46 protein-coding genes (1 of these 46 running past the window's edge) are annotated in these 57671 nt (G+C 56.7%); 16 read left to right on the forward strand and 30 right to left on the reverse strand.

All coding sequences use genetic code 11. The features are described from left to right. Positions 1–371: 371 nt before the first annotated feature. Both U2949_RS15620 and U2949_RS15625 read right to left on the reverse strand, forming a co-directional pair. Complete coding sequence (locus U2949_RS15620; RefSeq protein WP_321288683.1) at positions 372–1625, reverse strand: CaiB/BaiF CoA transferase family protein; 1254 nt, start codon at positions 1623–1625, stop codon at positions 372–374. Positions 1626–1650: 25 nt separating this feature from the next. After that, a complete protein-coding gene (locus tag U2949_RS15625) occupies positions 1651–2637 on the reverse strand; it encodes a Bug family tripartite tricarboxylate transporter substrate binding protein (RefSeq protein WP_026485464.1) in 987 nt (328 codons plus the stop codon). Positions 2638–2786: 149 nt separating this feature from the next. Here U2949_RS15625 and U2949_RS15630 point away from each other — a divergent pair, with 149 nt between their 5' ends. Beyond that, positions 2787–3587 (forward strand): IclR family transcriptional regulator domain-containing protein, encoded by an 801-nt coding sequence (locus U2949_RS15630; protein WP_321288686.1) that lies wholly within the window; start codon positions 2787–2789, stop codon positions 3585–3587. A 4-nt stretch (positions 3588–3591) separates the two neighbouring features. On the opposite strand, the gene U2949_RS15635 is transcribed toward U2949_RS15630, so the two are convergent. From U2949_RS15635 to ribBA, 6 genes are read right to left on the reverse strand one after another with little or no spacing between them, the layout of a single operon-like run. After that, entirely contained in the window at positions 3592–4098 is a 507-nt protein-coding gene (locus tag U2949_RS15635) for a CinA family protein (protein ID WP_026485462.1), read from the reverse strand. Then, entirely contained in the window at positions 4095–4616 is a 522-nt protein-coding gene (locus tag U2949_RS15640) for a phosphatidylglycerophosphatase A family protein (RefSeq protein WP_009454786.1), read from the reverse strand. Before U2949_RS15640 ends, U2949_RS15635 begins: the two co-directional genes overlap by 4 nt. A 9-nt stretch (positions 4617–4625) precedes the next feature. Continuing rightward, complete coding sequence (gene thiL / locus U2949_RS15645) at positions 4626–5588, reverse strand: thiamine-phosphate kinase (RefSeq protein WP_321288690.1); 963 nt, start codon at positions 5586–5588, stop codon at positions 4626–4628. Positions 5589–5601: 13 nt separating this feature from the next. After that, positions 5602–6117 (reverse strand): transcription antitermination factor NusB, encoded by a 516-nt coding sequence (nusB, locus tag U2949_RS15650; protein ID WP_042488795.1) that lies wholly within the window; start codon positions 6115–6117, stop codon positions 5602–5604. Continuing rightward, positions 6071–6589 carry a 6,7-dimethyl-8-ribityllumazine synthase gene (gene ribH / locus U2949_RS15655; RefSeq protein WP_009454781.1) on the reverse strand — a complete coding sequence of 173 codons (519 nt, stop codon included), beginning with the start codon at positions 6587–6589 and terminating at the stop codon, positions 6071–6073. The genes nusB and ribH overlap by 47 nt, the downstream gene beginning before the upstream one ends. A gap of 14 nt (positions 6590–6603) precedes the next feature. After that, complete coding sequence (ribBA, locus tag U2949_RS15660) at positions 6604–7770, reverse strand: bifunctional 3,4-dihydroxy-2-butanone-4-phosphate synthase/GTP cyclohydrolase II (RefSeq protein WP_257724199.1); 1167 nt, start codon at positions 7768–7770, stop codon at positions 6604–6606. 115 nt (positions 7771–7885) lie between these two features. Between ribBA and U2949_RS15665 the strand changes: the two genes are divergently transcribed. Beyond that, a complete protein-coding gene (locus U2949_RS15665; protein ID WP_045931249.1) occupies positions 7886–8713 on the forward strand; it encodes an IclR family transcriptional regulator in 828 nt (275 codons plus the stop codon). Between the two features lie 119 nt (positions 8714–8832). Then, complete coding sequence (locus U2949_RS15670) at positions 8833–10362, forward strand: CYTH and CHAD domain-containing protein (RefSeq protein WP_022983223.1); 1530 nt, start codon at positions 8833–8835, stop codon at positions 10360–10362. 142 nt (positions 10363–10504) lie between these two features. On the opposite strand, the gene ftsY is transcribed toward U2949_RS15670, so the two are convergent. Next, complete coding sequence (gene ftsY, locus U2949_RS15675) at positions 10505–11629, reverse strand: signal recognition particle-docking protein FtsY (protein WP_407654199.1); 1125 nt, start codon at positions 11627–11629, stop codon at positions 10505–10507. A 427-nt stretch (positions 11630–12056) separates the two neighbouring features. Here ftsY and rsmD point away from each other — a divergent pair, with 427 nt between their 5' ends. The 3 genes from rsmD (at position 12057) to U2949_RS15690 (ending at position 13556) form a co-directional block, all read left to right on the forward strand. After that, a complete protein-coding gene (rsmD, locus tag U2949_RS15680) occupies positions 12057–12686 on the forward strand; it encodes a 16S rRNA (guanine(966)-N(2))-methyltransferase RsmD (RefSeq protein WP_026485455.1) in 630 nt (209 codons plus the stop codon). Positions 12687–12706: 20 nt separating this feature from the next. Further along, entirely contained in the window at positions 12707–13213 is a 507-nt protein-coding gene (gene coaD, locus U2949_RS15685; RefSeq protein ID WP_026485454.1) for a pantetheine-phosphate adenylyltransferase, read from the forward strand. Between the two features lie 85 nt (positions 13214–13298). Beyond that, the gene (locus U2949_RS15690; protein WP_009454772.1) at positions 13299–13556 is read left to right on the forward strand and encodes a YfhL family 4Fe-4S dicluster ferredoxin; all 258 of its coding nucleotides are present in this window, start codon (positions 13299–13301) and stop codon (positions 13554–13556) included. A 63-nt stretch (positions 13557–13619) separates the two neighbouring features. Here U2949_RS15690 and U2949_RS15695 read toward each other — a convergent pair whose 3' ends face one another. Further along, positions 13620–14012 (reverse strand): MOSC N-terminal beta barrel domain-containing protein, encoded by a 393-nt coding sequence (locus tag U2949_RS15695; RefSeq protein ID WP_026485452.1) that lies wholly within the window; start codon positions 14010–14012, stop codon positions 13620–13622. After that, entirely contained in the window at positions 14009–16717 is a 2709-nt protein-coding gene (locus U2949_RS15700; protein WP_321288696.1) for an AsmA family protein, read from the reverse strand. The genes U2949_RS15695 and U2949_RS15700 overlap by 4 nt, the downstream gene beginning before the upstream one ends. 273 nt (positions 16718–16990) lie before the next feature. Here U2949_RS15700 and U2949_RS15705 point away from each other — a divergent pair, with 273 nt between their 5' ends. Next, positions 16991–18271 (forward strand): bifunctional O-acetylhomoserine aminocarboxypropyltransferase/cysteine synthase, encoded by a 1281-nt coding sequence (locus U2949_RS15705; RefSeq protein WP_321288698.1) that lies wholly within the window; start codon positions 16991–16993, stop codon positions 18269–18271. Positions 18272–18420: 149 nt separating this feature from the next. Here the strand turns inward: U2949_RS15705 and U2949_RS15710 are convergent, their stop codons facing one another. Next, positions 18421–18837 (reverse strand): YidB family protein, encoded by a 417-nt coding sequence (locus U2949_RS15710; RefSeq protein ID WP_022983226.1) that lies wholly within the window; start codon positions 18835–18837, stop codon positions 18421–18423. A gap of 215 nt (positions 18838–19052) precedes the next feature. Here U2949_RS15710 and U2949_RS15715 point away from each other — a divergent pair, with 215 nt between their 5' ends. Beyond that, positions 19053–19973 carry a delta(1)-pyrroline-2-carboxylate reductase family protein gene (locus U2949_RS15715; RefSeq protein WP_321288700.1) on the forward strand — a complete coding sequence of 307 codons (921 nt, stop codon included), beginning with the start codon at positions 19053–19055 and terminating at the stop codon, positions 19971–19973. Between the two features lie 112 nt (positions 19974–20085). Next, the gene (locus U2949_RS15720) at positions 20086–20826 is read left to right on the forward strand and encodes a flagellar brake protein (protein ID WP_321288702.1); all 741 of its coding nucleotides are present in this window, start codon (positions 20086–20088) and stop codon (positions 20824–20826) included. Here U2949_RS15720 and U2949_RS15725 read toward each other — a convergent pair. Continuing rightward, positions 20823–21437, reverse strand: coding sequence for a nucleotidyltransferase family protein (locus tag U2949_RS15725; RefSeq protein WP_026485447.1), 615 nt, complete (start codon positions 21435–21437; stop codon positions 20823–20825). The two genes, U2949_RS15720 and U2949_RS15725, sit on opposite strands and share 4 nt — an antisense overlap. Positions 21438–22077: 640 nt before the next feature. On the opposite strand from U2949_RS15725, the gene U2949_RS15730 reads away from it, so the two are divergent. Further along, positions 22078–25380: an autotransporter outer membrane beta-barrel domain-containing protein gene (locus tag U2949_RS15730; protein ID WP_321288704.1), complete on the forward strand. Its 3303-nt coding sequence runs from the start codon at positions 22078–22080 to the stop codon at positions 25378–25380. 239 nt (positions 25381–25619) lie between these two features. On the opposite strand, the gene U2949_RS15735 is transcribed toward U2949_RS15730, so the two are convergent. From U2949_RS15735 to U2949_RS15750, 4 genes are all read right to left on the reverse strand, one after another. Continuing rightward, positions 25620–26222, reverse strand: coding sequence for an N-carbamoylsarcosine amidohydrolase (locus U2949_RS15735; protein WP_407654200.1), 603 nt, complete (start codon positions 26220–26222; stop codon positions 25620–25622). Between the two features lie 7 nt (positions 26223–26229). Further along, positions 26230–27282, reverse strand: a complete 1053-nt coding sequence (locus U2949_RS15740) for a M29 family metallopeptidase (protein ID WP_321288708.1) — start codon at positions 27280–27282, stop codon at positions 26230–26232. A gap of 81 nt (positions 27283–27363) precedes the next feature. Further along, a complete protein-coding gene (locus tag U2949_RS15745) occupies positions 27364–28188 on the reverse strand; it encodes an alpha/beta fold hydrolase (RefSeq protein WP_321288710.1) in 825 nt (274 codons plus the stop codon). A 60-nt stretch (positions 28189–28248) separates the two neighbouring features. After that, positions 28249–30507 (reverse strand): xanthine dehydrogenase family protein molybdopterin-binding subunit, encoded by a 2259-nt coding sequence (locus U2949_RS15750; RefSeq protein WP_321288712.1) that lies wholly within the window; start codon positions 30505–30507, stop codon positions 28249–28251. Positions 30508–30907: 400 nt separating this feature from the next. On the opposite strand from U2949_RS15750, the gene U2949_RS15755 reads away from it, so the two are divergent. Together U2949_RS15755 and U2949_RS15760 are read left to right on the forward strand one after the other, a co-directional pair. Further along, positions 30908–31384, forward strand: a complete 477-nt coding sequence (locus U2949_RS15755) for a (2Fe-2S)-binding protein (RefSeq protein ID WP_035273699.1) — start codon at positions 30908–30910, stop codon at positions 31382–31384. Beyond that, positions 31381–34221 carry a c-type cytochrome gene (locus U2949_RS15760; protein ID WP_321288714.1) on the forward strand — a complete coding sequence of 947 codons (2841 nt, stop codon included), beginning with the start codon at positions 31381–31383 and terminating at the stop codon, positions 34219–34221. The genes U2949_RS15755 and U2949_RS15760 overlap by 4 nt, the downstream gene beginning before the upstream one ends. A 150-nt stretch (positions 34222–34371) precedes the next feature. Here U2949_RS15760 and U2949_RS15765 read toward each other — a convergent pair whose 3' ends face one another. From U2949_RS15765 to U2949_RS15790, 6 genes are all read right to left on the reverse strand, one after another. After that, positions 34372–34920, reverse strand: coding sequence for a DUF924 family protein (locus U2949_RS15765; protein ID WP_321288716.1), 549 nt, complete (start codon positions 34918–34920; stop codon positions 34372–34374). A 48-nt stretch (positions 34921–34968) separates the two neighbouring features. Beyond that, positions 34969–35748 carry an ABC transporter ATP-binding protein gene (locus U2949_RS15770; RefSeq protein ID WP_257724284.1) on the reverse strand — a complete coding sequence of 260 codons (780 nt, stop codon included), beginning with the start codon at positions 35746–35748 and terminating at the stop codon, positions 34969–34971. Beyond that, positions 35745–36512 (reverse strand): ABC transporter ATP-binding protein, encoded by a 768-nt coding sequence (locus U2949_RS15775; protein WP_257724283.1) that lies wholly within the window; start codon positions 36510–36512, stop codon positions 35745–35747. Before U2949_RS15775 ends, U2949_RS15770 begins: the two co-directional genes overlap by 4 nt. Then, on the reverse strand, positions 36509–38404 hold the full coding sequence (locus tag U2949_RS15780; protein WP_257724282.1) for an ABC transporter permease: 1896 nt from the start codon (positions 38402–38404) through the stop codon (positions 36509–36511). The genes U2949_RS15775 and U2949_RS15780 overlap by 4 nt, the downstream gene beginning before the upstream one ends. Positions 38405–38471: 67 nt before the next feature. Beyond that, positions 38472–39689, reverse strand: a complete 1218-nt coding sequence (locus U2949_RS15785) for an ABC transporter substrate-binding protein (RefSeq protein WP_035273686.1) — start codon at positions 39687–39689, stop codon at positions 38472–38474. 417 nt (positions 39690–40106) lie between these two features. After that, on the reverse strand, positions 40107–40694 hold the full coding sequence (locus U2949_RS15790) for a hypothetical protein (protein WP_321288719.1): 588 nt from the start codon (positions 40692–40694) through the stop codon (positions 40107–40109). Between the two features lie 186 nt (positions 40695–40880). Here U2949_RS15790 and U2949_RS15795 point away from each other — a divergent pair, with 186 nt between their 5' ends. After that, positions 40881–43313, forward strand: coding sequence for a penicillin acylase family protein (locus tag U2949_RS15795; RefSeq protein WP_321288720.1), 2433 nt, complete (start codon positions 40881–40883; stop codon positions 43311–43313). A gap of 73 nt (positions 43314–43386) precedes the next feature. On the opposite strand, the gene U2949_RS15800 is transcribed toward U2949_RS15795, so the two are convergent. Then, positions 43387–44499, reverse strand: a complete 1113-nt coding sequence (locus U2949_RS15800) for a GGDEF domain-containing protein (protein ID WP_009464009.1) — start codon at positions 44497–44499, stop codon at positions 43387–43389. A gap of 115 nt (positions 44500–44614) precedes the next feature. Further along, complete coding sequence (locus U2949_RS15805) at positions 44615–45529, reverse strand: LysR family transcriptional regulator (RefSeq protein ID WP_009464011.1); 915 nt, start codon at positions 45527–45529, stop codon at positions 44615–44617. Positions 45530–45635: 106 nt separating this feature from the next. On the opposite strand from U2949_RS15805, the gene U2949_RS15810 reads away from it, so the two are divergent. Further along, on the forward strand, positions 45636–47225 hold the full coding sequence (locus U2949_RS15810; protein ID WP_257724279.1) for a sulfatase family protein: 1590 nt from the start codon (positions 45636–45638) through the stop codon (positions 47223–47225). A gap of 37 nt (positions 47226–47262) precedes the next feature. Then, positions 47263–48234 carry a Bug family tripartite tricarboxylate transporter substrate binding protein gene (locus U2949_RS15815; protein WP_257724278.1) on the forward strand — a complete coding sequence of 324 codons (972 nt, stop codon included), beginning with the start codon at positions 47263–47265 and terminating at the stop codon, positions 48232–48234. 441 nt (positions 48235–48675) lie between these two features. On the opposite strand, the gene U2949_RS15820 is transcribed toward U2949_RS15815, so the two are convergent. From U2949_RS15820 to U2949_RS15835, 4 genes are all read right to left on the reverse strand, one after another. Next, complete coding sequence (locus U2949_RS15820) at positions 48676–48933, reverse strand: hypothetical protein (RefSeq protein WP_321288725.1); 258 nt, start codon at positions 48931–48933, stop codon at positions 48676–48678. A gap of 453 nt (positions 48934–49386) precedes the next feature. Beyond that, positions 49387–50361: a Bug family tripartite tricarboxylate transporter substrate binding protein gene (locus tag U2949_RS15825; protein WP_321288727.1), complete on the reverse strand. Its 975-nt coding sequence runs from the start codon at positions 50359–50361 to the stop codon at positions 49387–49389. A gap of 21 nt (positions 50362–50382) precedes the next feature. After that, positions 50383–51276 carry an MBL fold metallo-hydrolase gene (locus U2949_RS15830; protein ID WP_321288729.1) on the reverse strand — a complete coding sequence of 298 codons (894 nt, stop codon included), beginning with the start codon at positions 51274–51276 and terminating at the stop codon, positions 50383–50385. A gap of 179 nt (positions 51277–51455) precedes the next feature. Further along, positions 51456–52202 carry a GntR family transcriptional regulator gene (locus tag U2949_RS15835; protein ID WP_257724274.1) on the reverse strand — a complete coding sequence of 249 codons (747 nt, stop codon included), beginning with the start codon at positions 52200–52202 and terminating at the stop codon, positions 51456–51458. Positions 52203–52397: 195 nt separating this feature from the next. Here U2949_RS15835 and U2949_RS15840 point away from each other — a divergent pair, with 195 nt between their 5' ends. Beyond that, a complete protein-coding gene (locus U2949_RS15840) occupies positions 52398–56006 on the forward strand; it encodes an AAA family ATPase (protein WP_321288733.1) in 3609 nt (1202 codons plus the stop codon). Positions 56007–56100: 94 nt separating this feature from the next. On the opposite strand, the gene U2949_RS15845 is transcribed toward U2949_RS15840, so the two are convergent. After that, positions 56101–57671, reverse strand: partial view of a phospholipase D family protein gene (locus U2949_RS15845; protein WP_311044620.1) — the 3' portion only. Its footprint extends 34 nt past the window's final position; 1571 of the gene's 1605 nt are visible here — the last part of the coding sequence; its start codon lies off the right edge, out of view; the stop codon is at positions 56101–56103.

Here is a 57671-nt window from a genome sequence, read left to right on the forward strand (position 1 = left end):
CGACAGCGACAGCGACAGCGACAGCGACAGCGACAGCGACAGCGACAGCGACAGCGACAGCAAGTAGTGTAGATACAAGAAAGCCCCACTCACTTGGATCCAATCCAAAGTGAGTGGGGCTTTTTATTTATTAAGCTATGACCGATAGGTCCCACTCAGGCTCAGTTGAGCCTTAAGCGTAAGAAGCAACTCCCCCCCCCCTACTGAGTCACGAGGCCTAGGCCAGGGTCTGACCTGTATTTCAGGTAGCAGGAGCGGTGTCAATCGGACACTACTCCTGCCACAAGTCCAAACGCTAAACCAGGCCTGCGCCTCGACTCTGGCACTGGTTCAAATTCTGGTTTGAGTTTGGCTTTGGCTTTTAACCCCGGTCAAGCCTGGTTCCGGTTGCGCCACTGCTTCAGCTCCGGGTTATCCGCTCCCAGCAAACTCTCCAGAGCCTGCTCAGTATGCTCGCCCAACTGCGGCGGAGCCATGCGGTAGGACACCGGACTATCTGAAAAGCGCATGGGGCTGGCCGTCATGCTGACCTTGCCAGCCTGACTATGGTCCAGCTCGATACGCATATTACGGGCCCGAACCTGCGGGTGCGAGAACACACCGTGCAGATCATTGATAGGCCCGGCTGGCACGCCAATCTTGTCCAGCGTTTCCAGCCAGTAAGCACTAGGATGCTTTTGCATTGCGGCACTCAGAATCTGCTCCAGCTCATCCCTGTGCTTGACCCGCTGACTGTTAATGTTGAAACGCGCATCCTCAACAATTTCCGGGTGCCCAATTGCTTCGCAATAAGCCGCGAACTGACGGTTATTGCCGATAGCCACAATGATGTGACCATCTGCCGTCGGGAACACCTGATAGGGCACCAGATTCTGATGTGCATTACCGGCTCGCTTCGGTGCCTGCCCACTAACCAGATAATTCATGTTCTGGTTCGCCAGCATGGCTACCTGACAATCCAGCAAAGCAATGTCGATATGCTGCCCCAAACCACTGCGTGAGCGCTCAAACAAGGCGGCCAGAATGCTGCTGGTGGCATACATGCCCGTCATCAAGTCCGCGACGGCAACCCCCGCTTTCTGAGGACCACCGCCGGGCTTGTCATCACGTTCGCCCGTCAGACTCATCATGCCGCCCATGGCCTGGATCATGAAGTCATAACCCGGACGCTCGGCATAAGGGCCTGTCTGACCAAAGCCGGTAATCGAGCAATAAATCAGGCGAGGGTTGATCTCTTTCAAGCTGGCGTAGTCCAGGCCGTATTTAGCCAGACCACCCACCTTGAAGTTCTCCACCAGAATGTCGCATTCCCGTGCCATGGCACGCACCACATCCGCCCCTTCCTGGCTGGCAATATCCAGGCTGATCGACTGCTTATTACGGTTGGCCGACAAGTAATAGGCCGCTTCAGCCGTATCTTCCTTTTCAGGTGTCTGCAAAAAGGGCGGGCCCCAGGCACGAGTATCGTCGCCGGTTTCGGGTCGCTCTATCTTGTAGACATTGGCCCCCAGGTCGGCCAGGTTCTGTGTGCACCATGGGCCAGCCAGAATGCGTGTCAGATCCAGAACCCGGATGCCATCCAAAGGGGCAGGACGCGTCGCCTGCGAGGCGTGCTGATCGCTCACGTTACAGTGCTCCATTCAAAAACAATTAATCCAGCGTGATATTGGCTTGCTTGATCAGGCTACCCAATTTCTCGTCTTCCTGACGCAGGAACTCGGCGTACTCGGCAGGGGTGGAGGAAATGATGTCTACACCCTGACGACGGAAGGTTTCAACAAACTCGCTGTTTTCGCTAACGGTTTTCATGGCCTGGCTCAGGCGATCAATAATTTCAGTAGGCGTACCGCTGCTGACGTGGAAACCAAACCAGGCTGTCACGTTATAGCCCTGGTTCAGGCCCAACTCTGCAAAGGTTGGAACCTCTGGCAACAAGGAGGAACGCTCCGGACCGGACACAGCCAGGGGACGCACAGTATTGGCGTTGATGTGCGTAATTGCGGTGCCCATGCTGTCGAACATGAAGGAGATGTGGCCACCCAGCAGATCAGTCATGGCAGGTGCGCTGCCACGGTAAGGAGCATGGATGACGTCGATATTGGCCATCGTGGTAAAGGCGGCGGCCGACAGGTGCGAGGACGAGCCATTACCAAAGGAAGCGTAAGTCAGATCGTCGGGCTTGGCGCGAGCATGATTAATCAGCTCTTCGCCCGTATTGAATGGGCTTTGCTTGGCGTTCACCACCAGCACGTTCTGCCCTTCCGCCACCAGAGAAACAGCGGCCAGATCCTGCGCCGGATCGTAAGGCAGTTTCTTGTAGAGATGGTTGTTCACCACGGCCTGACCAACCGCAGCCAGCAAGACGGTATAGCCATCGGGAGCAGATTTCGCGACGAAGTCCGTAGCGATAATGCCGCTGGCACCGGGCTTGTTTTCCACAATGATGATCTGGCCCAGATCCTTGGACAGTTGCTGCGCGACACCTCGGGCAATAACGTCAGTCACACCGCCCGGCGTAAAGGGCACAACAAGACGGATAGGCTTGTCCGGATACGCGGCTTGCGCGCCCAAGGAACAAAACAACAAACCCATTCCGGCCAGCAGAGGAGCCACTTTACGGGCTAGAATTTTTTTCATGAATCACTCCAAACTTATTTTGTCCGATAATCGAACTTGATTATTAAATTGCTAAGTCTTGTTTTTTTTACAATTTATCATCGATAATTCTTGTTAATCCCATCGAGTTCGTTAATCGAACAAAACTAGATCCTGCCACTTACTGAGCAATGACGACGAATAAAGAGACAAGCCCTACCGCCAGCAGCTACAAAGGCGATCCGGACTACATGCAATCGCTAGCCCGTGGTTTGCAGGTGATTACGGCTTTTTCAGACAGAAGGCGGCCATTGCGGGCCGCAGAAATTGCCCTGAAAACGGGTCTGGCACGGGCGGTGGTGCAGCGCTGCCTCTACACATTGCAAGCCCTGGGCTATGCAGAACAGGAAGGTGCGTTCTGGAAACTGCGCCCAGCAATTTTGCAGTTGGGCCATGCCTATTTTTCTTCGACCTCCATCGTCAGTCTGGCCCAGCCCATACTGGACGACCTGAGTGACCGCGTCGGTGAAACCTGTGCACTGGCCTTGCTGGATGGAGACGAAATTCTGTATCTGGCACGCGCCCAACGACAGCGTGTACTGACTGTGTCTTTAGGCTTGGGTAGCCGCCTGCCTGCTCACTGCACCTCTATCGGGCGAATGATGCTGTCGCAGTTGCCGCAAAGCAGGCTGGATGCCTACCTGGAACTGGCTCCCTTCAAGATCATGACGCAATACACCGCCCATACTCGCGAGGCCTTGCTACGCGAATTGAAGCAGGTGCAGGAAAAGGATTATTCCTTGATCAAGGAAGAACTGGAACTGGGGCTAACGGCCATTGGCGTACCCGTGCGCAGTGCCAGCGGGCGCGTTGTGGCCGGAATGAGCATCAGCATCAAGGACTGGCAGGATACGGAAGAAAAGCTGATCCAGCGCTGCCTGCCCGAACTACGTTCGAGCGCCAGGCAGCTGGGTTTGATGTTACCGGCCTGAGCAATCAGGCGGGATTGAGCATGGTCAGCGCACTGGCCAAGGCGTATTCCACGGCCTGCTGACGGATTTGGGCCCGGTCTCCGTCAAAGATACGGGCAGAGGCGCGGGTCACAATGCCATCACCCCGGCGCTGTGCAAAACCGAAGCACACCAGGCCAACCGGCTTGCCCGCCGTGGCTCCATCCGGACCGGCAATGCCGGTCGTGGAAATAGCCAGTTCCGCATCTGCAGTGGCTTCCAGCGCACCCGCCGCCATTTCCATGGCGGTTTCCTCGCTGACCGCGCCAAAACGATCCAGGGTGTCCTGGTTCACGCCCAGTTCCTGAACCTTGGCCTTATTGCTGTAAGTGACCAGACCGCGCTCGAACCAGGCGCTGGAGCCGGGCAGGTCCGTCAGGGCAGCAGCCAGCAGGCCACCGGTACATGACTCGGCGCAGGCGACCATCCAGCCGCGATCTTTAAGGGCTCGCCCCAGGGCCAGGGCGGCATTGCCGTGCTCGTAATCGCTCATGAGAAAACTCCAAAACGTACCAAGACAGCCATCAGCAACAAGGTATAGCCTGCCGCCAGGAGATCGTCCCACATAACGCCAAAACCATTATGCAGACGACGATCAAAATAGCGGATCGGCGGTGGTTTGAGAATATCAAAGAAACGAAATAAAACGAATGCGATGCCCTGTGCCAGCCAGGTCTGCGGAATCAGCCACAGCACCAGCCAGAAGGCGACCATCTCATCCCAATTCATGCCACTGTGATCAGACACACCCAGATCGTAGCCCGTGCGATGGCAAGCCCAGCAGCCAATGAAAAAGGTGAGCGGCAAGAAAATGGCCATTTGCGTGTCGGTCAGCACATGCAGACCCAAGACCCACAAGACCCAGGCCAGCACCGTGCCCCAGGTACCCGGCCCCGGACGCAATACGCCGGTACCGCCACCAAAGGCAATCAGGCGCCAGGGCTTTTTCACCACCCAATCCAGGGTAGGACGTTGAATGGGATTCAAGGAAGGATCAGGAAATGTGCTCATGACACAGACTCAGCCACCAAAATGATCGAAACCGCCCTGGGCAGGGGCAGGATCCAGACCCTGTTGATCACGCACGTACACCCCGCTACCGGCATGCATGGAGCCAATACGGCTAAGCTGCACGCCTTCGCGCTGGGCCAGCGCCATGATGGACTCCCGTTGTTGGGGAGCACCCGTAAAACACAATTGAAAAACGTCACCACCAACCAGAACCGCTTCGCGCTGCAATTCGGCAGGCAGACCCGTCAAGGAAGGATCCAGCGGCAAGGCATCCCAATCCAGATGGGCGGCACATTGGCTGGCTTTGGCGATATGGCCCAGGTCCTGGACCAGGCCATCAGACACATCGATCGCAGCATGAGCCAAACCTGCCAGGGCATGACCCAGGCGATAAGGCGGCCAGGGCTGTTCCAAGGCTGGGCGGCTGGCAGCCAAACGATCCGGGTCCGCGGCCAGTCGACCCTGCAGAAGGCGCAAGGCAATGTCTGCCGCCCCCAAGGTACCCGTCAACCAAATATCGTCACCGGCTTGAGCCGCACTGCGTTGCAAGGCCTGCCCTGCTGGGACTTCACCCAGCACCGTAATGCTGATGACCACCCCCTGCTTGCTACGCGTGGTATCACCGCCAATCAAGGGGCATTGCGCCTGATCGGCCAGTTCAAACAAACCTTTGGAGAATGCGGCCAGCCACTCGGGTCGGACTGCGGGCATGGACAAAGCCAGGAGGCAAGCTCTTGGTTTGGCTCCCATGGCGCCCAGGTCCGACAGGTTCACGGCCAGCGCCTTGTGCCCCAAGAGAAAGGGGTCCACATCGGGAAAGAAATGTTGCCCTTCGATCAGCAGATCCACGCTGCTGGCCAGTTGCCAGCCGGGTGTTGGAGTAAAAAGGGCGCAATCGTCGCCCACTCCCAAATAGCCTTCGGGAGCGGGACGATTGAAATACTGCTGGATAAGACCGAACTCGTTCAGCACGGCACGCCCCGTTTTAGCGGCGGGCCTGCTTGGCAACTTCAGGTGCGCGTACGTCGGCGGCCAGTTTGTCCAGCACGCCGTTCACGAATTTGAAACCGTCGGTACCGCCAAAGGACTTGGCCAGTTCAACAGCTTCGTTAATGGCAACGCGGTAAGGCACTTCAACGTGATGCACCAGTTCGTAGCTGCCAATCAGCAAGATGCCGTGTTCAATGGGAGAGAGCTCTTCCAAAGGACGATCCACATACGGCAAAAAGCGTTCGCGCAGCACAGGGGCTTCGCGCATGACGCCGAACAGCAAGGTTTTGAACCAGGCTGCGTCGGCTTCGCCAAACTCCTCGTCGCCCCGGATATGGGCGTCGATGGAGGTGGCTTCCTGCAGGCCATCAGCGCCTCGCAACAGCCAGGAGTAGATGCCCTGCAGGGCAAATTCGCGCGAGCGGCGGCGCGCGGATCGTCCGTTGGCCTTGCTGGCCGGGACTTTATTTGTCGTCGTCAAGATCTTCGTCCTCGTAATCTTCGTCCTCATCGTCGTCCAGCTCGGGTTCGAGGACGGCGATAAGATTGCCCAGCTCGACCGCTGTACGGGCGCAATCGCGACCTTTTTCAGCAGCACGAATCTCGGCTTGTTCATCTGTGTTGGTGGTCAGTACACCGTTGGCAACAGGAATACCGGTTGCCAGGGAGACTTGAGTAATGGCCGAAGCGCTTTCATTGCTGACCACTTCAAAGTGGTAGGTGTCACCGCGGATAACAGCACCCAGAGCGATCAGGGCATCAAATTCGCCGGTTTCAGCCATCTGGCCCAGGGTAATGCCCAGTTCCAGCGCACCGGGGACGGACAGAACGGTCACGTCGCGCTCGTCTACACCCAAAGCTTCCAGCTCTTTCAAGCAGGCTTCCAACTCGGTCAGACCGATGGATTCATTAAAACGCGCACGCACAATACCAATGTGCAGACCTTCCCCATTCAGGTCAGGGGTAACAATGTAAGGATTCATGTTGGAAGCTCCGCTTAGGATTGAGAGTCTGGTTCGCTATGGTAACCCGTCACGGTCAATGCAAACCCGGCCATGCTTGGCATTTTACGTGGTCGCGACATCAAACGGGCTTTACCAACATTGAGGTCACGCAAAATTTGTGCACCAATTCCGTAGGTGCGCAGATCGTTGCGGCTAGGGCGACCGCGTGGCGCCTGGGCCGGGCTGTCTGCAGCCCAAGCCTGAATCTGCTCGAAACTCTCTTCTTCGGAGCTCTGGCAGTTCATCAGCAAGACAACGCCGCTGTCGGATTTGGCCACGGTACGCAACGCAGTGGGCAGGGTCCAGCTGTGGCCCACATCCCCCTCGATCAGAACATCCAGCACGGTAGTCGGTTCATGTACGCGGACCAAGGTTTCCACTTCCGGGCTGATTTCACCGTGCACCAGTGCCAGATGCAAGCCACCGGAAGACAGATCGCGGTAAGCGTGGCATTCAAATTCACCATAAGGAGTCTTGACGGATTTCTTGTGCAAACGCTCGATCATGGACTCGTGTTCGCTGCGGTACTGGATCAGGTCCGCAATGGTGCCAACCTTGATGCCATGCTCGCGGGCGAACACCAGCAAATCGGGCAAACGCGCCATGGTGCCGTCAGGATTGAGCACTTCACAAATGACAGCAGCCGGGGTCAAACCTGCCATCGCCGTCAAGTCGCAGCCCGCTTCGGTGTGGCCGGCACGCACCAGTACGCCACCCTTAGCCGCCTTCAAGGGAAAGATGTGGCCAGGCTGCACCAGATCAATCGGACGTGCATCGCGAGCCACGGCCGCTTGCACGGTGCGAGCGCGGTCAGCAGCGGAAATGCCGGTCTCCACGCCTTCAGCCGCTTCAATCGACACCGTAAAGTTGGTGCCAAAGCGTGTACCGTTGCGGGTGGCCATCAAAGGCAGGTCCAGTTGGCGGCAGCGCTCTTCGGTCAGGGTCAGGCAAACCAGACCGCGACCATGCGTCACCATGAAGTTGATCGCCTCGGCATTTACGAATTCGGCGGCCATGACCAGATCGCCTTCGTTTTCGCGGTCCTCTTCGTCAACCAGAATAACCATGCGACCGGCGCGCAGCTCTTCAACAATCTCTGGAACGGGAGCGATTGGACTGGCGTCCAGTTGACCAGCGTCGGACTGAATTTCTTGATTCATCGTGCTCTTTGCTCAGACAGATAATAATTAAGGCCATTTTACGACACCCAAGGCCCGGCGGGCAGCTTCATTAGTCGGTACACTTGAAGACTGTGCCAAACAGCCCCAAACCCCTATGACCGAACCCATTTTGCCTGCTCTGGACGAAAAGCGTCGCCGTATCCAATCCATTGAAACGGGTTTTGGCCTGTTGAAAGTGCTGGTGGATAGCGGACAACCCATGATGTTGCGTGATCTGGCCACGCAAGCTGGGATGAGTTCGGCCAAAGCCCACCCTTATCTGGTCAGCTTTACCAATGTAGGACTGGTGCAGCAGGCTCCGGCGACTGGACTGTACGAGCTGGGGCCCTTTGCCTTGCAGATGGGGCTGGTCAGCCTGCAAAGCCAGAACCCGGTCAAGATCGCCCTGCCCCTGGTTCAAGCTTGGGCCTCGCGCATTGGGCACACCCTGGGCTTGGCGGTGCTGGGCTCACACGGACCCACCATGGTTCATATCAGCGAGGCCAGCTACCCGGTCCATGTGAACATGCGCTGCGGCACGGTCATGTCCATGCTGCACACGGCCACCGGCCACGTCTTTGCCGCCTGGCTGCCCCCGGAGGTCGCGCGTCATTATATTGAGCGCGAGGCAGGTGACAGCGCTGTTGTAACCAGTATCAGCCCACTGCGCCCCAGCCCCAAAGAACTGGCTGCCATGCTGGAAAAAATCCGTGAACAAGGTGTGGCACAGGCACTGGGCAACCCCTTGCCGGGTATCGATGCCCTGTCCGTCCCCGTGTTTGATCACTCCGGCCAGATTGTGCTGGCCCTGACCAGCCTGGGCCCCAGCACGCTGTTTGATGCCAGTATTGACAGCCCCATCCTGGCCCAATTGCGACAGTGCGCCAACAGCATTTCGCATCAGCTGGGCTGGCGCGAGCCGCTGGGCACTCCCCCTTTATAAAACTTGACATGACTACACACACTTATACGGGTGTCGACACTTCAAGTTTGGCTGGTTTACATGCAAAATAATCGTTTTATCCGCCCACCTGTTGTGGGTGATTTCTCGAGTGCGATGCTGTGCTAGAACAAGAACTGAAATTTTTTGTACCCGAGAGTGCCCGTCCCGGTTTATTGACCGCCTTTGACGCAGTACGCACGGGTAGCATTACCTTAAATGCCATTTACTTTGATACGCCCGAACGCGATTTGGCGCGCTCGAGTATCGCCTTGCGTCTGCGCAAGGAAGGCGAGCAATGGGTTCAGACCGTCAAACTGCCCGGTCCTGATACCCTGTCCCGCATTGAAATCAATCACCCCCGTCCCGGCCCGGAACTGGACCTGAGTCTGTATCAGGACACACCTGCCCACGCTGCGCTGGCTCGTTATGCGGATCAGATTCAAGCCCGTTATCAAACCCGCATCCAGCGCGAGCTGGCCCTGATCAAGCAAGGCCAGTCTGAACTGGAGCTGGCCTACGATGTGGGCCATATCGAATCCAATGGTTTGAAGCTGTTGGTCAACGAGCTGGAAATTGAGCTGATCAAGGGCGAGAGCCTGACCATGTTTGAGGTCGGCCAGCGCTGGCTGTACAAACATGGCCTGATTCTGGAGATGCGCAGCAAGTCCGAGCGTGGTGATGCCCTGGCCAGTCTGGCGGACCGCCGCCGGGCCAAATCGGAAAGTCTGGATCTGACGCCCGAACAGGTAGCTGCGGCCCTGACCCGCAAAGCCTACGACCTGCCCAAACCGCATTTTGTTGACACCGAAGATCTGGAACAGTTTTATAGCCTAAGTGCCACCATGAGCCTGGAGCAGGTCATTCGCAATGCTGCCTTGCTGGCGGGTGTGGATGGCATACGTCCGGACTCTTCCCGTCAGGCCGACTATCTGGCCTTGATGCGTGTAGGTCTGCGTCGTCTGCGCTCCTGCCGCAAGCTGTTCAAAATGTGGCTATCGGCTAGCGAAGGGTATGCCAATACGCGTCTGACACATTATTTTGGTCTGTTTGGTCAGGCACGCGACCATGACCTGGTACACCTGGAAATCACCCCCTTGCTGCTGCAGGCGGGAATGCCCGGCCCCGCACCTGAGCCTACTCCTGCCCATCTGGAGCACGACCCGGTCCAACTGGCCAGTGCAGCCGAGTTTCAGTCCCTGCTGTTAAGCAATCTGCAAAGCCTGATTTGCGGCCCTACGCTGGAACTGAATGGTGTGCCTCAGCCCGAACATTTGATCGAAGCCCGTATCAGCCGCTGGTTCCAGACAATTCAATTACGCAGCCAACGCTTTGCTCAGATCAGCCAGGACAAGCAGCACCGCCTGCGCAACCGGATCAAGAGCCTGCGCTACTGCCTGGAGTTTTTGCCCAGCGCAGCCGACAAACAAGGGCTGCACAAAGTGCTGCGCGAATGTCAGGCCTTGATTGGTGCAGTCACCGACGTGGACGTGGCGCTGGATTGGTATGCCCAACATGCAGCCAACCCCGAACAAGCGCAGTTTGCGCGGGACTGGCTGACGCATGCCCGCCAAGGTCGTGCCGCCCATGCACAGCATGCGCTCAATGCCTTGGATCAGCATCAGCCGCAAACAGAGCTTCTGCGACGCTGAACGCCAAAAGCACTGAAAAGCCCCCTGTACGCTGAGCCTTTGCTTGCTACTAGGTAGCGCTCTACTCCTGATCGGCCCAGGGATAAAAACGCGGCGATGCCTGTAAAGACATCGCCGCTTTCTTTTATAGCCAAACTTGGATTTAAGCGTTCATGCCCAACAAGGCCGACGCAAACTCACGGGCCACAAAGGCTTGCAGATCCTGCATGCCCTCGCCCACGCCAATCCAGTACACCGGAATAGGACGTACGCCTTGCGCACAGGCAGCAACGGCAGCCAGCGTCCCGCCTTTAGCCGTACCGTCCAGCTTGGTAACCACCAGGCCAGTCAGCCCCAAGGCCGCATCAAAGGCACGAATCTGAGAAATGGCGTTCTGGCCGGTATTGCCGTCCACAACCAAGAGAATTTCATGAGGAGCCTGTCCATCGGCCTTGCCGATGACGCGCTTGATCTTCTTGAGCTCTTCCATCAGGTGAAGCTGGGTTGGCAAACGGCCAGCGGTATCCACCATGACCACGCCCATATCGCGGGCACGGCCTGCATGCACAGCATCAAACGCCACCGCGGCGGGATCACCACCGTCTTGAGCAATAACACTGACGTTATTGCGGGTGCCCCATTCAATCAGCTGTTCACGAGCGGCAGCACGGAACGTATCACCGGCGGCCAACAAGACCTTTGCGCCCTGCTCCTGGAAGGTGTGAGCCAACTTACCGATAGACGTGGTTTTACCTGCTCCATTCACCCCGGCAATCATGACTACCAGTGGTTTGCTCGATTCCAGAGGAAAGGACTTCTCCAGGGGCTTCAAATGATCGGTCAGGATGTCACACAGGATCTGTTTGACCTGGGCCGCATCGCTGACTTTTTCTTTACGGACACGAGCACGCAAGGCGGTAATCAGTTTCTCGGTAGCCTCAACACCCGCGTCTGCCATCAGCAAGGCGTCTTCCAGTTCCTCGAACAAGGTTTCATCAACCTTGGCACCGACGAACAGACTGCTCAGGCTCTGGCCTGTACGCGACAAGCCCTGCTTCAAGCGTGCCATCCAGGAAGTTTTCACCACAGGCGCGGCGGCTTCTGGCTCTGGCGTCAGGGCAGGAGCTGGTTCAGGCTGTGGCGCAGGAACTGGAACAATCTCTGGCTCCGGTTCAGGAGTCGGCTGTATCTCGGGTTCCGGTTGCGGTACCGGCTCGGGAACCGGCTGCACCTCGGGTTCAGGCACTGGCTCAACCTCGGGCTCTGGAGTACGGCTTGGCTCCGGCACAGGCTGTACTTCCGGCTCAGGAGTACGAACGGGTTCGGGTTCGGGTACGGGCTGCACTTGCGGCTCGTGGACACGGGCAGGCTCTGGGATCGGGACACTGGCCGGGGCTGGTTGTGGCACCTCTGGCTGCGTGGGCGTAGACTCGGAGGCAACGCGATGTTCAGCCTGGCTGGCTGCCTGGCTATCCAAAGCCACAGCAGGCGGGGCCACCGGCGTTTGAACCGGCGTGCTTTGATCCTGCGATACAGCGGGGGATGCATCTGCCGCGTCAGCCTGGGGCTGCGACGGGGCAGGAGAAAGCGGCTCGGTCAGCTCCGTTTGAGTGACTTGTGGCTCTGGCTTGGCCTTCTTTCTTTTAAAAAAACTGAACATACGATTTACACTAGAAAATTCTGTTGAATGACCACATTATCCGATCAAAGCGCTAATGAGAAAACATGCTGTCCGTATTGTAGGTGGTGATTACCGCCGCACACCGATTTCAGTCGTCGATGCACCCGGTCTGCGGCCCACCCCGGATCGTGTGCGCGAAACGCTGTTTAACTGGCTTAACCACTTCTGGGGCGGCCAATTCAGCGACAAGAACGTGCTGGATCTGTTTGCCGGTAGCGGAGCCCTGGGCTTTGAAGCGGCCTCGCGCGGTGTCGCCTTTGTACAAATGGTGGAACGCCACGGACCCGCTGTCAGCAATTTGCGCAGCCTGCGTACCAAACTCAAGGCAGACCACGTACGTATCCATGCGGGCGACGCCCTCCATATTCTGGAGCGCAGCCAGATGCGCTACGATCTGGTCTTCATAGACCCGCCCTTTGCGCATGACTGGATGGAACGTATCTGGCCCTTGCTGCCCAATGTGCTGGCACCGGACGCACTGGTTTACATTGAGTCCGAAACCCCTATACAAGCCCCGGATCAATACGGGATACTACGACAGGATAAGGCAGGGCAGGTACATTATCATTTGTTGCGATTTGCTGCGATGCAAAAAACAGTCAATAATGCCGAATTTTCCGGGACGCCTGCACCGCTCCCCCCGGACTCCGACCTGCCAACTTGAACCACTTACGCGGATGCACCATGATCACAGCTGTTTACCCCGGCACCTTCGACCCCCTGACCCGAGGCCATGAAGACTTGGTCCGGCGAGCCGCCAACCTTTTCGATCACGTTGTGGTCGGTGTGGCCTCCAGCCAGAACAAGCGCCCTTTCTTCACCGTTGAAGAGCGTGTTGAGATCGCCTCCGAAGTGCTCAGCCACTACCCGAACGTGGAAGTGAAAAGCTTTTCCGGCCTGCTCAAGGACTTTGTACGCGAACAAAATGGTCGCGTGATCGTACGTGGCCTGCGCGCCGTGTCGGATTTTGAGTACGAATTTCAAATGGCGGGCATGAACCGTCACCTGCTGCCCGAAGTCGAGACCATGTTCATGACTCCTTCGGATCAGTACCAGTTCATCTCCGGCACCATCGTGCGCGAAATTGCCATTTTGGGGGGTGATGTAGGCAAATTTGTGTTCCCGTCCGTGGAGCGTTGGCTACAAACCAAAGCCAAAGAACGCAATCAGCAAGCGGTTTCAACCACCTGAACTCGCCCTGCGCAGCGGTCCGTACTACACTGTAGGGTGACCGACTGGTCAAATCCAAGGACCACGCTTATCAGGACACTGCGCTATGGCACTGCACATTACTGAAGAATGCATTAACTGCGACGTTTGTGAGCCGCAGTGCCCTAACCTGGCTATTTACATGGGCGAGGAGATCTACGAGATCAATCCCAACCTGTGTACAGAATGCGTCGGCCACTTTGATGAGCCGCAGTGTGTGGTAGTGTGCCCGGTCGAATGTATCGAGGTTCACCCCCAGCACCAGGAAAGCCAGGAAACGCTGCTTGCCCGCTATCACCGGCTGCAGTCCGAACCTACGACATAAGCAGAATAAAAAAAGCCCTGCCATGAGCAGGGCTTGTTCTATATGGATCACCGCGCAGACAGCTTACTCAGCCTGGGGCAAACGCTTTAACAGACGCAGCGGCTGGCCTGTATAGCGGCTGAACCACTGGGCAGGCAAATCCCCTTCGTCTACCAATTGCACGGATTGCCCATTTTCCTGCCACAAGGAAAAGGAATCCGGATCGTCTTCAATAACGTCCACTTCGATATCCAGGCGCAACATGCCGGGAGCGCGCAACACCAGCTGGCCAAAACGCAGTTCCATACTGAGCTCGGCCAGGGCAGGCAGCGCATCGGCGGCCAGGACCTGCCCCTGATCGTTCCCCAGCACCCATCGCCCCTTGCAGGCCAGTGCCTTGTCGTCACTAAGGGACGGGCCGCCTTGCAACAGGCAGACCGTCTCGTCAGGTGAACTTACCGCTGAACTTGTGCTCATGGCTTGAACCACTGCTTCATGGCTTCGCCAACGGTTTGTGGAACCTTGGCACCCAGCTCTTCCTTGATGATCTGCTTCACCTCGGACTTCACATCGGGTTTGGACTCTGCTTTAGCTTCCGAGGCTTGCTGACTCAACAAGTCCAGCAAACCGTCTTGCAGTGCCTTCTTGATGGAGTTGCTGGCAATGTCTTTCCACTGAATCTGGTAGGACAGCCCTGTCCAGGGACCGGAAATATGGATAGGAATCAGCACATTGCGCAGGTCCTGGAAGGACTTGCGCTCTTCCACGGCCAGATTATTGTGGTTCAGGCGAGCCTGCAAGGTCACATCTGCCTGCTGGTTCACCAAATCCAGCATGGCGCCTTTAGCCGCTGTCACCGTCAGAATCGGGGTGGTGGCCCGTAAATTACGGAAAGTCGCTTGCCCTTTCTTGATATCCAGACTGCCCTGCAAACGATTCAACACCGTGCGACGCAAAGGATCGGACTGGGGCAACAGCAAAGGAATCTGACCGCCAAAGGCATTGCGCACGGCTTCGTTAATATCGCGCACGCTCTGGTCCAGATCAACGCTGCGCCAGCTGCCGTCATGCAAGTCGACCGTCAGGCCGCCTTCCAGAGCATTCAGACGCTCCTGGCTTGTGGCACCTTGAGCCTTCAGGTTCAGATCCACATTGCCCTTGCCTGCCAGGTAGTCATTGCCGAACGCATCCAGCAAGAGCGAACCGACCTGCATTTGCTGCAACTTCAGGCCCAATTCAAAGCGCTTGCCGGGCTCAACCTTGGCCTTGGCCTGGAGCTGACCTTCATACGCCTGCGCATTGAACTGCGACAAATTGATCAACTGGCCCTGGTTCTTGACCTGAGCTTTCACCTGATCCATCACCACACCCAGGCTGCGCAGCTTTTCGATTTCAAAACGCAGATCAAAGCTGAGCGTATCCAGCCAAGCGTAAGAGGAAGCTTCTTCAAGCACTTCTTCGGCTGCGGGAGCCGCCTCTGTCTGCTCTGCCTTGGGCTGCTCGGCTTGCTCATCCCCCTCTGCAGCCGGCTCCTGCTCGGCAGCGGCTTCCGGCGCTTCAGCCTCTGGCTCCGGCTCCGGTGGGGTCACCACCTCGGGGGCCGTCACCCAGAAAATCGAACGCAGTTCGTCCAGATCCAGCTTGTCGGCTTTGAGTACCGCGTTCAGCAACGGCCCTTTACCCTTATCTTGCAAGCTCACATCCAGACTGCCTTGAGCCTGCTCGGTGCTACTGCTTAGCTGCGCACTGTATTCTTGTTTGCCTTTGTTCAGGTCTGCCTGACCCGTCAGCGGCATCTCGAAGCGGCTACCTGCGTCGGCCTCGTCTTCCAAGCGGATATTGGCTTGAATCTCGGGCAGACGCAGCCACTCATTCGATGGCTGCCACTGCATGGGGGAACTGGCCTTCAATTGCGCCACACGGCTGCCTTGCTTGATGGCGCCGTCCAGCTTGGCCTGCTCAAATATCAATTCCTGGCTGTTACCGGACAAGCCTTGCAACGTCAAACCCAAACCCAGGACCTTGGGGCCGCTGACTTTCAGGCTGGCAACGACAGGCGAGCCTTCAGCCTGTGCAGGCGATACCTGGATACGAGGCACATCCAGGGCCAGATCCAGATTCTGATCTTCATTTTTGCCACGAACACGCAGCGCCAGCTTCTCGAAAGACACCAGGTCGCTGACGCTGTCGATTTCCATCTTGGGCGTATTTAGCGTGGCATTCAGATCGCTGACCGGGTAAGCGCCCAACCACTGACCTTGCAATTGGGTATCCAGATTGGTGGCGCTGAACTGACGTTGGGCCGACTTGTAGGCCACATTGCCCTTAAGTGTCAGGCTTTGTGCCTGCAGCTGGTCCAGATCACCGATAAAGCTCAAGTTCAGCTTTTGTGCCCCGTAGGATTTGGAAGCAGGGTCCAGACTCAGTTGCCCTTGCCCTTCCAGCACACCATCCGCCACGGGATAGTCCCCCGACAAGCGGCTCTTGAAAGCCACATCAAAAGGCTGACCAAACGTCATGCGGCCCGTGTTCACTTCCAGCTGCAACAAACGGCCAATTACATTGCTGCGTTTGCTGAAGTAATGAATCTCACCACCCTTCAGGCTCAGACCCGCAATATCAATCTGGAAATCCGTTTCGCTGCCCGAGCGCTTGGCAATCAATTCAGGAACAGGCAAGGATTCGGGTGCAGGCTGGGCTGTCTGAGGAGCCTCGGCAGCTTGTGCTGCGGGCAACAAGGATACGCCCGAGCGGGCAAGGGGAAGGTGAGGGCCGGCAGGCGGGGCTTGCAGCAAGTCGTCAAAATTCAGCTTGCCTTCTTCATCGCGCACAATCCAGGCTTTGAAGCCGGTAACAGCAACGTGGTCCACCACCAGGCGGTTATTGATCAAAGGCCACAAGGCCACCGCAAACCGGGCGCTTTCCAAAGAAGCGAAAGGATCTTCCGAATTACGGTCAGACAGGGACAGCCCCTGCACGGACAGGCCAATGCGGGGAAATAGAGAAAGTTCGATATCACCGTCAATCTTGAGCGTACGCTGATACTTTTGCTGGACGATGTCAGCCAGCTTCTGCTTGTACGAATTGGGATTGAATGTCAGCAGGAAAATCGCCCCGCCTACCACCGTGACAATAGCTAAAACGACGAGGCTGAATAAGCCCCGCTTAAACCATACTTTCATGTAAGCCTCTAGGACCTCGGGGCAGGATGCAACACGCCATCTGCCCGGATACGAAATGCTAACCCATGTCGGGCCATTGCGAAGTAACGAAAATAAGAAATATCCACCCGCACTTTAAAAAGCGGAGCCTGTTGTCAGTAATTCGCCATTATTACCAGAAGAAATAAAAGCATAGTATTAATGTCTGCGCCCTTAGATGCTTTTCTCTACATACAGGGGTTATGCTTGCTTTGTCTTATATAAGCCACTTGATCATCAATTCCAGAATTAACCATGAAACTAGAGACTCTTGCCATTCATGCTGGCTACCAGCCAGATCCGACCACAAAAGCCGTTGCTGTTCCGATTTACCAGACCACTTCCTACGCTTTCGACAACACGCAACACGGCGCGGATCTGTTTGACCTGAAGGTGCCCGGCAATATTTACACCCGCATCATGAACCCGACCAATACCGTGCTCGAAGAGCGCGTGGCAGCACTGGAAGGCGGGATTGCGGGCTTGGCAGTAGCCTCTGGCATGGCAGCCATCACGTATGCTATCCAAACGATTGCAGAGGCCGGCGACAACATTGTGTCCGTCAGTAAACTGTACGGCGGCACCTACAACCTGTTCGCGCACTCCTTCCCGCGTCAGGGCATTACCGTCAAATTTGCCCAGCCCAATGATATCGAAGCACTGGAAGCCCTGATCGACGACCGCACTCGTGCCGTGTTCTGCGAAACCATCGGCAACCCGGCTGGCAACATCATTGATATCCGTGCGCTGGCCGATGCCGCTCACCGTCATGGCGTACCCCTGATTGTAGACAATACCGTGGCCTCGCCTGCCCTGTGCCGTCCTATCGAGCACGGTGCCGACATTGTCGTGCACTCGCTGACCAAATACATGGGCGGTCACGGCACCACCATTGCGGGCATGGTCGTGGACTCCGGTAAATTCCCCTGGGCCGAGCACAAAGATCGCTTTGCCATCCTGAACACCCCTGACCCGTCCTACCACGGCGTGGTCTACACCGAGGCCTTCGGTCCAGCCGCCTTCATCGGCCGCTGCCGCGTGGCTCCGCTGCGCAATACCGGCGCTGCCCTGGCCCCCTTGAGCGCCTTCCAGATCCTGCAAGGCATCGAAACCCTGCCTCTGCGCATGGAGCGTCATACAGAAAACGCCCTGAAAGTGGCCCAGTATCTGAACAAGCACCCACAAGTGTCCTGGGTGAAGTACGCCGGTTTGCCTGACCATCCGGATCATGAACTGGCCAAGCGCTATATGGGTGGCAAGCCTGCGGCGATTTTGTCCTTTGGTATAAAAGGCGGCATTGAAGCCGGTACCCGCTTTATCGACGCGCTGAACCTGGTGCTGCGTCTGGTTAATATTGGTGATGCCAAATCCCTGGCTTGCCACCCTGCCAGCACGACTCACCGTCAGCTCAATGCCGAAGAACTGGCCGCCGTGGGCGTGAGCGAAGACATGGTGCGTCTGTCCGTTGGCCTGGAACACATCGACGACATTCTGGCCGATCTGGAACAAGCTCTGGAAGCAGCAGCACGCGGCTAAGACCCAAAAACCTGTACAGGCCGGAATTGCTGTACGGGTTTTTCTGCATCAAGCCAAAAAAGCCTGGAATCGGTATTGCACCGACTCCAGGCTTTTTTCATTCTTGGCAATACGGCCGTCAGACAGACCGTGTCACGGACGCAAGAGAATCAGGACTTGCGAAACAACTGCGTCAAACCACCCAGCAGGCTGCTGGCATCGGTAATGTGAGATGGATCAAACTGACCATTGGGGCTGGCTTGATTGATCAGGGACGGCAGCATGATCTTCAGATTATCCAGCACGCTTTGCTGATTCAAACCCGACAGGTCCACCAATTGCTTGATGGCCGGTTGCCCCATCACGCCCAGCAAATCCTGCTGGCCGATTTCCTGATTGCTGCCCTGCGAAATCCAGGACGACACCACATCGCCAAAACCGCCCGAGCGAAAACGCTCGATCAGACCGCTCAAACCGCCTGGATAGCTGCTGATGACTTGAATCAGGGCAGGCAACAAAGCGCCCTGCTCTTTGGATTTGGAATCCGTAGCCGACAAGGCCGACACAACAGAATTAAGCAAACTCATTATTTTTCTCCCCAATGCACGGCCCCGCGCGTGGGCAGGTGCTGATATCAGGCCTCATTATGCCGCGACAGGCTGCCAGACGGGGCGGATTAATTGTCAAGGTGGGTCAATAGATCACTGGCGGAAAGGCCCTATTGCCCTGGGCTGGGCCTACGCTACACTGGATTATCAATAGTCCGGCATCCCCCATAGACCGACTCCATGGAGACCCTGGAATGACGCAAGCTTCCTATACCGTCCTGTCCTCTGAAGAGACTGCTCGTGCCCTGCCTTATCCCGAACTGGTCGCCCAGCTAGGCAAAGCCATGGCCCAATATGCTGCTGGCACTATCGTCGCGCCAACCCGTCAGGTTCTGGACTATCCCAAAACGGGGCAAATGCTGTCCATGCCTGCGGTCTCACACGATATAGGTGTTCATAAACTGGCTAATGTGATGCTGGACAACCAGCAGCAGGAACTGGGCAGTATCCAGGGCCTGGTCAGCGTCTACGACGCCCAGAACGGTTTGCCGCTACTGATTCTGGATGCACCCACCCTATCCGGACGCCGTACTGCAGCGGTATCCATGCTGGGTATTCAAGCCCTGTGGCCCCAAGGGCCGGAGCACATTACTTTGCTGGGGTACGGACAACAGGCTGTCGCGCATTGCGATGCCATCATGACGCTGTACCCAAAAGCACGCGTCACCCTGACGGGCCGTAACCCAGACCGTGCACAGGCTGTAGCCACATCCTTGCAAGCCAGATTCGGGGACCGGGTCCAGGCCACCACAGCTGTTCCGGAAAAAACGGATGTGCTGATCGCTCTGACCTCCAGCCTGACACCCGTGTATCACGAACCCGCACGCCTTGATCGCTTGCTGATTGGCTTGGGAGCCTTTCAACCGGATATGGCCGAGTTCGAGGCCCACACCTTGCTGGCCAGCCGTCTATATGCGGATGATGTCGCCGGTGCCCGCCAAGAAGCAGGCGACCTGATCCAGGCCGGCGTGGACTGGGAGCAAGTCCACAGCATTCACCAAGCGCTACGTACCCCAGCCCCCAAAGACAAGCCCTTGTTCTTCAAATCAGTAGGCTCGGCTGCGTGGGATTTGGCAGCAGCACGTTGCGCCCTGCATCATTTAAACCAAGCCTAAATACTTAGGCTATTAACTAGCTGACTTCACACGCCAAAGCGCGCCCAGAGTGTTACTCTGGCGCGTACAATCCCTTACAGTCACTTACCGATCTCTTTTTGCCGCCCTACCCATGACTTCTACGCTCCCTCCCACCGAAGACGATCCGTATCAGATCCAGTCCAAGTTTGAAATTCTGCGTGTTTTACGGGCTATCGAAAAAGGGGGCCTGCTACTGCACATGGAAGCCAATCAGGGCAATGACCGGATTGTCACCACCATTCTGGACATTGATCTGGACAACAATGTGGTGGTGATTGATACCGCCAACAAAGAAGAAAAAACCCGCAATCTGCTGCAGTCCGAACACACCAGTTTCGAGACCTCGCTGGACAAGATCAAGGTGACATTCCAGGGTCCTACTCCCGAGGTTGTGTCCTACGAAGGTCAGCCAGCCTTGGCGATCCCGATCCCCGAGTCCATTCGCCGTTTGCAGCGACGCGAGTTCTTCCGCGTCAACGTGCCCGTCAGCGAACCGGCCATGGTGATCCTGCGCTTGAATAATGAATCCAAAAGCTTTCTGCTGCACGACATCAGCGGTGGCGGCTTGTCTTTGGTGGACGAATCGCAAAGTCTGGCAGAAGTGATCGGCACGCATAAAACCGAATCCCTGCTCGAACTGCCGCAAGCCGGTTCTTTTGTTGTGGCACTACAAGTAGCGCGTACGGAAACGCAGCAACTGCCCAATGGCAAACAGATTCAGCGTTTGGGCTGTACCTTCATTGACCTGTCTGCCTCCACGCAGATGGCGATTCAGCACTACATCGGCCGTCTGGAACGCCAACAGATCGCCAAACAGCGCGGTCACGGCTAATTCGATGCCTGGGACATCCCCACATCGCTGGGGGTGTCCACATCGCGCAAAATCCCCTCATCCACTAAAGGCACAAACAAGGTCTGATCCTTGTTGGCTTGCAACAAGCCACGCGCGCCTTGCTCGTCAGGAAGCTCCAAAAGCTGCTGACGCCACTCCAGGCCAAAACCAATAGGATTGCCGGGCTGGCCATTCAAAACGGGACGCACAATCCCAGCCCCATCCTGCACAGCCTGAGCCACCGCCGCTACGGTGCTTGGCCGCAACCAAGGCATGTCCGCCAGCAAAACGACATAGCCATAAGCGGGACTGCAAGCCTGAATACCGGCTTTCAGGCTGACACCCATACCGCGGATAGCCTCGGGAGCCTGAACAAAGCGGACCGGCAAGTCACCCAGCTCCTGACGCAAAATCTGCTCATGGACATCACAAACAAGCAGTACATCGTCGAGCACAGACAAGGCCGTCTCACAGACACGGCGCACCATCGTCCTGCCATCTTCAGTCCTGGCCAATAGCTTCAACTGCTGGCCCGACGGGTCAAACCGCCGCCCCAGACCCGCCGCCAGAATAATGCCCGTCACCCCAGATACATGCTGCTGCCCTGACATCCTGGCTCCTTTTGAGCTACGTAAGGCCTCGTCAAAAATGCGTATTGCTTCGTTCATTAGACTAATAGAAAGAAGAGTGAAGGGACAAGCGTGGTTGAAGAGCAGTGATTAGTGGATAAAAGAAGTCTCTGTGATGACGCCATTCAGTCGGCCTGCTGGGGTGTTGGGGCTTTAACCCGTGTTGCTTGTTTTCTTGTGGGGCCCGGGTACGGCTTGTCGCCCGCCCCAGTACTCTGACAAGGGCACCCACGCGCAGCGTGGGCAAGAGACCCGCCAAGACAAGCCTTACCCGGGCCCCACAAGAAAACTATCCGCCACCCTCACGCAAAGCCCAAACGGCACGTCCAGAAGAAAGCCCCCTCAAAAAACAGCGACTCCCCCCCCGCACCCCTTGAACCCAAAACTCAAAGCCCAAAAAAACAGATAAACCCCGTTTAGAAACCAGGACCAAGGATTTAAAACAAACAATATCAATTTGACACTATCTGCTATATTTCTCCGACGCAGGTCAAGGTACCCCCCCCATCAGCCCTGCCCCGATGCAGCAACAATGAACGCCCCACTCTAAACAAACTGTTTCCTCTACCTCAGGGGCCATTCAGTGCAAACAATATCTCGCGCATTCAACACCTGCTCAACAATGAAACTAACAAAACTGTATGCCGCCCTGGCGCTCGCCATTGCCCCACTGTCTGCTCACGCCCTGGAAGACAGAGCCGTCACAGACGCATCGGGACGCACCGTATTTATCGCGCGGTTTTTTGACATGGGCGATGGCCCATTCGACGAACGCCACAACACGTCCTTCTGGAGCTGGCAAGGACATGAAGCCTACAAAAACGAGATCGTTGACGGCCTGAGCTATTGGGCTGAAATACTCCAGATCCAGGGGAACAATCCCCCAACCATCGTCAATATCGGTACAAGTGACGAGCCAGGCAACGCCTACGGTGGCTCGCCCACCGCCAATGACGGCCAAAGTTCCTTGACGCAAATGCAGCAGAGCATCTTCGGCCTGTCGCCAGCCGAAGGTACGCTGCCACTCGGCGGGCATGGTTTTTTTGGCCTGGGCCAAGATGACTACGCAAGCAACCCAGCATTCACACAAACGCCCCTTACCGGTAAAGACAGCGTACTTCTGACGGCCATACACGAAGTTGCCCATGGGCTAGGCGTGTTAAGCAGTGTGGAAGACAGGGGCGGCATAAATGACATACAACCGTATTTCGAAGACCAACTGAATAGCTGGACTCAACTACTAAGAGACGACAACGGCAATCCAGCACAGGCAGACCAGAAGATTCTGTGTAATGGCTGCGACACCTCCTACGATCCTGATGCCTTCGACTTGCGTCAGGACAAGGGCTTTCTGATCGGTGCCAATATCGAGCAAGTTCTGGCCGGTGGCCTGCGTGGTGTTCCCGTAAAAATACTGGGAGAAAACGGCAGCATAGATGACAATTTCATGAGCCATATCGAGCTTCGAAACAGCGTCATGAGCCATCAGAACTACCGCAACTATTCAGGCTTCATGGAAGCTGAACTGGCGGTACTGCAAGATATTGGCTACACCATTGACCGGGCCAACTTCTTCGGACGCTCGATCTACGGCGATGGCCTTGAGCTGGTGAATACACAAGGTTTCTTTGCACGCAATGCCGAAGGCACGCAATACCTTCCAGGCCAATACAACCAATCCACATTAGGCTTGGGCCTGCATATCTATGGCAGCAATAATCAGGTCCGACAAGCTGCTGACCTGTTGGCAGCAGGCTCAGGCGGTGCAGGCATACGGATCGATGGCGAGAACAACACCCTTGTCATCGACCCAGGTGTCAAAATCTACGCCGATGGTCTGAACGGGCAAGGCATTCAATTTGCCTACGGACGTGGGCACACACTGGTTCATCGCGGCGACATCCAGGCTACCGGTCCTCAGGGTGTAGGCCTGCGTTTTGACTTTGGCACCAACTCGCTAGGCAACGTGGTCGAGCGACGTGGATCCTACATCCGCAGCATCAATGGCGTCGATCAGGCCCTGCTCCCCGAACTGAACGGCCCCCTGGTTCAACAAGCCGACATTAGCGGACGAGTTGCAGGCCAGGAAGCGGCCATCCTGATTTCCGACAATGCCTACGTCGGGCGCATCAACCTGATGCAAGGTGCCCAGATTGAAGGCGATATCATTTCGCACTATGCAGAGCGCGACAACAACAACCAGCTACGCCTGACCACGCTGTCCTTTGGTCAGGCTGCGGACACAATGGGCCGCAGCATTGATCAGCCCGATGTCACATTCCACTTGAGCTACGCCGGTAACATCACAGGCAAAGACAATCTGACTCTGACATTTGACGGCGGCACAACAAAGCTGGATGGCACCTTGCAGGTCCACAGCGCCACCATCCAGGAAGCGGCAACATTGGGCGGGAATGCCAGCTTCGATCTGGCCAACGGCAATGCCGTGATTAACGCTGGCACCCTGACGCCCGGCAACTCCATCGGGCGCATCCAGGTAAATGGCGACTTCCAGCAAACAGCAACAGGCCAACTGGTGGCCGAGTTTGATGGCAAAGGTGGCCACGACACGCTTGCCGTCAGTGGCAATGCGGACCTGGCTGGCGCCCTGCAGCTGACGCCTTTGGCAGACTGGTATCAAAACTCCTGGTCCGTCGACACAGGCTCGTTTGTGGAAGCAGCCAGCTACAACGGCAGCTTTAACGCCACACAGATCACCGCCGTATCGCCCACCTTGCAGTTTGAAGCTGCCCCCTTGGGTAACGAGCGCTACCGCTTATCTGCCACCCGAGCCGACAATGCCTACAGCCAGTATGGCCGCAACGAAAACCAGCAAGAGGCCGGCAAGGCTTTGTTCAAACTAGCCGCCGCCGGAACGGCACCCGCACAAGCCCTGTTCCAGACGCTCGACTTCTCGGCCACGGACGGCTCACAAATACCCGCTGCTCTGGACCAGATTTCACCCGCTGGCTATAGCGCTGCCATGGCCGCCTCCCTGATGCATGAGCGTTCGATCATGCAAACCGCCCGCCAAGGCCTGAGCCAAAGCATGTTGCGGCCCGGCACCGACTGGCAAGGCTACGCCTTGGTATTTGGTGCCAGTGGCGATCAAAACACGCGCGGGTCCATGCTTGGCTACGATGCCAACAGCTACGGCCTGATCGTTGGAGCCGGGCGCGCTCTGGAGTCAGCCCCCGACTTCGCCGTGGGAGCCCAGCTTGATGTTTCCGATCTGTCGGTCAAACCGGATGCTCCTTACTCCGGCAAGAGCAAAGCCACTGCGTTCGGCCTGGCAGCCCATCTGCAATACCGCCCCGGTACACGGGAAGGTCTTTTCGCATTCAGCGGACTGCGTCTGGGTCTGGAACAAGCCGATATGCGCAGACAGATTGCTATTGGAGACTATCAGGCCACGCACTCGTCTGACTGGACGGGACGCAATCTGTCGATTGACGCAGGCACAGGCTACCTTTTTCAGCTGAGCCCCTCGTTTTCGGTAGGCCCTTTTGCCAGCATGAATTACGCCTTGGTATCCCGCCCATCAGTCGACGAATCGGGCAACGACGCCACGCGTCTTCACCTGGACAGCAAACGCGTAGATGCCTTGCGCTCCAGCCTGGGGATGGCGGCCGAATGGAATCGCGACCTGGCTGATGGCAGCAAGCTGGCCGTGAACCTGGACCTTGGCTGGAATCACGAATGGCTGGATCGCGACCTGACTCAAGCAGCCCGTTTCGCCATTGCGTCCACAGATACGGCGTTCAATACCCGCAATAGCGTGCTCCCCCGCGACACCATGAGCGTTCGAACCGGCCTGACCTGGCAACGCAGTGAGCGTCTGTCGATTGGCACCGGCATCAGCTCACAGTTCGGAGGCGGATATTCGTCGCTGCAAGGACAGGTGAATCTGCGCTGGGCGTTTTAACAATCCACGCCCTCACACGGACCTGAACAGAAACTATAAAAAAGCCCCCGAGAGTCGTTCGACTCTCAGGGGCACAGGTCCGATAGGCTGCCCCCAAGCGGCAGACCACCGATACTCAATCACCAATCTGTAGAAACAGACCAGTTAAAAGACGACACAGGCTCCGTCAATCAAACTGCTAAAAAATGACGAAGCACATCGTTCTTCTCAAAGACTCAAAAGTTTAAAAACCCCGAGTCTTAAACTCCAATCAACTTCATCGCCTCTTCACGCGTTGCCACAGTGGCGTACTTCTGACGCATGTCGAACAGATTGGCCTCGTGCGGGCCAATCGCACGGTCACCCACGCAATCCGATACCACCAAGGGGCGGAAACCCAGTTGCATCGCATCAACCACGCTGGAGCGCACGCAACCACTGGTGACAGCACCGGCGACCAGCAGTGTTTGCACACCCCGTTGGGTCAACCACGCCGCCAAGGGTGTACCAAAGAAGGCCGAAGGCACATTCTTGCGAACGATGAACTCACCGGGAGCAGGAGCCAGTTCCGGCACGATATGGCTGTTGTGCGCGTCTTCGGTCAGACCCAGCATGCCGGGCACTTTGATGCTGAAAATGTTGTTATCAGCGCCATCATCGGCATACACGATGCGAGTATGCGCCACCGGCCACCCCTGTTCACGAGCCGTTGCCAGCAACTTCTGGGTGTTCTCGATGGCTTCAGGAATATTGCCGCCACCAAACACGGCAGGATCTGCAAAGCCGTTCACCAGATCAATAATCAACAAGCCATAAGGAGCTTTAGGCTCCAGCGTCGACCCAAAACCTTGTTGAGCGTACACCGCTCCTTCATTCGTACTCACCAACGCCTCCGTCCAGTACTTTGCCATCACGCACGACAGCGCGGCCATCCAGGTTGACCGTGCAATTGCGCAAAGGAATATCAATGTGGCAGGCCGTCGTGCGATTGCCGCCAGCCTCGTTGTTCGGGCCCAAGGAGAACAGGAAGTTACCCTCGAACGCACGGGCATCCATGCCAATGGTGTTTTCACGCGAGTACAGACCCAAGGTGGACCAGTGAGCGCGTGGCTGCAAACCCCAACCAATGTGGGAAATGGCATAACCTTCGGGGTCGTTGAAGGTCTTCATATATTCGTCCAGCAGCTCGGCTTCGACACCACCTTCAATCTTGGTGGCATAGCCGTTTTCCACGGTCAGAATGATCTGCTCGGTAGAGTATTTCTTCTGTGGCAACAGGATGTCACCCTTGTCGATCACAATGGTGCCGTTGGTGCCCAACTCATTCGGCCAGGTCAGCACGAAACCGCTGGGCCAGTGGTCCCAACGACCGGGCTCATCTACAAAACCGTACTCGCGAATCGCCGGGAATTCACCCAGCGGGCAACGCAGGTTCGTACCGGCAGGAGAGGTAATGCTCATCTCCTTGGCGGCCTTGATCAAAGCGGCCGCAGCGGTCACGCGTGCACGATCCGCCTCCGTTGGCACCGTGCGAACCAGAATTTCTGGTGGCTCCACGGCCAGCAGAATTTTGGTACCCGACTTCAGAATGTCGATCTGCTCGGGCGAGAACAACAGAGTCATCAAGTCCAGCACCAGGTCACTGGCCTTCAGGGCTGCAATCGCTGCTTCGTTACCCGTCAAAGGTGTCGTACCCAGGTAGGCCAGCGAGTCACGGCTCAAGGCTTTTTCCGCGTTGACCGGCAACAAGTCCAGGCGATTCACAATCGCGCCCATGGACTGAGCAGCAATCTGCGCACACTGCATGGTTTGCGGGTGCGTGGTCGAGCTGGTCAGCAAAGTCACGGTTTGACCGGCCTGCAGCTTGGACAGGCGTAGCACTTCTTGCCATGCCTCGATAAGTTGGTAATCACTAACTGCCATCTTGTCTCTCCTTGTGAAAGGTTCCGACACTGACGCGGAACCTTTACATCACGACGGGCCGCCCGTGCGGCCCTTTCAACATCACATCAAGCGCTGGCCCAGGAAATCACCGAAGGCTTCGTAAAAGCCCGCTTCGTTATCCCAAGGAATCATATGACCGGCATCAGGCACGCGAACGTGCTGAACGCCAGGGGCCAACTGCTGAATCTCGGCCACATCTTCATCACGCACCACATCGCCGCGCTCGGCTGTCATCAGCAAGGCAGGTACGGTCAAATGCGGGAAGTCGACATGAATATCGTCGGTGTGGAAACCCTCAAAGCTGGCCAGAATCGCAGGCTCGTGGCAGGTGTGCAGCCACTGGGCACGCAACTGCAGTTGCTCTTCGGTCCAAGTCGGGCAGAACGCGCGCATATCGTCAGCGGTACAACCCTTGCGAGCCATCGCCATGGAATCCACATACCAAGGCAACTTGGAAGGATAGGCACGACGATCTGGGCCGGACACTGGCGGATCAACCATGACCAGACGATTCAGGCCATCGCTGTTCTTGTGAGCCGCACGCAAACCAATGCGTGCACCCATGGAGTGGCCGACCACGATGTAGTCTTTCAGGCCCAAGGCTTGAGCCAAGGCGATCAAATCATCCGCCTGCGCATCCAGGCTGTAATCCATGCCTTCAGCTGCTTCGCTCAAACCACGACCACGCACGTCCTGAATGTAGGTATCAAAGTGCTTGCCGAACTGCTCGCCCACAAAACCCCAGGTCACGGCCGGGCTGGTAATACCGGGAACGATAATGACTGCAGGGCGCTGATCGCGACCTTCGCTGGAACCGCCGTAGCGCAAGTAATGCTGACGAATGCCATTGGCGTGAACATGGCCGCCGTAAAGAAAGGTACTCATTAATCTGTCCTTGGATTGAAACCGTCAGGCCGGGGCCCGACCCATGAAAATTGCTGCTGCCTACGCCATTTGGGGTGTAGCAGCCAGCGCGGCCCGGACCACATCCGGTGTAAAAGGCACCTGCCGAAAACGTCGGCCAGTTGCATCAAACAAAGCATTGGCAATGGCCGAGGCACAGGGCACGGAGGCGGATTCGCCCGACCCCATAGGCGGCTCGGACTGCCTGTCCATCAAAACCACCTCAATAGGCGGGATACGTGGGAAATCAACAATGGGATAGGCGCCCCACTCCGCACTGACCACGCCTTGTGCGTTAAAGCGCACCTGTTCATACAAAGTGCGGCTCAAGGACTGAATCACATTGCCGTGAATCTGGTGACGCACACCGGCCGGGTTCACCATCTGCCCGGTGTCCTGGCCCACATAAATCTTCTGAACTTCAATCACGCCTGTTTCCACATGGACTCGCAAGTCCAGCACCCAGGCTGACCATGCAGCCCCGAAACCGGGAAACTTGCTGTGTATATAGCGGGCGTACGACAAGCCACGACCGTAGAGATAGCCTTGCTCGTCCGGCTGCCCGCGTGAGCCACGCTGCCCGATCTGCCACTGCCCCCTATCCGCCACCGCCTGTAGCAGTTCCTGCGCGCGCACATCCTGATCCAGATAACGCAGGCGATAGATCAAGGGGTCCACACCGGCTTCCACTGCCAGCTCGTCCAGAAAGCAATCATGCGCAAAAGAATTGGGCATGGCCGATACGCCGCGCAGCCAGGAAGCACGCACAATCGCGGGCATGTCCTGACACACAATGCGCTGCTTGGGATAGCTGTAAGGCGGTACTGCCGTGCGATCCCCCATTTCCAATTGACGGGGGGCCGCCGACTCTCGCCCCGTCAACAAGAGCGCCAGATTCGGCGCATCGTTGGAGGGGTAATGAGTCACAAAATCGTAATGACGCAGCTGTCCTTCGGCATCAATGGAGCCTTCCACATCCATCAACTGAGCAGCGCCTTTAGGCTCCCAGCCGTGTTCTTGCTCACGCGTCAGTTGCACACGCACCGGCGCACCTACGGCTCGAGACAAGAGCAAGGCATCCGCACACACATCGTCAGCACAATTACGGCCATAACAACCGGCCGCTTCGTGACGGATGATCTCCAGACCGGCCTCGTCCTCGTCCAGCAACTGGCTCAAATGGACGCGCAGCATATGCGGGTTCTGCGAGCCTGACCAGATCCGGCTATGGCCGGGCTGGTAGTCCGCCACCGCGCAAGACGGACCAATAGAGGCATGCAGCTGAAAAGGCCAGACATAGCTACGCTTCAAGCGCTTGCCTTCTGGCGGCAGCTCGTCAAAATCCGGCCCTTTATCGGCCAGCAAACGCTCCGTCATGGGCCGACGACGAATCAGCTGCTCCAGATTGCTCATATCCTCCAGCGGAGGAATCGCTTTCCAGCGCACTTTCAATTCACGGGCAGCACGCATAGCGTGTTCTTCACGGCGCGCGACCACACCAATAAAGTCGCCAATCACCACGACACGCACATCGTCGCCAATATGACGGATGGACTCCTCGTCCACAGACTCCAGGCTGCGACCGATGAAGTCGCCGCTATCACGCCCTATATAAGGAGGACGCACAACGCGGCCATGCAACATGCCGGGCACGCGCACATCGTGCACATACACCCACTGCCCTGCGACCTTGCCCGGAATATCGACACGCGCCTGGGCTGTCCCTACAATGCGCAATTGTTCGGCCGGTTTGGTGGGAGTTTCTTTATCCAGATAGGCCCGCAGTTCCAGACCTTCCAGCAATTGCCAGTACGTCAGGCTGCGCCCGTCCGGGGCAATGATGGTGCCGTCTTCCACGCGTAATTGATCGGCAGGCAGTGCCCAGCGTTCTGCGGCTTGTGCCAGCAGCAATTGACGTGCCTGAGCCGCCGCCTTGCGCAGCGGTACAGCATGAATCTGAATGGAAGCACTGGCGATGGTGGGGCCTTGATTGGGCACAGCATCGGTATGGCCCAGCACCATTTGCACACGCGCCATGGGCACATCCAGCTCGTCGGCCACAATCTGACTCAGTGCGGTTTGAATGCCAGTACCCAGATCCACGTGCCCATTAAAAGCGCGTACCCAGCCCTGTTCGGACACGGCGACAAAGACATCGTCGTGCGCCTGCAAGTACTCGGACACCACGCCGGGCTGACCGGGCGAAGGCTTGGGAGGCCGCGCCGGTGCCGCTAAAATCAGCAAGGTGCCGGACGCCCTGAGCAAGTCTTGCTGCTGGTGGCGCGGCGCATCGTAAGACATCACACTCTCCTGGCTGGGCTTGATATAAGGGGCTGGAAACCGGCAATCAGGGATCCATCCCTGGAAACCTGCCTGAAACGTGCCTTGGCAAAACATTGATTACTAGCGTACACGCCCTAATAAAAACAAATGCAGTGCACTTCAACCCATTTATCGCAACTACTATAAAGAGAAAATCAAGGGCTTAATAATCAGTGTAAACCCTATATTAAATAAGATTAGACCGAATTTCGAACGTCTTCCCGAGAGGTCTTTGATTGATACCTCAAGGGAGTAGTAGAATCTATTTACTCGATAAATTAAAGTGTATACACTTAATTTAAGCATATCAATACCGAGCTGATAAAAGCACCGCACACGCTGTCCGACAACAAGGTGCGATCTACCAAAGGTGAAACCCATGAACCCTTGTACTCGCCCGCATACTTTGCGGGTCAATCAAGAGACCCACATCATCGAGGTGGAACCCGATACGCCGCTGCTTTATGTATTGCGTAACGACCTGGAACTGAATGGCCCCAAATTCGGCTGTGGCCTGGGTGAATGTGGCGCCTGTACGGTGCTGGTCGATGGTGTGGCCGCCCGCTCCTGTGTTGTGCCTGTCAGCCTGGTAGAAAACCGTCAGATCACTACCTTGGAAGGCTTGGCCCGGAACGGCCAGCCTAATGATGTTCAGCAGGCATTTATTGACTGCCAGGCCGCACAATGCGGCTATTGCCTCAATGGCATGGTCATGACTGTGCAGGCCCTTCTGGAACGCAATCCGCAAGCCACCGAAGAGCAGATTCGGGACGAGCTGCGCTATAACCTGTGCCGTTGCGGCACACACGTAGAAATCATGCAAGCCGCTGTACGCGTCGCAAAGGCCCGGCAATGAGTCATTCAGTACAAGACCTTTCCCGAGCGTTGTGGCCGGAACTGCCTGCTGGCACCAGCCTGCTGCATGGCGCTGTTGTACGCCCTCCTTACTGGTCGTACGAGAACGGGCAGTATCTGGGTGCTGAATTACAGACAGTAAACCAGCAGGCCGCCCTGCAAGTGCCTGGTGTCGTGGCCTGTGTGCAGATGGGCAATTTTCTGGGTGTGCTGGCGGTGCAAGCCGAGCAGGCTCAGCAAGGCGCTGCTTTGCTGGATGCACGTTGGGCTACGCCCGTAGCGGCAAACCAGGCTACGCTTCCAGCGAATGAGGAAGTTGCTGCTACGCTTAGCACCCCCGATCAAAGCTATGAATGGCAATCTGCCGCCGAGCATCAGGAAACTGCCTGGGCTCGTGCCTGTTATCACGACAAGCAGCTTTATGTTTGGGCGCATACGCAGCGCCCCGCGGCCCTGCTGATTGAGCTGCAAGCCTTGAGCGGCCTGCCCAGCGAACAGATCCATTTGCAGGATATTGCCGGTAATCAGGCCGATGCTTACGACTGTGCCATGGATGCGGCAGTAATGGCCTTTGGGCGCCCCCAGGCCGTACAAGTTCGTGCCAGCCACAGTGCAGACATCATTCGCCTGAGCGTCTATAAAGGCACCCCAGAGCAAAACGACCTGAATGCCCATTTGCAGGCCACCCGCTGGCAACTGAATACCTTGTCCGGTGCGCGCCCTTCTCTGGCGGCCATTCTTTGCGGTCAGCCAGGTTTGCCCAGCAGCGGCCCGGCCGTAAAAAGTGATTACTTCTCCGCCCCTACACCTAACTATGATGGCGCAGCCGCCAGCAGCGACCCCGACAGCCTGGCCCAGGCCACGATCTTTGCTCAAGAGTCGCAGTTCGATCAAGACTGCCACAGCCTGGGACTGGATCCCTTGGCGGCACGACTGGAACAAGTCAGTAGTCCCCAAGGTCGAGATCTTCTGCAACGGGTTGCCGAACAGTCGGACTGGTCCGAACCCTTGCCCGCCCATCAAGGCCCTTTACGCAAGGGTCGCGGGCTGGCCTACAGCCATATTGTTGAACACGTCCCCGGAAAAACCGCACGCGAGCAGTGGTCCGCCTGGGCTGTAGATGTCAGCGTCGATACCCGCCAAGGCACACTCAGCATAGACAAGCTGACCATTGGTCACGACAGCACCGAGCTGGGCAATCCCGAGCAGGCCACGGAGTCCGCGCCTGCCTTGGCCGACCGACTGAGTCGTTGGGCACAGCAACTGCTAAACAACGGCGTGGGCAAAGGCGGTGAAGGTCATAGCGACAGCCCCGTCGAGGAAACAGCCGACAAGCCAGCCGTTCAGTTGGTCAAACGGGAGTCTGCCGTAGGCCAGCCTTTGGCCTGGAATCAGGGCGTGGAACTGCCCGCCGCTGCCGCCATTGCCAATGCAATTTTCAATGCCAGTGGCATACGTCTGACCAGCGCGCCTTTTAGCGAACAGTCTCTGGCACTGGGCTATCAGTCCGATAAGACAGGCAGCAGCAAAAAACGCAAAGCCTGGTGGGGAGCCTTGGCCGCGGTCGCCACCGGCACAGTCTTGAGTGCCCTGCCCTGGCGACCTGCCATTGCACCGGTCGGCCAGGTGGATACCTCCATCTTTTCAGAGCTGGCCATCGAACGCGGCCGCCTGGTTGCGATTGCGGGCGACTGCATGGTCTGCCACACCGCTGAAGGCGGCACACCCAATGCGGGCGGTCTGGGTTTGGATACGCCGTTTGGCACGATCTATACCACCAACATCACCCCGGACAAAGAAACCGGCATAGGCAGCTGGAGCTACAAAGCCTTTGAACGTGCCATGCGCGAAGGTATTCATCAGGACGGTCGCCACCTTTACCCGGCCTTCCCTTACACGGCCTTTGCCAAGATCAGCGATGAGGACATGCAGTCCCTGTACGCCTACCTGATGACGCAAGAGCCAGTGAAATCCGAAGTGCCTGAAACCAAGCTGCCCTTCCCCATGAATATGCGGCCTTTGGTAGCGGGCTGGAACCTGCTGTTTCACCGTGATCCGAATGCCTACGTGCCGGACCCCACGCAAACTGTGCAGTGGAACCGGGGAGCCTATCTGGTCAATAGCAGCGGCCACTGTGCCGCCTGCCATAGCCCGCGCAATATGCTGGGAGCCGAGAAAGGGGGTGAAGCGAATTTCCTGGCCGGTGGTTTTGCGGACAACTGGGAAGCGCCTGCACTCAATAGCTTGTCCAAAGCCCCCATCCCCTGGACAGAACAGGAGCTGTACCAGTACTTGCGTACCGGCTATTCGCCCCGACATGGTGTGGCAGCAGGGCCAATGGGACCGGTCGTGGCGGGTTTGGCAGAACTGCCTGAATCCGATGTCCGCGCCATGGCGCATTATCTAAGCAGCCTGAACCCGGTCGAGAGCGAACAAGAACAAACGCACGCCGCCCAGGCCGCGCTTTTGGAGCAGAACAGCCGCAGCAATAAGGAAGTGATGTTGATGCCGGGTGAAAACCTGTTCAACGGGGCTTGTGCTGTTTGTCACGACCCGCGCGGTGGGCCGGTGCTATTTGGTGCCCGCCCGTCCCTGGCCTTGAACAGCAATCTGCACAGCGAGCATCCGGACAATACGATTCAGGTATTGATGCACGGCATTACCCGTCCGGCACAGCCTGCTCTGGGCTCCATGCCCGGTTTCAAGAACAGCATGAATGACGAGCAGATGGAAGATTTGCTGAACTATATGCGAGCGCGTTTTGCTCCGGACAAACCGGCCTGGACAGGACTGAAAGACAAGATTGCGACCATCAGGGAACAGAAGGGACACTTGTAGACGGGGGTGTCCGCAGAGAGTGTTTGGACGCGCGGCAAACGAAACAAAGGCGGCTTCAAGTTTTCACTTGGCCGCCTTTGTTTTATGGTTCACATCGCCTTCAGACTTGGCCAAGGCCAAGATCCCAGCCAGGCCCGGACTCAAAACCCATCAACCGGAAAAACCACCAGCCTCCAGGAACTTCTGCTCTTCCGCCGTGGTAGTACGCCCCAGGATCGAATTACGGTGCGGGAAGCGGCCAAAGCGCTCCACCACATCCAGATGCTCTTCGGCGTGATCCAGCCAGGGACGGCCTATCTCCTGATTCAGACGCACGGCCTCTTGCTGATCGGCCAGATTCTCTGCATGGGAATATGGCAGATAGCAAAACACACGGCGCTCCACCGGAATCTGTTTATCCAGACCCTTGACCACCATTTCCTTGGCAATCGCCAAACCCTTCTCATCGGTCGCATACATGCGTGTGGTATTGCGAAAAGAGTTGCGCGGAAACTGATCCAGCAGAATCAGCAAGGCATAGGCCCCTTCTGCCGTCTGTGCCCAATCATCCAGCTCGCCCCTGGCCGCACGCTCGTGCCAGTCCAAAAACCGTTCGCGAAATTCCCGGTCGAAGTCATCGGACTTGCGAAACCATTTCTCTGGCCCTGATTCAACCCAGAAATCAATCACTGCCTGAGGATTGGGACGTGCATCTGCCATGGTGTTCTCCTGGAGCCGGTCTGGCCTCCAATACTGGGAGGCCCGAAGTTAGACGGACAGGTAAGTGCGCCGCACTTGCTCGTTGGCGCTTAATTCCTGCATGGCGCCACTGTACCGTATTTGCCCCTTTTCCAGCACATAAGCCCGATCCGACACCAGCTCGGCAAAGTGCAGATTCTGCTCGGACAGCAAGATACTGACACCCGCCTGCTTCAGCTCCAGAATCATGTGCACCATCTGCTCCACAATCACGGGAGCCACACCCTCGGACGGTTCGTCCAGCAAGACCAGATAGGGATTGCCCATCAAGGTGCGCGCGACGGTCAGCATTTGCTGTTCGCCCCCGCTCATCTGCCCGCCGGGCCTGTCCTGCATCTGACCCAGATTGGGAAACAGGCTGTACAAGCGTTCAGGCTGCCAGTGCGGAGCTGCTGTGCCATCCGGCCAGCGTCGTGCGGGCTGACGGCCCACTTCCAGATTTTCCGTGACGCTTAAATCAGTAAAGATGCGTCGGTCTTCGGGCACAAATCCCAAACCGGCACGAGCAATTTCAAAGGGCTGCTTGTCGTGAATGGCCTGGCCCATGAATTCAATGTGACCCTCGCAGCGCTCCATCAAACCCATAATGGATTTCAAGGTAGTGGACTTGCCAGCGCCGTTACGCCCCATCAAGGCGACAACTTCACCACGTTGCACGGTCAGTGACAGGTCAAACAAGATATGCGCAGCACCGTACCAGGCATTCAAGCCATCCACACTTAGCAAAGGCTGCTTGTCGGCCACGCCTGTGGCAACCCGCTCAGAACCGGCTACTAAATCCTGCGTCATGCGGGCTCCTTGTTCTCGAATGTTTTGCCTGTGCCAAAGTACACCTCCTGCACCTTGGGATGCTGACGGATATAGTCTGCATCCCCTTCTGCCACCAGCCGGCCACGGGCCAGCACCAACATACGGTCCGAGTGCTCGAACACCACGTCCATGCTGTGCTCGGTAAACAGCACACCCATATTGCGTTCGATCACCAGTTTTTTGGTCAGGCGCATCAACTCATTACGCTCTTTGGGGGCCATGCCTGCCGTGGGCTCATCCATCAGCAAAAGACGGGGATCGTTGGCCAATGCAATCGCCAGCTCTACCCGCTTCACGTCCCCGTAAGCCAGCTCGCTACAAGGCCGTTCGGCCTGCGCCTGCATGCCTACTTGATCGAGCAAATCCAGCGCACGAGCCCGCTCGAACTGAGCCGCCCGACGCCAGAAGGAAAACAGTTTTTTCTGATGTGCCAGCAAGGCCATCTGCACATTTTCCACCACCGTCAGAGACGCAAAAGTCGCGGCAATCTGAAAGGTACGCCCCACCCCCAAGGCAGCAATCTTGCGCGGGGCCAATCCCACCAACTCCTGGTCGCCCAAACGCACCGACCCGGCTGTAGGCGTTAATTGCCCGCCCACCATATTGAAGGTGGTGGTTTTGCCAGCCCCATTGGGGCCGATCAGAGCCAGGAACTCTCCGGCCTGCACATCAAACTCGATACCGTCTACGGCCAGATTGCCGCCAAACGCTTTTTTAAGACCTCGTACTTGCAGCAAACTCATGACGATGCCTCCGGTGCTACGCGGCGATGCGCCCAGCGTTTGAAAAAGCCGGCAATACCCTGCGGGAAAGCCAGAACCAGCAGCAGAATCACGCCACCGAACAAGGCGCGCCAATACTGTGTAATGCCCAGGAAGAAATCCTGCAGCAAAGTGAATACGGCTGCACCCACCACAGGCCCAACCAGAGTTTGCAAACCACCCAGCAAGACCATGACCAAGCCATCCACGGACTTGTTCACTGCGATCACTTCAGGCGAGACGCTACCTTTGGAAAAGACAAACAAGGCACCGGCCAGACCAGCAAACGTACCTGCCAGAATAAAGGTCAGCCACTGCACACGCTTGACGGGGATGCCAATGGCCTCGGCCCGCAAGGCCGAGTCCCGACTGGCACGCATGGCGTAGCCAAAGGGCGAGAACAAGATGCGACGCAACAGGAAGGCCGCTGCCACCACCAGCAGCAAGGCAAAGTAATAGTAGCGATCGCCCGACAGCCATTCCGCAGGCCAGATACCGACCACGCCATTGGAGCCACCTGTAAAGCTGTCCCACTGATACACAATCGACCAGATAATCTGTGCGAAAGCCAAAGTCAGCATGGCCAGGTAAACACCGGAGAGACGCACGCAGAACCAGCCAAAGATCAGCGCGCCCAAGCCTGCGACAGCTGGAGCCAGAACCAGGGACCAGCCCATGGACAAAGCCGCCGCTTTGAACAACAGGGCAGCCGCATAAGCGCCTAAGCCAAAGTAAGCAGCATGACCAAAAGAGTTCATGCCCCCTGGCCCCATCATGAAATGCAGGCTCAAGGAGAACAGGGACAAAACCAGAATATCCAAAGCCAGCACGGGTGCGTACGGGAACCAGTCGCTCATCAAGGGCAAGGCCGCCATCACACCCAGAACCACCAGCACCATGATCTGGAACGCCCCACTACCAGCACGAAGAGGCGCTTCGATAGGAGCCGAGTTACGGCTGACAGCTTGAGCACGCCCAAACAAGCCCCAGGGCCGGAACACCAGCACCACGGCCATGAAGATGAACTCCACCACCAGGGTCAACTTCGGAAAGGCAAAGTCCATGCCAAAGAAGGTGACCGTGCCCAGCGCAATACACAGGGCCTTCAATTCAGCGACAATCAGCGCAGCCACGTAAGCACCGGGGATGGAGCCCATGCCGCCGACCACCACAATCACAAAGGCATCCCCAATCACGCTCAAGTCCAGCAGCAGATTGGCGGGCTGACGCGGCAATTGCACGGCACCACCCAAACCGGCCAGAAAAGCGCCCAAGGCAAAGACCCCTGTAAACAACCAGGCCTGATTCACACCCAGCGCACCCAGCATCTGTCTGTCGTGGGTCGCGGCGCGCACCAGCACGCCCCATCGGGTACGAGTCAGCAAGAGCCACAGCAAGCCCAGCACTACCGGACCGATGACGATCAGCACCAGGTCATAGACCGGGAAGAAGCGCCCTGCAATGGAAATAGAACCGCTCAAACCCGGAGCCAGCGGCCCCAGCAGATCTTCCGGCCCCCATACAGCCAAGGCCCCGTCATTAATCACCAGCACCAGGGCAAAAGTGGCCAATAGCTGGAACAGCTCGGGCGCTTTATAAATACGCCGCAGCAGCACGATCTCCAGCAAGGCTCCCAAAGCGCCGACCAGCAAGGCTGCCACAATCAAACCTGCCCAGAACCCCAGTGCCGAGCCACCCATGAATTGCACGGCGGAATACGCCATGTAGATGCCCAGCATATACAGGGAGCCGTGTGCAAAGTTGACGATACGTGTCACCCCGAAGATCAGGGACAAACCCGCCGCCACCAGGAACAAAGACGATGCCTCGGCCAGCCCGTTAAGGAACTGCACCCATAAACCCGATAAGGCCATTACTGCCTCGCGTCAGAAGTGGCGCGCCAGAGGGCGCGCCGATCTACGAAATACTGCGTTCCTGGAATTATTGATTGGCCGCGGCAGGACGCCACTGGCTGACTTGCTCATCCGTAGGCTGTACATCTTTGCCATCGGCATAACGGATATTGGTCATGATGCCCTTGCCGTCTTGTTTGGCCAGCACACCCACATACGCCCCCTGCGTGGATTGCTGATCTTGCGTACGGTAAGTAATGGGGCCAAAAGGCGTGACCACATCCAGACCACGGAAGGCCTTGATCATGGCTTCCGTGTCGGTAGAACCGGCTTTTTCGATACCGGCGGCAATCGACACAATCGTGCTGTAGCCAATAATCGTGCCCAGGCGCGGGTGCTCTTTGTACTTGTCCTGATAGGCTTTCAGGAAGGCATTGTGCTCGGGCGTGTCGATGGCGTACCAGGGGTAGCCTGTCACAATCCAGCCTTCCGGCGTTTCTTCACCCAAGGGATCCAGGTACTCCGGCTCGCCAGTCAACATGCTGACTACCGGCAAGGCAGGGCTGAAGAACTGGCGCTGATTACCGGCACGGACCAAACGAGCCAGGTCGGACGCAAACAGCACGTTAAAGACCGCATCAGGTTTGGCTTCGGACAAGGCCTGCACCACTGCTCCGGCATCGACCTTGCCCAGCGGGGTAGCCTGTTCAGCCACAAATTCAATATCGGGCTGGGCTTCTTTCATCAAGGTCTTGAACGTGGCAACGGCGGACTGACCGTACTCGTAGTTGGGGTACACAATCGCCCAACGCTTCTTGTTCAGCTTGACGGCTTCGGGCACCAGCATGGCCACCTGCATATAGGTGGAGTTGCGCAGGCGGAAGGTGTAGCGGTTGCCATCGGCCCAGACGATCTTGTCGGTCAACGGCTCGCTGGCCAGAAAGAAAACTTTTTTATGCTTGGCGAAGTCGGTAATGGCCAGACCGATATTGGACAAGAAGGTCCCGGTCAGGACATCCACTTTTTCACGCGAGATCAATTCCTCGGCAGCGCGTACCGCATCGCCGGGGTTGGAGTTGTCGTCCTTGATGATCAATTGCAGCTGCTTGCCGTGAATCCCCCCGGCCTGGTTGATCTGCTCAACCGCCAGCTCCATCCCGTTTCGATAAGGCCCTAAAAACGCGGGCTGGGATTTATAGCTGTTCAGCTCACCAATCTTGATCACCCCCTCGGCGGCAGCGGTGGCCCCCAAGGTTTGCAACATCATCGTTCCTGCCAGTGCTACCCCTGCAAATGTCTTGTTCATTGTCTTCTCCGTGGGCTTGTGAGGCGAAACACGACTCAGCAACTTGTCTTGTTTTAGTGATTTAAAGTGTACACATGGTATTTTTGGGAGTAAATCGGCCAAGACCTAGGGATATACCCTTGAACACTTTAAACATAAAACACAACAAGCCACGCAGAAAGCCGTTACAGCAAGGAGACCAAGAAGAAATGAGCAGAAAAAGTAGATAGCCTGAAAAGAAGATAACTACCGATATACAGTGACTACACTTAATAAGCCCAAAGATTAAAACGCAACCACCCCGCCTGGTTCCTGCACGCGCCGAATCATGGTTTTCATAAACTGCTCCATCATATCCGGCAAAGGGGAAGCAAACGGCTAAAAACGCTAGAAAGGCTTATAAGCTACTGCTCTGGAGTCACCGCGCCAAAGTGGCAATCAGCCACTGCGAGTCTCGTGTACTTTCTGCCCCGCAGAGGGTAAATCATATAACTGAGGGGTGCGCGTTGGGTTGAAGTCCTGCCATTGGCCATCACTCCAATTGCCGTTGGCCCATTCAATCGCGTAGCCCCCATTGCGCTGCAACTCACGCAACAGTACCGCTTCCTCGGCCGACCCCAGACGCGCCGCCAACATGACGCCCGAAACACGGTTTAAAGGCTCTTTTTCAGGCTTATGGCCACCCAGCTTCACGATCCCGCCCACCATAGCGCCGATGTAAGCCCCCAAGGCCGCAAAGGCAAGCAACAGCAGCTGGGGCCAGCTTGTCATGCTCAATAACCACCAGCCCAGAGCGACCCCCAAGGCGGCCCCCAGAACGACACCCAGGATGGCACCCAAACCTCCTCCTCGGGCAGCCTTGTCCAAAGTTCTGTCACCTCCAATCGGATACTGCGCATGCTGACCTCCTGGTTTAAGGTAGAAAATCTGCAGATCCTGACTTTCCAAACCCAGCCCCTGCAGGACTCGCGCAGCTTGTTGGGCCTGATCAAACGTATCGAATTCCGCCGCAATAATGCGTTCCATAACAAGGCTCCCCAATAAATGTGTTCAACAAAGAACCAGCAAGTTTCGTTCCCAAACCCCGCTTCTACTGGGGAAATCCTCTAGAAGGTTTCACCTGGAAATATCAATGCCTAAATAATTTTGACGTTATATTCTCAAGAGATAAAAAAACGTAGCCTTCCAGGCTATTCTTTTGGAGACAAGATTTTGACTTTTCCCCGTCGCTTTCCATCTCGACTGACTCTTGGCGTATTGACCACCAGCGTGTTGCTGGCCGCCTGTGCCAGCGCCCCCTTAAGTGAGCGCAGCGTCACCATCAAGCGCGACAGCTACGGCACTCCTCATATCTATGCCGACAGCACTTATGGCCTGTTCTATGGCTATGCCTATGCCGTGGCTACAGACCGTCTATACCAGATGGAAATTGCCAAGCGCTCTGGCTGGGGAACCGTGGCAGAAGTTCTGGGACCGGACTTCCTGGAGCTGGATAAAGTCACTCACAACAATATCGACCCGGACTCTATCCGCAAGCAATTGGCCGCTCTGTCCAAAGAGGACCGCGCCATGTTCGAGGGCTATGCCGCTGGTTTCACCCAACGCGTTCGTGAGGTGAAAGCCCAGCGCGACACCTTGATGCCCAAGGAATTTCTGGACAAAGGGTTTGAGCCTTCTGAGTGGCAGCCTGAAGATATTGCCATGGTCTGGGTGGGCCTGATTCTGAACCGCTTCTTTGCTGGCACGGCCGAAGTGGCCAACCTGAGTCTGCTGGAAACCCTGAAAGCAGACCAGGGCGCGGAACGTGGCGAACAGCTTTACAAACAACTACGCTGGCTGAACGACCCGACTGCCCCCACCATTATTCCGCAGCCTGACGCCAAGGCAGCGCTGGCCGATTTGCCTACGCATTTACAGGCTCTGTCCGCACAAGCGGCGCAGGACTACCTGCACAAGCAAGCCGTCGCCTTGGGCCCCACCGTGGCCGCGGGCACACCTACGGCCAGCAATGCCTGGTTGCTGGGCCCCGAAAAGACAAGCCACGGTCATGCCGTGCTGTACAACGGCCCGCAACAAGGCTGGTACACCCCGTCCATTACCTATAGCGTCGGCCTGCATGGTGCGGGCTACGACCTGACCGGCAGCACTGCGGTGGCCCTGCCCGCCATCCTCTTCGGCACCAACGGCAAGATTGCCTGGGGCTCCACAGTGGGTTCGCTGGACACCAATGACGTCTACCAATTGCGCTTGAAAGACAGTGACCCGCATAGCTACTGGTACAACAATGCCTGGCACCCCATGGAGCACAAGCAGATACGCATCAAGGTGCGTGGTCAGGACGATGTGACGCTGGACGTTTACCGCGCAGCTCAAGGTTATGTCAGCAGTTGGGACAAAAAGAACAACACCGCCTACGCCAACCGTCGCACCTGGGAAGGCCGGGAAATTGAAACCTTGCTGGGCTGGGCCCATGCGGCCAAGGCCAAGAACTGGGATCAATTCATGGCCCAGGCCTCACGCGTCAGCGCTTCCATTACCTGGTTCTACGCCGACACCCAGAACAATATCGGTGCGGCAGCCCTGGGCCTCCTGCCCAAGCGCCCGGCCAATCAGGCGATCCAGTTCCCGGCAGCGGGCGACGGCAGTATGGAATGGCAAGGCTTCCTGAGTTTTGATCACAACCCCAAAGTGCTGAACCCGCAGCAAGGCTATATCGCCAGCTGGAATAACAAGGCTTACGGTGCCTTGCTGGCAGACAACTCCAACTTCTCCTATGTGGACCGTGTGCAGGAACTGCTGGCACCGCTACAGGCCAAACAGCGCCTGAGTGACGAAGAAATCTGGGGCATTGATTCCCTGGGTGCCCGCTCTGATCTGAATGCGCGCTACTTCGCCCCCATCATTCAGGAAGCTGCCAAGCTGCCACGTGCCAGCGCCCTGGCCCGTCAGGCTGCCGAACAACTGAAAGGCTGGGACTACAAGCTGCAAGTGGCCAGCAATGGCAAACAGTACGAAGGCAGCGCCCCAGCCGTAATGCAGGCCTGGATGCAAGCTGCAGTGCCCGTATTCCTGAAAGGTCGTTTGCCTGACAGCGTCTACAACACCTATACCCAAAGCCTGTACCCGGCCATGGATGATCCGCGCAGTGCCCAGCCCGCTGCGGCCGCCAAGCTGATCTGGAATGCCATTCAGGGCCCGGCTGCCGGTGTGCCACAAACAATTGATTTCCTGCAAGGTCGCCGGGCTCAGGAACTGGTGCTGGACGCACTGGAGCAAGCTGCTGCCTCGCTACAGAAATCACAGGGCGCACAAGCCCAGCAATGGCGCGCCCCTGCCGTATCCATGCTGTTCGCCGCACGCAATGCGATTGGGGTGCCTTGGTCTGACCCTGCGCACGAGCGCCGCATCATGCCTTATCTGAACACCGGCAGCGCCCGGTTCCAGTATGTGCTGGACCCCGCTGGCGTGCGCATGTGCTCGGTTATGGCTCCCGGTCAAAGCGGTTTCATCAATCCTGAAGGCGAAGCCAGCGCCCATCACTCGGATCAGTTGGAGATGTTTGCTGCCTTCAAGTGCAAGAGCGATGCCATCAGCACTCAGGACATCGACAAGGCCAGCCAAAATAGCCAAACCCTGCGCTACTAAGCCATAAATAGAAAACGGGGCCTGGAGCGGCATACGCTCCAGGCCCCGTTTCCTTGTGCTTCACCCGGCAGGCTTAATCCCTCGCCACCACCTGGTTACGACCAGCACGCTTGGCTTGATACAAGCGCTGGTCAGCCTGCATCAGGACATCCTCAATCACCTGACCGGGCTGGCACACCGCCAAACCCATACTGGCCGTAATCTGAAAAGCCTCGCGGTCGTGGTTATAAAAGGTTTGTGCCTGTACCTGGCTCAAAAGCAGATCGGCAAAACTCAAGGCCTGCGCATCACTACGCCCGGCCAGAATCAGTACAAACTCCTCGCCACCGTAACGGGCCGCCAGATCATCCGGCCCCAGCTGCGCCTTGAATAAAGAGGCTGTACGCGTCAGCACGTCATCCCCTACCGAGTGACCGTGGGTATCGTTGATCTGCTTGAAATGATCCAGATCCACCATCAGCACATGCAGCCTTTCATGCACTGGCCCCTGTCCCAGCTGACGGCTAATCGCGCCCCGGTTCAACAAGCCGGTCAAGGTATCGTGTGTGGCTTGCCGATATAAACGCAGCAAAAGCCCCAGGTGAAAATAATTGGCTGTTAAAGCGACGACCAGCAAGGCTGTCAAAAGCCAAAGATCCTGTAAACCTTTCATGCTTAGCCAGGTTCCGGAACTGACACTGGCCAAAACCTGCAAAGCAATTAACGCGCCCCCCACCAAGGCTGATTCCAGCAAAGTAAAAGGAAAAATGCTTAAGGTGGCCACCAAAAGAAAAGGAATAAAGCCATACCCCAGCACAACGTACTGGCCGGCCCCGGACAGGGTCAGCAGCATATAGGCGTAAAAAGAGGCCGGCAAAATAAAGACCAGGCCGCTTAAAACATAAATGCGGGTAATGCGCTGGTGGCCATTGAAAGCCAGCCATACACACAAGATCAGTCCCCCCAGGCTTAAAACCCGTATCGCCATCAAATGCGCGGGCCAGCTGGGCAAGACCAGCCAGTCCATCAAAGTCCAAAGGGGGGTCAGCAAAGCAAATAACAAGCCGACCAGAATGACACGGCTGCGCAAATACTCCATTCGGGCATGAATGAAGTCACGAGAATGATATTTCCCGCTCAGTGTGTCGCGCACCGAGCTAATACTGATCGCTTGCAAGTTTTTCCAGCCTTCCAGAATTGTTCCCATCAATCAATTCGCTAAGAAGAAACAAAGTAACATAACGGCAATTTTTAGTTACATGAGTTTGAAAAACAAGCTGTCAGTTCTTTCAGGGTCAGCCCGCGCTGACCCCGACTTACAATCACACCACTTGAGGTTGCTTACTCATCCAGCTAATTACCTCTTCCAACATCGGTTCGCCCGAATCCTGCGGGCGCCACAACAGACCCAGTTGACCATGCAAGCGCGGGTCGCTCCAGTCCAGGTTCAAGATACACAGCTCCGGGTAGACCGGCACCATGCTGCGTGTCATGGGCACTAAAAAGTCGCTATTGACCGCCACACGGGCATTGGTATGTGCGTAGGCGGACTCAATGGCGCAGGTGGGATACGGCAAGCCCTTGGCATCCAGGCCCAGTTCAAAACTGCGCCGCATCGGGCTGTTTCGTGGTGGCAAGATCCAGGGATACTCCAACGTCTGCTCCCAGGTCACTTCATCTTGCTGTGCCAGAGGATGCTTGCGGCAAGCCGCTACCCCCAAAGGCACCATACCCAAAGGCAAATACGCCATCGCCGGGTTACGGCCTGCTTCATCTACACGGCCAATGACCAGATCCAGTTCGCCCTGTTCCAGATTACGGCTCAAAATATCCAGCGTGCCTTCCTGAATACGGATATGGCATTGTGGATCGCGCTCGTGCAAATACACCAGCAACTGCGGCAAATAAACCGCAGCCACCATAGGCGAGATACCCAAGGTAAATTGCTGGCGAAAACCCTGCCTGTATTGCTCCAGAGTCGCATTCATGCGGTCAAGGCGATTCAACACCCCCTGGGCCTGGGAAACCAGTGCCAGGGCAGCTGGCAAAGGCTCAATGCCGCGAGCATGACGCTCGAACAAGGGCATGCCTATATTGTCTTCAAAATCCTTGAGCCATTTTGACAAGGCAGGCTGAGTCATATTGGACTGCCGGGCCACATCGCTCATGCTTTTTTCTTCGCACAAACGAATTAAAACCTGCAGATGCTTCAAGCGAATGCGTTCACTCCAGCTCATGACTGACCTATATGAAAGAGGTATATATACCTGCAAGTTATTCAATTTAACATTATGGCTACCGCTTCCATAATGGGGATACCCAAAGCTACAAAATAGGCACGTCATGTCTCAGTCAGTACCCAATTTTTTATTGATCATTGCGGATCAACTCCGCGCAGACCATTTGGCTTGTTACGGCAATAAAGAAGTTAAAACGCCCAATCTGGATGCTTTAGCCGCTCGTGGTTGGAGTGCTGACCGATTTTACGTCGCCACCCCAATCTGTATGCCCAACCGTGCGTCCCTGATGACAGGTCGCATGCCCTCGGTGCACGGCGCCCGTCACAATGGTGTGCCCCTGCCACTGGATTCCAGCACCTTTGTCGATGTACTGCGCCAGGCAGGCTGGAGCACAGCCTTGGTCGGCAAGGCGCACCTGCAAAATATAACGGATACGCCCCCGCTCTACCCACGGCCGGATGATCCTCCAACCAAGGGAGAAGCTCGCCCTCCTCTGCCTACCAACGATTACGGCCAGGAATGTGGCCAATGGTGGCGTGATCGCGCCGATCACGGTGTTCAGCTGCCTTTTTACGGCTACGAGCACGTGGACCTGGCCATTGATCACGGCGATCAGGTCTGGGGCGACTATGGCCGCTGGCTGCAGAATGAACATCCTGAAATCGCCGCCCTGTCCGGCCCTGAAAACGCCATCCCGACTCCGGACTACGAGTTAAGCCGCATTGGCCAAGCCTGGCGTACCCGTGTGCCAGAAGAGTACAGCACCACGGCCTGGATTGGTGAACGGACCCGCGCTGTGCTGGACAAATATGCCCAGGAACAACAGCCCTTCTTTATTCAGTGCTCCTTCCCGGACCCGCATCACCCCTTCACTCCGCACGGTCAGTACTGGGATATGTACAAGCCTGAAGAGGTCAGCCTGCCCGACTCCTTCCACCTGGGCCCGCATCCCCTGCCTGCCCATCTGCAATTGCTGCATCAGCTGCGTGATGAAGGCAAAGCCATCAAGCACACTCCTACGCTGTTTGCCTGCTCCGAGCGCGAGGCCCGCGAGGCGATTGCGCTGAACTACGGTTCCATCACGCATATTGATGCCGAGATCGGCCGCATTCTGGACCATCTGGAGCGCACTGGCCAGGCGGAAAACACCATCGTCATTTTCATGAGTGATCATGGCGACTTCATGGGCGACCATCAATTGATGCTGAAGGGCCCTGTGCATTACCAAAGCATTATTCGCAGCCCCTTTATCTGGTTTGACCCCAAGGATGCGAAAACTCAAGGCACAAGTGAGGCGGTCTGCTCTACCATTGACGTCGCGCCTACGGTGCTGGAGCGTGCCGGCCAGTTGCCCTACAACGGCATCCAGGGTCGCTCCTTGCTGAAAGTGATGCACAAGGAGCCTGTGGAATGGCGCAAAGGCGTACTGATCGAGGAAGAGAACCAGCGCAAGCTGTTCAATACGCCTATTCGCACCAAGCTGCGTTCGCTGGTCACGCAGCAGCACCGTCTGAGCCTGTATGAAGGCGGTCAAATTGGCGAGCTGTACGATCTGCAAGCCGATCCGCTGGAACAACATAATTTGTGGAATGAACCTGACGCGCAAGCGTTAAAAACAACGCTTTTGTGTCAATTGATCGATACCATGATGGCTCACAGCGAAACCAGTCCCTTGCCTTTGGCGATAGCGTGAGCTGAACACTGTTAATTACCCCTATCTGGAGACATCTATGCCCACCTTTTCCTTGCTGCGCAAAGTAAGCATTTGTGCGCTGCTCTTACCTTTGGCTACGCCAGTCCAGAGTGCCGAGGTGGCCACCATTGTGGTCAGTTCCGTGGCAGGTGGTCCGCTGGATGTCCTGGGTCGCATGTTGGCCCGCGAAGCCACTGAAACCACCGGCCAGACGATTGTGGTGGAGAACCGGGCGGGTGCAGCCGGTACGATTGCTGCAGAGGCGGTGGGCCGGGCCAAGCCGGATGGCAATACTTTGTTGCTGACACTGGATACGGTTGCCACAGCCAATCCGCATATTTACGTCAACAGCAAGTTCAAGATCGGGGAGTCCCTGGATCTGGTGTCTTTGCTGGGTACTTTTGACCAGGTTCTGGTGGTTCCCAGCAAGACCGGCATCACAACGCCTGCCGAGTTTCTGGAGCGTGCCCGCGCCAAGCCCATGAATTACGGCTCGGCCGGTATGGGTTCGCCTGGGCATTTGATGATGTCGGCACTGACGCAAGATAGCGGTATCAAGCTGGATCACATTCCGTATCGCAGCAATAGCGCTGTGGTCAATGATATGTATGGCGAGCGTCTGGACAGCGGCTTTCTGACGATTGCCGGTGTTTTGGGTCCGATCAAGGAAGGTTTGCTGACTCCCTTGGCGACTTCTGGCGGCAAGCGCAATCCGTTACTGCCTGAGGTTCCTACTTTGGCCGAAGCAAAGCTGCCTGGATTGGAAAACTTTAACGAGAGCTTCTCGTATCTGGTTTTCACCACCAAGGGTTCGCCTCCAGAGAAGATCAAGGCATGGAACGATTTGCTCAGCGATATCGTGAAGCGTCCGTCCACCGCCGAGACTTTGCGGATGCTGGATATTCAAGCCTACGACTCGTCCAAGGTTTCTCCAGCCCAATGGGTGCAGCAGCGTAACGCTCGCTGGGAGCAGATTGTGCGGGATAACAATATTCGTTCTGATCAGTAATTGGTGAAGTTAGGGCCCCTGGTTTCAGGGGCTTTTTTTTGGGGGCCGCATAGGTGCGTAGGGATTACTGAGAGCGTGCTTTCTTCGTGGACTTGCTATAGGGATGCTCAATGCTTGATGGAGATGCAGCTCGTTAAAAGAAGGGAGCAGGAGCAAGGAGCCGGTTGGTGCAGGTGTAGGGGTGTTCGGGCTGAGCACTTGCCGGTGCTACGCACCGGTGCCCTTGTCAATTCTGGAATCCGGGCGCCCTGTGAACTCGCGGGGTACTTGGTCCCCCGGACCAAGTACAAGCGCCCCGCTCAAACAGCACAGGGCTTGCATCCCGGATTCCAGAACTGACCGCGGCAAGTACTCTGAATCGCCCGAACACCCCTACACCTGCACCAACCGGCAGACTCACATTACTCTGTTCCCTTCTTTTCAAGAGTCCAACTGAATGGCTCAATGCGATATGAGGTTTGCTGCTTTTACGCCCTGTTTATAGTGCGAAAGCAATAGCGCCAGAAGAGCCCCAACAACAACAACAACAACAACAACAACAACAACAACAACAACAACAACACCTACTACTACTACTACTACTACTACTACTACTACTACTACTACTACTACTACTACGACGACGACGACGACGACGACTACGACGACTACGACGACGCGAGAGTCGTGCCTTAAAACAGGACTCGAGCCATCAAGCAAGCCTCTCTAGCCCTCTCCCCATGCCAGTGCTGTTTGGGCTTAAAACAGTGTTGCTTGTTTTCTTGTGGGGCCCGGGTACGGCTTGGCGGGCGAGTCAGGGCTCTTGCCGCGGGCAGAGTGCTGGGGCGGGATGCAAGGGTCGTGCTGTTTGAGGAGCACGCTTGCGGTTTGTCCGGGGGACAAACCGCGCTCCGAGTTCACGACCCGCCCGCCCCAGCACTCTGACAAGGGAACCCACGCGCAGCGTGGGCAAGAGACCCGCCAAGACAAGCCGTACCCGGGCCCCACAAGAAAACTATCCGCCGCCCTCACGCAAAGCCCAAACAGCACGTCCTGAAGAAAGCCTCCTCCTGTCAAAACCAGCCCCCCCTCCCACTTCAAATAAACCCTCGCATACAGGGCTCGACAAAACACTCAATCCCAATCAAGCCAACCCTGTACTCAAGCGACATATCAATCCAGACTAATCCCAGCCTTAGTCACGATATCGTGCCAATAATTCGCCTCCGCCGGCAGTCCCTTCCGAAACTCCTCGGCAGAAACCTTGGACAGCAAATACCCTTGATCCAGCAGCTTGCTGCGAATAGCCGGATCAGCCAGAACCTTCTCCAAAGCCCCTTCAATCTTGCCGACGATCTCCGTATCCGTCCCGGCGGGAACAGCCAACGCCCACCAATTGCTGATCACCACGTCCTTGTAGCCCAGCTCCTCCATCGTGGGCACATCAGGCAAAGCTGGGAAGCGCTCTGGCAAGGCCACCGCCAAGGCCTTCAAACGACCTTCTGGCAGAAAAGCCGCCCCCAAACCATAGCTGCTGACAAACATCTGCACTTCATTGCTCAACAAAGCCTGAATCCCCGGCGCCGAGCCTCGGTAATGAATACCCAGCATGTCGCCCTCCAGAGCCTCGGACAGCTTCCAGGCCGACAGCTCCGGCGTTGTGCCTGCTCCTGGCGTCCCGTAATTCACCTGCCCTTTGCGCTGCTGAACATAATCCCGGAATTCAGCCATATTCTTGACCGGCAAATCTCCATTCACATAAACAAAAGCCGCCGCATCCGCCACCTTGTTAATCACATACAAATCCTTGAGCGGGTCATAACCCATGTTCTTGTACAAGAACTGATTGATCACAAAATTATTGGTGGCTGAAAACAGCAAGGTGTAGCCGTCCGGTTTGGAGCGCGCCACCATCTGCGTGCCGATATTGCCGCCCGCGCCGGTCTTGTAATCCGTAATTACCGTCTGCCCCAGCTCCTTCGACAGTTCGGGCTGCAAGATACGGAAAATAATGTCACCCGCCGCTCCTGGAGGGTAAGGAATCACCACTCGCACAGGGTGATCGGGATAATCCGCCCAGGCTGGCCCCGCCGCAGCCAAACCAAGCGTAGCCACCAGACCCACCACCGTCTTTTTCATTGCTTGCATCTTGTCTCCTCCGCGCGCCTTTTACAGGTCTATACGCATCAAATCCGTTGCCAAGCGCAAATCGCCTTTGTAGCTTTTGCGAATATCCCGAGCCACTTCATCCAGACGCTCCGGCCCCATCAAATCAACCGGCAGATGATTGCCCGCCGCACGTTTAATCACCGGACTGGTGGAATCGTAATGTCCAAAATGCGTGGCCACTAAACTCCTCACATTGGCTTTACGAGCGATCTCGCCCAACTGCAAAGGACTGGTATGGGCAAACGTCCCTACCCCTGACTGCGCGCGATGCTTCAGGAAAGACTCCGGAAAAGTGCACTCGTGTATCAGCAGATCCGCATCCTGCGCCAGACGTATCATGGACTCACACGGAGCCGTGTCACCACTGAACGCCACAACCTTGCCCTCAGCCTCCATACGAATACCAAAGCAGTCCGTAATTTCGCTAGGAATGTGGTCCACCACATCAATGTAGATTTTGACGTCCTCGTCCTCGTACATCAGACCAGGCTCCACCTCGAAGACCTCGGGGCGTACCGCTTCAATATTTTTCTGACGAGCGGGATAAGCCGCACGAGCCTGAATATCCACCCGGAACGCGCCATTCTCGAAGGAATGATCCACAAAATCCTGCGTGCCTTTGGGGCCAAAAACCTTCAGCTTGCCCTCACGGTTAAAAACCCAGCTGGACAGTACAAAAAACGGCAGACCGCAAACGTGGTCATAGTGCAGATGGCTTAAAAACACCCAAGGCACATCGGCCGGATTGATATTGGCCTTCACCATCTGACGCGTGGCCCCCTCACCGCAATCAAACAGGTAATTCTTGCCGTTCTCCAGCGTCACCAAAATGGACGACTGGGCACGATCGGGATCTGGCAGCGCAGCGCCGGTGCCAAGCATGGTTATCTTCACGTAAAACTCCTCCAAACAGATAAAAACATTCAGCACCAGAACAGTGCCTTCCCTATAAAGTCATAAAGTTCTATTTTTAGGACTTTATGAAAAAAGTGTACACCTCGCTATCCAGCGGCATAACTTGGTGTTTTTACCTAGGAATGTCGTAAAGCCGCAGCGCGCCTGGGATGGCAGGCTTAAAGGCCGGGTGTCAGCTCGGTCTGAATGCTGAGATATTTAGCGGGATAAAAGACCTGCGCCGCATAAACCAGTTGATTTGCGCGGTTCACAATCAGACGAATTACCCGCACCACAGGCATGCCTATGTCCATATTCAAATGGCGTGCTAAATCCGCATCGGCAACCCGCACGGTCAGTGTCTGACGAATAGTATGAATCTGCTCGCGAGCCAGACGATTCAGCACCAGCAGCACTGGTTCCTGACTTAACTCCGGTTGCAAGGTCTGGGCCAGACTATTCAACACGTATACCGTATTCAGGCTGTAAGCCACGCCATCAGCGTAATTCACACGGCTGGTCCACCAATACTCATCGGGCAAGGACTGCCCGGTAATTTCAATGGGCAAGGCTCCCAGACCATTGCCCAGCTCCACCATGACCGAATCCAGACGCGTCAGATGTTCGATCAAGGCATCCCAATTGGTGGGCAACATCAGCCAATGATCCTGCGCAACGTCACCAATGACAAAAGTGCCCTTGCCGCGCGTGCGCTCGATCAGACCTTCATGTTCCAGCTCATCCAGCGCCGCCCGCACCGTAGCGCGTGAAACGCCGTATTCCTGCATCAGCTCTTCCAGCGTGGGGATACGCGTGCCCACCGGCCATTCGCCACGCTCCAGGCGCGCTCGCAAGGTATATTTCACCTTGAGCGACAAAGGCAATTTGGACTGTTTGCGCAGTGAAGAACGTGTGGGATCCACCATACGAAGAGGCAACCAAGCACAGGAAAGTGACAAGTCCACATCATAGCCTGCGATGAGATAAGCCGGAGATATCCCAAAAAGGTTTAACCTTGAACAAGCAAAGCGTTTATTTTTGCAAAAGTTAGTAAACGAAAATTAAACGGATCGGATACATTATCCCAATCATTGCTTAACTCTTGATACGAGCCCGAGCCCATGGATGTCTTGCCTTCCTCCGCCTCGCACTTGGCCCAAATTTACCTGCTCGGTACCTACCGACTACTGGTTCAAGGGCAATGCCGCGCACAACTCATTAACTACGATAAAGCGCGTATTTTGTTGTCCATGTTGGCCTTGGCCCAGGGCAAGCCTATCAGTCGCAGCCGTCTGGCTGAAACGATCTGGCATGAAGACCCTATCAGTGTGGGCCGTGCTCGTTTGCGCCACGCGCTGCATGCCCTGCGCCGCGCCTTTGAGGGCTGTGATCAGGCCCTGCACATTACCAATGACGCCCTGGCCCTGGACCCCAGTCGCGCCCAGGTGGATGTGCTCAGCCTGCTGCAACACCCCAGCCAGCCATCGCTGAACGATCTGGAGCGCCTGAATCTGTATCAGGGCCCCCTGCTGGGGCAGGTCAAACTGCACCATGGCGAGCAGCTACAGGATTGGTTGCAGGATACACAGCAAAACATTCGTCAAACTCTGTCGCAATGCCGTGACCGTTACATACAGTCTGGCCTGAGCGCGCTGCCTACGCCGCAAGCAATCAGTTACCTTAAACGCTGGCTCCTGATCTGGCCGGAAGAGGAAAAACTGCATCAAGAGCTGATTCGACTGCTGAAACAAGAAGGTCAGCACGAAGCCGCCCTGCACGCTTATGAGCAGTGTTCGGTCTTGCTGGCCGACCGCCTGGGTTGCGAGCCCAGCGCCCAAACACGCAATCTGGTGGATTTGCCGGCCCGCTCGATCAGCCCCGCCAAATCCCTGCCCACAACGGTCTCCCTGCGCCTGCGTCCCCTGGCCGCTGTCGGCTTTTGCCTGCGCTTTGAGCCCGGCCATCGTCATGCCTGTGAACGCGGCGGCTATTTGCTGGAACAAAGCCGTCAGACCTTGCAGACTTTGATCGAACAGCATGGCGGCTGGCCCTGTGAGGCCGGTCCCAATCAGTTGATTGCCTACTTCGGTTATCCCGAGTTGCTGGAGTCGCCTGTCGCACAAGCAGCTGCATTGGCGCGGGTTGCCGCAACCTTGCGCATGGATGAGCACGTCAAGCTGAGTATCGCCCTGCATGCCGATCTGGCCATGGACGATCACAGTGCCTACCCCGACCCTTGGGGCCAATTGGCACAAGTGGTGCTGCCCTTGAGCTGGGAAGCCAGCCCCGGCGCACCGCGTATCAGCGTGCAGGCTGCTCTGCGTCTGGACACCAAGGATGTGCAAGGCCCGCTGGGTCGCCAGAATGAAGCCCTGTGGCTGAATCTGAGCCCCTCCGATGCGGACCATACGCGTTTAACCAGCCGCGTCTATGGCCGCTCGCAAGAGTTCGACCATCTGGTGCAAGCCTGGTCACATATCGGTCCTAATCGTGCCTTGCATCACATTGCCATTCACGGTCGCGCCCATATCGGCAAGAGCCTGCTGGTGCAGTCGCTGGCGGACTATGTGCAGAAAACTGCCCACCACTGCATTGTGCTCAATTGTCGTGAAGAGAAGCGCCGCGTGGCCTGGCACCCGATTCGCCTCTGGCTGCACGAGCAAATTGCCGATTACATCGCCGCGCAAAACGGCAAGCAGCGCGATCCTTTCTCCGTGCAGACCCTGCAAGAGGCACTGGAAATCAGCCCCAAACAGGCCCAGTCCCTGCATCAATGGTTGAACAGCGGCCCGGACGAACAGGACCTGAACGAGCCTTCCACGGCTCATATGGACTTGCTGTTCAACTTGCTGAGCGGCACTGGCAATTCGCCGCGCCGTCGCCTGCTGATTATTGAAAACGTGCAATGGGCCGACCCGCCTACCCAGCGCCTGATCCGCTTGCTGGCGCACACCGCCCCGCGTCACCCGACCTTGCTGCTGACGACCAGCCGCAAGCCCGGCCATGGCCTGGAACGTGCCGAGCACCTGAGCCTGCGTACGCTGGACCGCTCCAGCATCAACAGCCTGTTAAGTGGTCAACGAGGACAACGCCTGGCGCGAGATAAACGCAGCCGTCTGGTCAAGCTAAGCGCGGGCAATCCTGGCCACGCCAATGAGCTGCTGCGCTGTCACGAACTGAATAGCGAATACAGCGATGCCTTGTGCCTGACTGACCTGATCTGCACCCAGTACCACAGCCTCCTGCCCGCCACGCGTCACATCCTGAGCAGCATCGCCTTGCAGGAACACCCCATTTCCATCGACGAACTGGCTCTGATGCTGCGCCAGGAAAACACCGCTTTGAGCAGCGGCTTGGACACCTTGGCAACACTGGACTTGATTGATGTGCATGACAAGCATGTCTCCTGCCTGCCGCTGGTCTCCCAGGCGCTGGAACGTGTGGCCATGCAGGAAGAACTGCGCCAGGCCCACTACGCCATCGCCCAGCACGGCATACGCCGTCGTCATGCGCCCGAGTATGTTGCCCTGCATCTGTGCGAAGCCGAAAGTCCGGAAGCCGCTTTCTGGTGGCAACGCGCTGCCCGCGAGGCTCTGGCGCAAGACGATTTGCGTCAGGCCAGCCAATACCTGCAACGCTCCTTGAACCGCAGCGAGCTGATTGAGGACCTGCAAGTACGCCAAACCCTGCAATTTGAGTGCCGCATGCTGCAAGGCGCCATTGAGTCCTCCTTGTACGGCCCGGCCTCGGCCTCTACGGCCATGGCCTACGAGCTGGGCCATGAGCTGCATGACGAGCACGATTCGGATCAGGTCATGGTCAGCTTGTGGACAGCCTGGACAGCTTTCCAGGCCCAGGGCAACTTCGAACAAGCCCTGCAAAAAGCACGCCAGCTGCTGGCCCTGGCCAATGAAACCAGTCACGATCAAAACCGCAGCTGGGCCTTGTACGCAATTGGTCAGCATGAGCTGTGGAAAGGGAACGTCACCAATGCCATCCAGACGCTAAACCTGAGTCTGGCTGTCTTTGATGACCTGAAGGAGCAAAACAGCCGTCAGGCCATTGCCGAGCACTTCCCTCAATCCATTACTTTTGGAACCCTGAGCGTCGCCCTGGCCTTGAAAGGCAATATGGACGCTGCACAGCAGCACGCCCATCTGGCCTTGCAATCCTTGCGTGAGGACACCGCCTTTTCCCTGCGCGCCATTACCCATTTGTTCGTTATGCAGGCCTACTACCTGATGGAACAGCTGGAAGACTGTCTGCAAGTGGCCGAGCTGTCCCTGCAAGAGCTGCAAAAATCACATAACCCCGAGCCCTGGTCTGCGCTTAGCCGCTCTTACCTGCACTATTGCCATGTAATGCTGCATGGCCGCGAAACCAGCCTGCAATCCCTGCTCGATTGCGTACAGATCGCCCAGTACGGCCTGCCCATCACCGCCGACGGCCTGATGAGCCGCATTGCCCGTGCCATGATTCGCCTGGGCCGCAGCAATGAAGCCATGCCCTGGCTGGACAAGGCGGCCGCTCAAGGACTGCGCTACGACACCGACAGCCTAGGCACCGAGCTGCACTGTGTGCGCGGTGATGCCTGGATGGCTCTGGGCGAAAACGCGCAAGCCTTGCAAGAGTGGAATCTGGCCGAGCAACACATGGAAAAACATGGACTACGTCGCTACGCAGACTGGATTCAGACCCGCCGACAGGCCGTACAAAAGCTCAAAGTCTAGTCAGCAACGGGCTACGCCAACATGAAAATGCCCCCAAGGATAACGCTTTATCCTTGGGGGCATTTCACATCAAACGTAAGTGCCTGAATCGGGCTTAAAGCAGCCACTCGATTGGCAAGATAGACAAGACGCCAACCCCGGCTCGTCGCCAGATACTGGCATTAGGCTCGGAAGTGAAAAAGCGCTGGGTGCCGTCTTCGTTCAGTTGAATCCACACCAGATCGCCCTTCTCGTCCAGTTCCACACGATAGCTGCGGTAAGGCAGGACTTCCTCAAAACTCTTGGACAGGGCCTGCGCCATTTCAGAGCTTTCAATAATAAAACCCAGTTCCGTATTCAAATTGACCGAGCGCGGATCGAAATTGAAGGAGCCAACAAACAAGCGCTTGCCATCCACCGCAAAGGTCTTGGCATGCAAGGCCGAACCCGAACTACCAAAAGGCCCGGAACCGTGGCGGGTCGGTTTATCCAAGGTGGGGCGCAGCTCCAGCAATTGCACACCCGCTTCAAGCAAAGCCTTGCGTCGTTTCGCATAACCTGCATGTACAGCCGTCACGTCTGTTGCAGCCAGGGAGTTGGTCAGAATACGGACCTTCATGCCAGGCCGTTTCATCATTTCCTCAAAGGCCCGCACACCCGCAGCGGTAGGCACAAAATACGAGGACACCAGATCCACCTGGCTGGTGGGTTTACCCAGCACATGGTCCATCTGCCAAACCAGCAACTGCTCCGGGTTAACGGGCCCTAAAGCCTTGGCCGGATCATCGCTGATCATGGTGGTGCGCGCCCACTGGAAATCCAGCTCGCCACGCACTAAATAACTGACCAGATCGGACTCGCGCAGCACCTGCTGGTAATCCTTGGCGCGTGGCTGAGCTTCAGCCTCTTGCAACTTCGCCTGAAACTTCACCAGCGCTTCCGGCCCGCCTGTCTTGATCAGGCTGTCCACCGGATAGGCCGATTGGCTGGCCCAGTAACGATCAAAATCCTTGGAGACGTCCTGCACCACGGCACCAATTGCCATCACGTCCAGATCCGCAAACAGGACGTCCTGAGTCGCACCGAAGTACTCATCGCCCACATTGCGCCCACCAATAATGGTGACCTGGTTATCCACGGTGAAAGACTTGTTGTGCATGCGCCGGTTCAGGCGGGAAAAGTCCGTCAGAAAACCCAAGGGCTTGGGCCAGCGCAGCACAAAGGGGTTGAACAGCCGCACCTCCACATTGGGATGGGCATTCAGGGCGGCCAAGGTATCATCCAGCCCGGTGATACCGTTGTCATCAATCAACAAACGTACACGCACGCCGCGCTCGGCAGCCTGCAACAAGGTGCCCAGCATCAAGGTGCCGGTGGTGTCGCCCCGCCAGATGTAATACTGCACATCCAGCGTTTTTTGAGCGGCAAACGCCAGCAAGGCACGGGCGGCATAAGCGTCGTGCGGATCGAACAAAGGATAAATGCCGGTCAGGCCCGGATGCTCCTGTGCCATGGGGGCCACCGCCTGGCCAATCATGGTGTCCCTGGCCTGATCCAGCGGCAAAGCCTCGCTTTGACTACGTCCTTCCAGCGAAGGCAAGGCACAGCCTGTCAGGCCGGCCACCAAGGCGCCACCCGCCATCAAGCTGCGCCAGAAAAAGGACGGAGCTTGCCCCGAAGAACGGG

Origin of the sequence: Alcaligenes phenolicus (assembly GCF_032063905.1) — a bacterium.
Classification (GTDB): domain Bacteria; phylum Pseudomonadota; class Gammaproteobacteria; order Burkholderiales; family Burkholderiaceae_B; genus Alcaligenes; species Alcaligenes phenolicus.

What these genes read in the sequence shown, in the direction of transcription:
- U2949_RS15750 (WP_321288712.1), bottom strand. Translation starts at nt 30,507, where the DNA reads ATGTCTTACGATGCGCCGCGCCACCAGCAGCAAGACTTGCTCAGGGCG.
- ribBA (WP_257724199.1), bottom strand. Translation starts at nt 7,770, where the DNA reads ATGAATCAAGAAATTCAGTCCGACGCTGGTCAACTGGACGCCAGTCCA.
- U2949_RS15770 (WP_257724284.1), bottom strand. Translation starts at nt 35,748, where the DNA reads ATGACGCAGGATTTAGTAGCCGGTTCTGAGCGGGTTGCCACAGGCGTG.
- U2949_RS15730 (WP_321288704.1), top strand. Translation starts at nt 22,078, where the DNA reads ATGAAACTAACAAAACTGTATGCCGCCCTGGCGCTCGCCATTGCCCCA.
- U2949_RS15810 (WP_257724279.1), top strand. Translation starts at nt 45,636, where the DNA reads ATGTCTCAGTCAGTACCCAATTTTTTATTGATCATTGCGGATCAACTC.
- U2949_RS15640 (WP_009454786.1), bottom strand. Translation starts at nt 4,616, where the DNA reads ATGAGCACATTTCCTGATCCTTCCTTGAATCCCATTCAACGTCCTACC.
- U2949_RS15705 (WP_321288698.1), top strand. Translation starts at nt 16,991, where the DNA reads ATGAAACTAGAGACTCTTGCCATTCATGCTGGCTACCAGCCAGATCCG.
- rsmD (WP_026485455.1), top strand. Translation starts at nt 12,057, where the DNA reads ATGAGAAAACATGCTGTCCGTATTGTAGGTGGTGATTACCGCCGCACA.
- U2949_RS15835 (WP_257724274.1), bottom strand. Translation starts at nt 52,202, where the DNA reads ATGGTGGATCCCACACGTTCTTCACTGCGCAAACAGTCCAAATTGCCT.
- U2949_RS15800 (WP_009464009.1), bottom strand. Translation starts at nt 44,499, where the DNA reads ATGGGAACAATTCTGGAAGGCTGGAAAAACTTGCAAGCGATCAGTATT.
- U2949_RS15635 (WP_026485462.1), bottom strand. Translation starts at nt 4,098, where the DNA reads ATGAGCGATTACGAGCACGGCAATGCCGCCCTGGCCCTGGGGCGAGCC.
- U2949_RS15760 (WP_321288714.1), top strand. Translation starts at nt 31,381, where the DNA reads ATGAGTCATTCAGTACAAGACCTTTCCCGAGCGTTGTGGCCGGAACTG.
- U2949_RS15725 (WP_026485447.1), bottom strand. Translation starts at nt 21,437, where the DNA reads ATGTCAGGGCAGCAGCATGTATCTGGGGTGACGGGCATTATTCTGGCG.
- U2949_RS15715 (WP_321288700.1), top strand. Translation starts at nt 19,053, where the DNA reads ATGACGCAAGCTTCCTATACCGTCCTGTCCTCTGAAGAGACTGCTCGT.
- U2949_RS15790 (WP_321288719.1), bottom strand. Translation starts at nt 40,694, where the DNA reads ATGGAACGCATTATTGCGGCGGAATTCGATACGTTTGATCAGGCCCAA.
- U2949_RS15785 (WP_035273686.1), bottom strand. Translation starts at nt 39,689, where the DNA reads ATGAACAAGACATTTGCAGGGGTAGCACTGGCAGGAACGATGATGTTG.
- U2949_RS15805 (WP_009464011.1), bottom strand. Translation starts at nt 45,529, where the DNA reads ATGAGCTGGAGTGAACGCATTCGCTTGAAGCATCTGCAGGTTTTAATT.
- ribH (WP_009454781.1), bottom strand. Translation starts at nt 6,589, where the DNA reads ATGAATCCTTACATTGTTACCCCTGACCTGAATGGGGAAGGTCTGCAC.
- U2949_RS15780 (WP_257724282.1), bottom strand. Translation starts at nt 38,404, where the DNA reads ATGGCCTTATCGGGTTTATGGGTGCAGTTCCTTAACGGGCTGGCCGAG.
- U2949_RS15710 (WP_022983226.1), bottom strand. Translation starts at nt 18,837, where the DNA reads ATGAGTTTGCTTAATTCTGTTGTGTCGGCCTTGTCGGCTACGGATTCC.
- U2949_RS15745 (WP_321288710.1), bottom strand. Translation starts at nt 28,188, where the DNA reads ATGAGTACCTTTCTTTACGGCGGCCATGTTCACGCCAATGGCATTCGT.
- U2949_RS15630 (WP_321288686.1), top strand. Translation starts at nt 2,787, where the DNA reads ATGACGACGAATAAAGAGACAAGCCCTACCGCCAGCAGCTACAAAGGC.
- coaD (WP_026485454.1), top strand. Translation starts at nt 12,707, where the DNA reads ATGATCACAGCTGTTTACCCCGGCACCTTCGACCCCCTGACCCGAGGC.
- U2949_RS15815 (WP_257724278.1), top strand. Translation starts at nt 47,263, where the DNA reads ATGCCCACCTTTTCCTTGCTGCGCAAAGTAAGCATTTGTGCGCTGCTC.
- U2949_RS15700 (WP_321288696.1), bottom strand. Translation starts at nt 16,717, where the DNA reads ATGAAAGTATGGTTTAAGCGGGGCTTATTCAGCCTCGTCGTTTTAGCT.
- U2949_RS15690 (WP_009454772.1), top strand. Translation starts at nt 13,299, where the DNA reads ATGGCACTGCACATTACTGAAGAATGCATTAACTGCGACGTTTGTGAG.
- U2949_RS15665 (WP_045931249.1), top strand. Translation starts at nt 7,886, where the DNA reads ATGACCGAACCCATTTTGCCTGCTCTGGACGAAAAGCGTCGCCGTATC.
- U2949_RS15625 (WP_026485464.1), bottom strand. Translation starts at nt 2,637, where the DNA reads ATGAAAAAAATTCTAGCCCGTAAAGTGGCTCCTCTGCTGGCCGGAATG.
- U2949_RS15695 (WP_026485452.1), bottom strand. Translation starts at nt 14,012, where the DNA reads ATGAGCACAAGTTCAGCGGTAAGTTCACCTGACGAGACGGTCTGCCTG.
- U2949_RS15775 (WP_257724283.1), bottom strand. Translation starts at nt 36,512, where the DNA reads ATGAGTTTGCTGCAAGTACGAGGTCTTAAAAAAGCGTTTGGCGGCAAT.
- U2949_RS15740 (WP_321288708.1), bottom strand. Translation starts at nt 27,282, where the DNA reads ATGGCAGTTAGTGATTACCAACTTATCGAGGCATGGCAAGAAGTGCTA.
- nusB (WP_042488795.1), bottom strand. Translation starts at nt 6,117, where the DNA reads ATGAGGACGAAGATTACGAGGACGAAGATCTTGACGACGACAAATAAA.
- U2949_RS15840 (WP_321288733.1), top strand. Translation starts at nt 52,398, where the DNA reads ATGGATGTCTTGCCTTCCTCCGCCTCGCACTTGGCCCAAATTTACCTG.
- U2949_RS15755 (WP_035273699.1), top strand. Translation starts at nt 30,908, where the DNA reads ATGAACCCTTGTACTCGCCCGCATACTTTGCGGGTCAATCAAGAGACC.
- U2949_RS15765 (WP_321288716.1), bottom strand. Translation starts at nt 34,920, where the DNA reads ATGGCAGATGCACGTCCCAATCCTCAGGCAGTGATTGATTTCTGGGTT.
- U2949_RS15720 (WP_321288702.1), top strand. Translation starts at nt 20,086, where the DNA reads ATGACTTCTACGCTCCCTCCCACCGAAGACGATCCGTATCAGATCCAG.
- U2949_RS15825 (WP_321288727.1), bottom strand. Translation starts at nt 50,361, where the DNA reads ATGCAAGCAATGAAAAAGACGGTGGTGGGTCTGGTGGCTACGCTTGGT.